This window comes from Actinoplanes subglobosus, from assembly GCF_042650585.1.
Lineage (GTDB): Bacteria > Actinomycetota > Actinomycetes > Mycobacteriales > Micromonosporaceae > Actinoplanes > Actinoplanes subglobosus.
The window spans coordinates 79,841-137,018 of the sequence record NZ_JBHSBL010000013.1 but is presented as its reverse complement, the minus strand read 5'-3'; the positions used below and the strand labels follow the sequence as shown (position 1 = coordinate 137,018).

At 69.4% G+C, this 57,178-nt stretch carries 52 protein-coding genes (1 of these 52 only partly in view); 31 read left to right on the top strand and 21 right to left on the bottom strand.

What is annotated here, in order from left to right; genetic code table 11:
* Nucleotides 1–1,322: the 5' portion of an NACHT domain-containing protein gene (locus ACFO0C_RS13225; protein ID WP_378066884.1), read on the bottom strand. It extends 832 nt beyond the left edge of the window; only the first 1,322 of its 2,154 coding nucleotides appear in the window; its start codon is at nt 1,320–1,322; its stop codon lies beyond the left edge, outside the window.
* A 439-nt stretch (nt 1,323–1,761) separates the two neighbouring features.
* On the opposite strand from ACFO0C_RS13225, the gene ACFO0C_RS13220 reads away from it, so the two are divergent.
* The gene (locus tag ACFO0C_RS13220) at nt 1,762–1,995 is read left to right on the top strand and encodes a hypothetical protein (RefSeq protein ID WP_378066883.1); all 234 of its coding nucleotides are present in this window, start codon (nt 1,762–1,764) and stop codon (nt 1,993–1,995) included.
* A gap of 514 nt (nt 1,996–2,509) precedes the next feature.
* Here ACFO0C_RS13220 and ACFO0C_RS13215 read toward each other — a convergent pair.
* Nucleotides 2,510–3,166: a TetR/AcrR family transcriptional regulator gene (locus tag ACFO0C_RS13215; protein WP_378066882.1), complete on the bottom strand. Its 657-nt coding sequence runs from the start codon at nt 3,164–3,166 to the stop codon at nt 2,510–2,512.
* A 53-nt stretch (nt 3,167–3,219) separates the two neighbouring features.
* Here ACFO0C_RS13215 and ACFO0C_RS13210 point away from each other — a divergent pair, with 53 nt between their 5' ends.
* The gene (locus tag ACFO0C_RS13210; RefSeq protein WP_378066881.1) at nt 3,220–3,576 is read left to right on the top strand and encodes a hypothetical protein; all 357 of its coding nucleotides are present in this window, start codon (nt 3,220–3,222) and stop codon (nt 3,574–3,576) included.
* A 1,282-nt stretch (nt 3,577–4,858) separates the two neighbouring features.
* Here ACFO0C_RS13210 and ACFO0C_RS13205 read toward each other — a convergent pair.
* Nucleotides 4,859–6,427, bottom strand: a complete 1,569-nt coding sequence (locus tag ACFO0C_RS13205; protein ID WP_378066880.1) for a pectate lyase family protein — start codon at nt 6,425–6,427, stop codon at nt 4,859–4,861.
* A 176-nt stretch (nt 6,428–6,603) separates the two neighbouring features.
* Between ACFO0C_RS13205 and ACFO0C_RS13200 the strand changes: the two genes are divergently transcribed.
* From ACFO0C_RS13200 to ACFO0C_RS13160, 9 genes are all read left to right on the top strand, one after another.
* Complete coding sequence (locus tag ACFO0C_RS13200; protein ID WP_378066879.1) at nt 6,604–7,413, top strand: hypothetical protein; 810 nt, start codon at nt 6,604–6,606, stop codon at nt 7,411–7,413.
* 211 nt (nt 7,414–7,624) lie between these two features.
* Nucleotides 7,625–9,142, top strand: coding sequence for a Re/Si-specific NAD(P)(+) transhydrogenase subunit alpha (locus ACFO0C_RS13195; protein WP_378066878.1), 1,518 nt, complete (start codon nt 7,625–7,627; stop codon nt 9,140–9,142).
* A gap of 3 nt (nt 9,143–9,145) precedes the next feature.
* Complete coding sequence (gene pntB, locus ACFO0C_RS13190) at nt 9,146–10,582, top strand: Re/Si-specific NAD(P)(+) transhydrogenase subunit beta (protein ID WP_378066877.1); 1,437 nt, start codon at nt 9,146–9,148, stop codon at nt 10,580–10,582.
* Between the two features lie 119 nt (nt 10,583–10,701).
* Complete coding sequence (locus ACFO0C_RS13185; RefSeq protein WP_378066876.1) at nt 10,702–11,145, top strand: formate dehydrogenase subunit gamma; 444 nt, start codon at nt 10,702–10,704, stop codon at nt 11,143–11,145.
* On the top strand, nt 11,142–12,701 hold the full coding sequence (locus tag ACFO0C_RS13180; RefSeq protein ID WP_378066875.1) for a formate dehydrogenase beta subunit: 1,560 nt from the start codon (nt 11,142–11,144) through the stop codon (nt 12,699–12,701). The genes ACFO0C_RS13185 and ACFO0C_RS13180 overlap by 4 nt, the downstream gene beginning before the upstream one ends.
* On the top strand, nt 12,698–15,469 hold the full coding sequence (gene fdhF, locus ACFO0C_RS13175; protein ID WP_378066874.1) for a formate dehydrogenase subunit alpha: 2,772 nt from the start codon (nt 12,698–12,700) through the stop codon (nt 15,467–15,469). Before ACFO0C_RS13180 ends, fdhF begins: the two co-directional genes overlap by 4 nt.
* Before the next feature lie 3 nt (nt 15,470–15,472).
* A complete protein-coding gene (locus tag ACFO0C_RS13170) occupies nt 15,473–15,679 on the top strand; it encodes a formate dehydrogenase subunit delta (RefSeq protein WP_378066873.1) in 207 nt (68 codons plus the stop codon).
* A gap of 9 nt (nt 15,680–15,688) precedes the next feature.
* Nucleotides 15,689–16,522: a hydroxypyruvate isomerase family protein gene (locus tag ACFO0C_RS13165; RefSeq protein WP_378066872.1), complete on the top strand. Its 834-nt coding sequence runs from the start codon at nt 15,689–15,691 to the stop codon at nt 16,520–16,522.
* Nucleotides 16,519–17,421 (top strand): 2-hydroxy-3-oxopropionate reductase, encoded by a 903-nt coding sequence (locus ACFO0C_RS13160; RefSeq protein WP_378066871.1) that lies wholly within the window; start codon nt 16,519–16,521, stop codon nt 17,419–17,421. Before ACFO0C_RS13165 ends, ACFO0C_RS13160 begins: the two co-directional genes overlap by 4 nt.
* On the opposite strand, the gene ACFO0C_RS13155 is transcribed toward ACFO0C_RS13160, so the two are convergent.
* Nucleotides 17,397–17,870, bottom strand: a complete 474-nt coding sequence (locus tag ACFO0C_RS13155) for a MarR family transcriptional regulator (protein ID WP_378066870.1) — start codon at nt 17,868–17,870, stop codon at nt 17,397–17,399. The two genes, ACFO0C_RS13160 and ACFO0C_RS13155, sit on opposite strands and share 25 nt — an antisense overlap.
* Nucleotides 17,871–18,288: 418 nt before the next feature.
* Here ACFO0C_RS13155 and ACFO0C_RS13150 point away from each other — a divergent pair, with 418 nt between their 5' ends.
* The gene (locus ACFO0C_RS13150; protein ID WP_378066869.1) at nt 18,289–21,366 is read left to right on the top strand and encodes a VWA domain-containing protein; all 3,078 of its coding nucleotides are present in this window, start codon (nt 18,289–18,291) and stop codon (nt 21,364–21,366) included.
* A gap of 161 nt (nt 21,367–21,527) precedes the next feature.
* Here ACFO0C_RS13150 and ACFO0C_RS13145 read toward each other — a convergent pair whose 3' ends face one another.
* Nucleotides 21,528–22,775, bottom strand: coding sequence for an FAD-dependent oxidoreductase (locus tag ACFO0C_RS13145; protein ID WP_378066868.1), 1,248 nt, complete (start codon nt 22,773–22,775; stop codon nt 21,528–21,530).
* A gap of 16 nt (nt 22,776–22,791) precedes the next feature.
* Nucleotides 22,792–23,991: a molybdopterin molybdotransferase MoeA gene (locus ACFO0C_RS13140; RefSeq protein WP_378066867.1), complete on the bottom strand. Its 1,200-nt coding sequence runs from the start codon at nt 23,989–23,991 to the stop codon at nt 22,792–22,794.
* Between the two features lie 103 nt (nt 23,992–24,094).
* On the opposite strand from ACFO0C_RS13140, the gene ACFO0C_RS13135 reads away from it, so the two are divergent.
* Both ACFO0C_RS13135 and fdhD read left to right on the top strand, forming a co-directional pair.
* Entirely contained in the window at nt 24,095–25,438 is a 1,344-nt protein-coding gene (locus tag ACFO0C_RS13135) for an OFA family MFS transporter (protein ID WP_378066866.1), read from the top strand.
* A 4-nt stretch (nt 25,439–25,442) separates the two neighbouring features.
* Nucleotides 25,443–26,276, top strand: a complete 834-nt coding sequence (gene fdhD, locus ACFO0C_RS13130) for a formate dehydrogenase accessory sulfurtransferase FdhD (RefSeq protein WP_378066865.1) — start codon at nt 25,443–25,445, stop codon at nt 26,274–26,276.
* A gap of 118 nt (nt 26,277–26,394) precedes the next feature.
* Here the strand turns inward: fdhD and sucD are convergent, their stop codons facing one another.
* The gene (gene sucD / locus ACFO0C_RS13125) at nt 26,395–27,267 is read right to left on the bottom strand and encodes a succinate--CoA ligase subunit alpha (RefSeq protein WP_378066864.1); all 873 of its coding nucleotides are present in this window, start codon (nt 27,265–27,267) and stop codon (nt 26,395–26,397) included.
* Between the two features lie 2 nt (nt 27,268–27,269).
* On the bottom strand, nt 27,270–28,448 hold the full coding sequence (gene sucC / locus ACFO0C_RS13120; protein ID WP_378066863.1) for an ADP-forming succinate--CoA ligase subunit beta: 1,179 nt from the start codon (nt 28,446–28,448) through the stop codon (nt 27,270–27,272).
* Nucleotides 28,449–28,609: 161 nt separating this feature from the next.
* Between sucC and frc the strand changes: the two genes are divergently transcribed.
* From frc to ACFO0C_RS13095, 5 genes are all read left to right on the top strand, one after another.
* Nucleotides 28,610–29,839: a formyl-CoA transferase gene (gene frc, locus ACFO0C_RS13115; RefSeq protein ID WP_378066862.1), complete on the top strand. Its 1,230-nt coding sequence runs from the start codon at nt 28,610–28,612 to the stop codon at nt 29,837–29,839.
* A 22-nt stretch (nt 29,840–29,861) separates the two neighbouring features.
* Nucleotides 29,862–32,015, top strand: coding sequence for an acetate--CoA ligase family protein (locus ACFO0C_RS13110; RefSeq protein ID WP_378066861.1), 2,154 nt, complete (start codon nt 29,862–29,864; stop codon nt 32,013–32,015).
* 87 nt (nt 32,016–32,102) lie between these two features.
* The gene (locus ACFO0C_RS13105) at nt 32,103–33,623 is read left to right on the top strand and encodes an Nramp family divalent metal transporter (protein ID WP_378066860.1); all 1,521 of its coding nucleotides are present in this window, start codon (nt 32,103–32,105) and stop codon (nt 33,621–33,623) included.
* On the top strand, nt 33,623–34,174 hold the full coding sequence (locus tag ACFO0C_RS13100) for a hypothetical protein (protein ID WP_378066859.1): 552 nt from the start codon (nt 33,623–33,625) through the stop codon (nt 34,172–34,174). Before ACFO0C_RS13105 ends, ACFO0C_RS13100 begins: the two co-directional genes overlap by 1 nt.
* Nucleotides 34,171–35,127: a TerC family protein gene (locus ACFO0C_RS13095; RefSeq protein WP_378066858.1), complete on the top strand. Its 957-nt coding sequence runs from the start codon at nt 34,171–34,173 to the stop codon at nt 35,125–35,127. The genes ACFO0C_RS13100 and ACFO0C_RS13095 overlap by 4 nt, the downstream gene beginning before the upstream one ends.
* Nucleotides 35,128–35,130: 3 nt before the next feature.
* Here ACFO0C_RS13095 and ACFO0C_RS13090 read toward each other — a convergent pair whose 3' ends face one another.
* The gene (locus ACFO0C_RS13090; protein ID WP_378066857.1) at nt 35,131–35,340 is read right to left on the bottom strand and encodes a hypothetical protein; all 210 of its coding nucleotides are present in this window, start codon (nt 35,338–35,340) and stop codon (nt 35,131–35,133) included.
* Between the two features lie 193 nt (nt 35,341–35,533).
* On the opposite strand from ACFO0C_RS13090, the gene oxc reads away from it, so the two are divergent.
* Nucleotides 35,534–37,270: an oxalyl-CoA decarboxylase gene (gene oxc, locus ACFO0C_RS13085; RefSeq protein WP_378066856.1), complete on the top strand. Its 1,737-nt coding sequence runs from the start codon at nt 35,534–35,536 to the stop codon at nt 37,268–37,270.
* A gap of 112 nt (nt 37,271–37,382) precedes the next feature.
* Here oxc and ACFO0C_RS13080 read toward each other — a convergent pair whose 3' ends face one another.
* The 4 genes from ACFO0C_RS13080 to ACFO0C_RS13065 form a co-directional block, all read right to left on the bottom strand.
* On the bottom strand, nt 37,383–38,123 hold the full coding sequence (locus ACFO0C_RS13080) for a GntR family transcriptional regulator (RefSeq protein ID WP_378066855.1): 741 nt from the start codon (nt 38,121–38,123) through the stop codon (nt 37,383–37,385).
* Between the two features lie 87 nt (nt 38,124–38,210).
* The gene (gcl, locus tag ACFO0C_RS13075; RefSeq protein ID WP_378066854.1) at nt 38,211–39,896 is read right to left on the bottom strand and encodes a glyoxylate carboligase; all 1,686 of its coding nucleotides are present in this window, start codon (nt 39,894–39,896) and stop codon (nt 38,211–38,213) included.
* Nucleotides 39,897–39,899: 3 nt separating this feature from the next.
* Complete coding sequence (locus tag ACFO0C_RS13070) at nt 39,900–40,901, bottom strand: 2-dehydropantoate 2-reductase (protein WP_378066853.1); 1,002 nt, start codon at nt 40,899–40,901, stop codon at nt 39,900–39,902.
* A gap of 130 nt (nt 40,902–41,031) precedes the next feature.
* Entirely contained in the window at nt 41,032–41,523 is a 492-nt protein-coding gene (locus tag ACFO0C_RS13065) for a CAP domain-containing protein (protein WP_378066852.1), read from the bottom strand.
* 204 nt (nt 41,524–41,727) lie between these two features.
* On the opposite strand from ACFO0C_RS13065, the gene ACFO0C_RS13060 reads away from it, so the two are divergent.
* The 3 genes from ACFO0C_RS13060 (at nt 41,728) to ACFO0C_RS13050 (ending at nt 44,133) form a co-directional block, all read left to right on the top strand.
* Nucleotides 41,728–42,384, top strand: a complete 657-nt coding sequence (locus ACFO0C_RS13060) for a hypothetical protein (RefSeq protein ID WP_378066851.1) — start codon at nt 41,728–41,730, stop codon at nt 42,382–42,384.
* A 214-nt stretch (nt 42,385–42,598) separates the two neighbouring features.
* Complete coding sequence (locus ACFO0C_RS13055; RefSeq protein WP_378066850.1) at nt 42,599–43,621, top strand: hypothetical protein; 1,023 nt, start codon at nt 42,599–42,601, stop codon at nt 43,619–43,621.
* A gap of 59 nt (nt 43,622–43,680) precedes the next feature.
* Nucleotides 43,681–44,133 (top strand): SRPBCC family protein, encoded by a 453-nt coding sequence (locus ACFO0C_RS13050; RefSeq protein WP_378066849.1) that lies wholly within the window; start codon nt 43,681–43,683, stop codon nt 44,131–44,133.
* 64 nt (nt 44,134–44,197) lie between these two features.
* Here the strand turns inward: ACFO0C_RS13050 and ACFO0C_RS13045 are convergent, their stop codons facing one another.
* Both ACFO0C_RS13045 and ACFO0C_RS13040 read right to left on the bottom strand, forming a co-directional pair.
* Nucleotides 44,198–44,674, bottom strand: a complete 477-nt coding sequence (locus ACFO0C_RS13045; protein WP_378066848.1) for a hypothetical protein — start codon at nt 44,672–44,674, stop codon at nt 44,198–44,200.
* A 5-nt stretch (nt 44,675–44,679) separates the two neighbouring features.
* On the bottom strand, nt 44,680–45,246 hold the full coding sequence (locus tag ACFO0C_RS13040; RefSeq protein WP_378066847.1) for a hypothetical protein: 567 nt from the start codon (nt 45,244–45,246) through the stop codon (nt 44,680–44,682).
* A gap of 64 nt (nt 45,247–45,310) precedes the next feature.
* On the opposite strand from ACFO0C_RS13040, the gene ACFO0C_RS13035 reads away from it, so the two are divergent.
* Together ACFO0C_RS13035 and ACFO0C_RS13030 are read left to right on the top strand one after the other, a co-directional pair.
* Nucleotides 45,311–47,671 (top strand): hypothetical protein, encoded by a 2,361-nt coding sequence (locus ACFO0C_RS13035; protein WP_378066846.1) that lies wholly within the window; start codon nt 45,311–45,313, stop codon nt 47,669–47,671.
* The gene (locus ACFO0C_RS13030) at nt 47,668–47,847 is read left to right on the top strand and encodes a hypothetical protein (protein ID WP_378066845.1); all 180 of its coding nucleotides are present in this window, start codon (nt 47,668–47,670) and stop codon (nt 47,845–47,847) included. Before ACFO0C_RS13035 ends, ACFO0C_RS13030 begins: the two co-directional genes overlap by 4 nt.
* Nucleotides 47,848–48,202: 355 nt before the next feature.
* Here the strand turns inward: ACFO0C_RS13030 and ACFO0C_RS13025 are convergent, their stop codons facing one another.
* Nucleotides 48,203–48,937, bottom strand: a complete 735-nt coding sequence (locus ACFO0C_RS13025) for an FKBP-type peptidyl-prolyl cis-trans isomerase (protein ID WP_378066844.1) — start codon at nt 48,935–48,937, stop codon at nt 48,203–48,205.
* Between the two features lie 59 nt (nt 48,938–48,996).
* Between ACFO0C_RS13025 and ACFO0C_RS13020 the strand changes: the two genes are divergently transcribed.
* Nucleotides 48,997–49,545, top strand: coding sequence for a DUF4240 domain-containing protein (locus ACFO0C_RS13020; RefSeq protein ID WP_378066955.1), 549 nt, complete (start codon nt 48,997–48,999; stop codon nt 49,543–49,545).
* Here the strand turns inward: ACFO0C_RS13020 and ACFO0C_RS13015 are convergent.
* Nucleotides 49,533–50,084: a sugar O-acetyltransferase gene (locus ACFO0C_RS13015; RefSeq protein ID WP_378066843.1), complete on the bottom strand. Its 552-nt coding sequence runs from the start codon at nt 50,082–50,084 to the stop codon at nt 49,533–49,535. The genes ACFO0C_RS13020 and ACFO0C_RS13015 overlap by 13 nt on opposite strands.
* Nucleotides 50,085–50,168: 84 nt before the next feature.
* On the opposite strand from ACFO0C_RS13015, the gene ACFO0C_RS13010 reads away from it, so the two are divergent.
* Entirely contained in the window at nt 50,169–50,525 is a 357-nt protein-coding gene (locus ACFO0C_RS13010) for a nitroreductase/quinone reductase family protein (RefSeq protein ID WP_378066842.1), read from the top strand.
* A 61-nt stretch (nt 50,526–50,586) separates the two neighbouring features.
* On the opposite strand, the gene ACFO0C_RS13005 is transcribed toward ACFO0C_RS13010, so the two are convergent.
* Complete coding sequence (locus tag ACFO0C_RS13005; protein ID WP_378066841.1) at nt 50,587–51,357, bottom strand: DUF4352 domain-containing protein; 771 nt, start codon at nt 51,355–51,357, stop codon at nt 50,587–50,589.
* Nucleotides 51,358–51,676: 319 nt separating this feature from the next.
* On the opposite strand from ACFO0C_RS13005, the gene ACFO0C_RS13000 reads away from it, so the two are divergent.
* The gene (locus tag ACFO0C_RS13000) at nt 51,677–52,090 is read left to right on the top strand and encodes a PRC-barrel domain-containing protein (RefSeq protein WP_378066840.1); all 414 of its coding nucleotides are present in this window, start codon (nt 51,677–51,679) and stop codon (nt 52,088–52,090) included.
* Here the strand turns inward: ACFO0C_RS13000 and ACFO0C_RS12995 are convergent.
* Nucleotides 52,055–52,408: a winged helix-turn-helix transcriptional regulator gene (locus ACFO0C_RS12995; RefSeq protein WP_378066839.1), complete on the bottom strand. Its 354-nt coding sequence runs from the start codon at nt 52,406–52,408 to the stop codon at nt 52,055–52,057. The two genes, ACFO0C_RS13000 and ACFO0C_RS12995, sit on opposite strands and share 36 nt — an antisense overlap.
* 72 nt (nt 52,409–52,480) lie before the next feature.
* Here ACFO0C_RS12995 and ACFO0C_RS12990 point away from each other — a divergent pair, with 72 nt between their 5' ends.
* A complete protein-coding gene (locus ACFO0C_RS12990) occupies nt 52,481–53,335 on the top strand; it encodes an alpha/beta hydrolase (protein WP_378066838.1) in 855 nt (284 codons plus the stop codon).
* 130 nt (nt 53,336–53,465) lie between these two features.
* A complete protein-coding gene (locus tag ACFO0C_RS12985; protein WP_378066837.1) occupies nt 53,466–54,971 on the top strand; it encodes a zinc ribbon domain-containing protein in 1,506 nt (501 codons plus the stop codon).
* Between the two features lie 20 nt (nt 54,972–54,991).
* Here the strand turns inward: ACFO0C_RS12985 and ACFO0C_RS12980 are convergent, their stop codons facing one another.
* Nucleotides 54,992–55,480: a hypothetical protein gene (locus ACFO0C_RS12980; RefSeq protein WP_378066836.1), complete on the bottom strand. Its 489-nt coding sequence runs from the start codon at nt 55,478–55,480 to the stop codon at nt 54,992–54,994.
* Between the two features lie 55 nt (nt 55,481–55,535).
* A complete protein-coding gene (locus ACFO0C_RS12975) occupies nt 55,536–56,012 on the bottom strand; it encodes a nucleoside deaminase (protein ID WP_378066835.1) in 477 nt (158 codons plus the stop codon).
* Nucleotides 56,013–56,179: 167 nt separating this feature from the next.
* On the opposite strand from ACFO0C_RS12975, the gene ACFO0C_RS12970 reads away from it, so the two are divergent.
* Nucleotides 56,180–57,151: a S1 family peptidase gene (locus ACFO0C_RS12970; RefSeq protein WP_378066834.1), complete on the top strand. Its 972-nt coding sequence runs from the start codon at nt 56,180–56,182 to the stop codon at nt 57,149–57,151.
* The last annotated feature ends 27 nt before the right edge of the window (nt 57,152–57,178 follow it).

The following is a 57,178-nucleotide window of genomic DNA, read 5'->3' as shown; positions in this document are numbered from 1 at the left end:
ATGAGGCCTAGGCCGCGACGCGACATCGCGTCGGATAGATTCCACCAGCGCAGGTCGGGAGTGCCGCCCTCGTTCGTCTCCAGGTGGTGAGCTAGAAACCGTAGCCATCGGGCTGCCCCGGCCGGACCCCATCGTGGCCCTGGAGCTACCTGCTCGGTGCCACCCGGTCGGTATGCGACCCGAACGTAGCCGTCGAATAGGTGCTGCTCGATTGCCCGGCGTGATGAAAACCATCGTCGATCACAAAGCTCCCGCGGATCCGGCCAGTTGTCCAGCCTTTCGCCGGGACGCGGATTGTAGATTGTCCGTGCCAGGGTAACGATCAATGGCGTTTCGAAGGCGCTTCGCAGCGGCCCAGGACGTCGGAGTTCCGCAAGCACAGGGCTCCAGCGCCTTGCGAGATACGCATCGTCGGCATCACGCAGGAGATAGCGCTCTACTTCTTCCGGTTCCAGTGCAATGAGCTCGATTCCCACCGAGTCCCGGAGTTTTATGGAACGAGCGCTGGGTGGCCGAGCAGCTCCCAGAAACTCCGCGGCACGGCTTGACAATACTAGACCGGGATACTTGCCAAGACTAGCGTTGATCTCTTGAAGAGCACGTGCCCGAACCGCGACAGGTAGTTCGTCCAGTCCATCGAGTAGCGGCATGATGAGGCGACGATCGAGCAATACCTGGGACCTTATCACGCCATGACCGAATGCAGGGGGCGCATCCAAGAGGAGCGACGGATGCTCGATTTCTAGCCTCTGCCTTATCCAAGAGGTGAAGTTTAGCCGGAGCGGATCCCAGGATGCAAGCGGCAGCAAAAGTGGCACAGGTTGTCCCGGATCCCGCGTATCCACCAGACCGAGAAGCATCCGGACTAGCAATATGGTCTTTCCGGAACCCGGGTCGCCGAGCACGACGAGGCGGCGGCTCTGACTCGCGCTGAGGAGCGCCTCAAGGTTGAACTGGCCGTTGCTGTTCGACCTATACTCGACTGTCCCGTCGAACAAGCCGGCGGCTGCCGGTCGCCAAGAGACTGGCAACGGATATGGATCGTCGGCGCCTCTCAGCCCGATCTCCGCCGCCCACTGCCCCTGGACAGCGACCGCGAGTTGAACCAAGAGATCCTCCACGCCGACAGCCTGCTCAAGATCAGAACGGTCCTCTCGGAACGCGCGCCAGGCTAGGAACAGCGGTGCAATCGTGGGCAGAATGGCCACCACTGTGCCGGCCACGCTAAGCTTCGCCGCCTTGGTCAGCACTATCGCAGCAGCCGTAACAATCATCACCAGCACGACATACATCACGCCGGTGAGGCGCCATCGTCTCAGCAAGATGCGCTCCCATGTTCGCCATCCGCTCTGGCGCTGTACCGAGGTTGCCAAGTCAAGGTTAGTAGCACAGCACAACTACGGTATTACATTGGCCCGCCAAGTCAATAGGAAAAGTTCCGCCACTATGCGTAGCGGGATGCGGTCAAGGTCGACGCGATTACTTGGAATGCAACTCCGTACGTAATTCGACCGGAACACTGACGATTCGGACGTGGCGAAATTTGTCAGATCACTATTCCGTTGATCGTGATTCAGCTAGTGCGCATTCAGTCTCTCGTTTACTCTCTTGCCGCCGAGCGTGCGCGGTGACCACGAGACGGCGACGGCGCGAGCGCTCAACATCCATCTGACGCACGCCGGTCGCCGCGAAAGGGTGAGGCGCCCATGCCGGCGACATGATTGTTCCCGTGTGGTGCGCGGGCACGTAGTGTCGGCTGTCGTGACCGACGTGAAAGCGTTTCGCCGTGGCTGCTACGAAGCCGCGCGACGAACCGGCGGCGAGCTTCCCGACTTGGCAGCCGCTTTGAAAACGATGCCAGGATTCCGCCTGCTGACTGGTAAGGAGTTGGACGGGCCGATCGATGTGGCGAAGTGGCCACGAATCAGCCAGCGTGACCTTCGCTACCGGCGGCCTCGAACGCTGGGCGAAGGCCTATTCAACTACTGGGACTAACGGCAAGATCACGCATGCTCCTCAACCGCGCAGATTGATCGACTGGACCCAACCGAGATCGTGTTAGGAGCTTTGGTGCTGCGACGATGCTCGCTCGATTGATCGACCGGGTGCGACTGGGTGATCTTCGAGACGTTACTCCGGCTACGGGCTTGGGAGGGGTCGTCACCGAGCCGTTCTTTGAGGCCATCAGCTCACGGGCATACGAAAGGTAATGACGGTCTGCGTTACGGCGTATATGCCAATGCAGCGCATTACGCTAATCCGCTCGCCGGGTTCGATTGGAAATGCTTCCCTCATCGTACTTCACCTTACTTGCCGTACTCGCCGAAGGGCTCGCGGAGCCACGCCGCCACTCGACATGACTACTTCGTCCGATGGGGTCAACCCCTTCCCGTGACCGGGGTGACCTTTTAGCTCGAGAAGAGGCGCTGGTCGCCAGTTCAGGCATATCGCCGCCGGTGCGACTGTGTTCTGGGCTGGAGCAATGGGCATTCGTTGCACTGCCTCTGGCCTAGCCGCGTTGTCCCTCAACCCGGATTCCATTGACCAGGAGCCGTAGCCCGAACGCGAACTGCTCCGCCGACCCGACAATCGGCAGTTGCGCGCTATCCACCTCGAGCTCGAGTGCCTTGCCCACCTGGTGCCAGCGCTCGTCCCGCTCGCCGGCCCGGACCGCCATCGCGAGCGCCGCGGCGAGATAGGCGATCAGCGCCTGCGTAGCCTTCGCCACGTCGGCCCGGCTGAGCCCGGCTGCCACCAGAGCCTCGGTGAGCACCCGATGAAGCCGGAGCCCGTTGGGCCCGAGCGGTGGGCGGGACGCGATGTGCCCAGCGATCCCCGGATGCCGCAATGCCGCCTCCCGAACGTCACTCAGCAGAGCGATCAGCCGCCCTTCCCACTCGAATCCCGGGCTTGCGCCCGCCCTCACGGCTGCGCCCGGTCCCGTACCCACGTCTGCGCTCCGGTCGGTGACGACGCCGGCCAGGGCCAGGTCGGCGACCGCGTCGAGCAGCGCCTCACGATTCGGAAAATGCCGGTAGATCGCCATCGGATCGCACGCGAGCTCAGCCGCGATCCGCCGCATCGACATCGCTGCCTGCCCATCCCGGTCTCCGAGCGCAAGCGCGGCAGCGGCGATGGCATCAGGGTTCAGCGAACGTTTCGGCACGGCGCGAAGTCTACGCTGTAGACAATGCCGCCAGCCATGTCTACAGTGTAGACATGCGAGTTCTCCTGGTAGGCCGCCTGGCCGCGGCCACACTCAGCATCAGCACGTTCGTCTTCCTCTTCGCCCACGACTCCTGGCGATCGGACAACATGTTCCTGATCCCTGACCTGATCCTCTGCGCGGCGCTCGCGCTGGCCGCGTCACTCCCGGCAAGAGCGGCTGCCGCCGCTTTGCCGATCACCTTCGCTTTCACGGCGGGGGTGCTCACCGTCTCCGTCTTCTCGTATGCGGTGGACGGCACTCTGGGAGCCCCGAGCCTGCTGGGCGCCGTCGTTTCCGCAGCGCTAGCCGCATTGTTGGCACGCCCAGTCCCGGGCAGTCCGACAGCAGCCGAAGCCCAACTGGCCTGATCCCTCACGGGAGGACGTCAGGCGCACACCGAGTGAGCCGGCGGCCCGCAAGCCCGGGATTGCGCGGGTCGATTTCAACCGCGACGAGATACCTCGAAGCGTTTCGTGTTCCCCTGGCACTGTCCCGGCCGCGCCCCGGGCACACACGGTTGTGTCAGTACTTCAGGCCGCATTTGGCTCGCGGGGAGTCCTTGCCGTCGGCTCGGCTGGGTGCGGTAGATCGAGAACGCGGTCTTGCAGCGCTGGCGCCGGCACTTTCGGCGGTGTAGGCGCTCAGCGTGCCGTGGCGATACTTGCGGCCTGGCCATCCGGGGTAGTCGGGCCGAGCGTCTCCGGGTGGGGGACCACGCGGAGCTTCGGGGCGGTGGCGCTTGCCGGGCCGCGGATTGTGAACAGTAAGTCGTCCGGCTGAGGTCGTTCGCCGCGACGTTCACCTGGAGCTTGGCGGACATCTGTCGGCTCAGCTCGACGCCACCCGGCTTTCAGGAGCATGCGAGTGGCGAAGTTGATGCCCCGACGCCGGAGCTCGGTCAGTTCGTCCCAGCGCGGGCCCGCCTCGATGTCGGTCCCGATCGGGAGGCGGAACTCGTTCTCGGGCAGTACCGCTTACCGGTCGTCGAATTGCTCCGAGGTGACGATCTCCCTGTCCTTCTTCGGCATGGCCGGCACTCTTCTCGTTGGAGAAGGTGCCCGCCGACCGCTTCTGCCCGCGAATGTTCAGGTAGTTGGCGGCGTAGCGCCGCTTGCCGTCGCCGCCGACCCGCTTCCGTGAGAATCCCATCGCCATCACGCGTATCCGATGAAGATCGAGATCATCTGAATCGAGAAGCACCCATGAAATCCGCGTTTGCGGCGAGGGGGTCCGGAGTTCGAGTCCCCTCAGCTCCACCAGACGATAGGCGGGATCGGTGCAGGCCGGCCGTGTCCACGCAGGACGCCGGCCAGGACGTTCCCCCCGCGACCCTGAACGCTGAAGCAGCGGCGGTCCCGCCGGACCAGTGACTGTCGAGCAGCACCGTCGACCGAGGGTGAGAGGGATGCCGCTGGCCAGGGCCGTTGACCGGTGCCGCTAGGGGAGGATCTTGAGCTACGCCGCCGACCAACGATCGTTCAGCTGTGCGACCGGCCAGGAACATCGGGGAGAGTGCCGCCGGTCGTGGAGCAGAAGGCGGCCGAAGCCGGACTATGGAGGGCCGGGACATGACGGGCAAGGGCTGGGGCATAAGGGCCCGGGCCGGCGGGTGGAAGGCGCCGGCCCGGGCAGTGGAGAGGTGGTGCTGGATCAGGAGGCGAAGGTCTGGAACTCGGCGATCTTCGGCGTACCGGAGGAGCTGGTGATCTTGAAGGTGATCTTCGTGGTGGAGGTGGCCGTGAAGGTCTTCACGCCGCCGCCGGTGCCGGAAGCCAGGACCGCGCCGGTCGCACCGTTGAGGATCTGGACGTTGCCGATCGACGAGCCGGACGCCTCCACGATGTTGATCTTCGAGACGGTGACGGCCGAGCCCCACTTGATGGAGATGTCGCCGGTCGCGCCGCTCGGCGACCAGATGGTGGTCAGGCTGCCGTCGCGGACGTTGCCGTAGCTGGTCCCGCTGGCCTTGCTGGAACCGTCCGCACCGGCGCCGGACGCGAGGCTCAGGTTGGTGCCGGTCGGCGTGCTGGGCGTCACCGACGTCGACGGCGACGGCGAAGCGCTGGCCGACGCCGACGCCGAAGCGGTCGGCGAGGTGGTCGGGCCGGTGGTGACCGAGCAGCTGCCGGTCGAGACGGCCAGGCCCTTGCCGGCGCCGGCGGTCGCGGCGACCACCGACGGCACGCACGAGGCGGCGTCGAGGGTGAACGAGTACGGGATGCTCACCGTCGTGGTCGAGGCCATCGCGGGTCCGGCCGGGTTGTTCTCCGATCCGGCGGCCGACCAGGTCACGTTGTCCAGGATGTTGCCGGAGGTCTGCCAGTACCCGGCGGCGTCGGTGTAGAAGGTGCCGAGCACGTCCTTCGAGTTCTGGAAGTAGTTGTTGTCCACGCGCGCCTTGGCCCCGGCCCGCGAGTTGATCCCGGACTCGTTGAGGCTGACGTAGTGGTTGTTGTAGATGTGCGCGATACCGCCGCGCAGCAACGGCGTACGGGAATCGATGTTCTCGTACTTGTTGTGATGGAAGGTGATGAAGCTGTTGCCGGTGTCGGTCTCGCTGGAACCGATCAGGCCGCCGCGTCCGGAGTTGCGCAGGATGGCGTAGGACAGCGTCACGTAGTCGACGTCGTCCTTCATGTCGAACAGCCCGTCGAAGCCCTCCGACTCGCCGCCCGATGCTTCGAGGGTGACGTGGTCGACCCAGATGTTGCGGACGGTGCTCTCCATGCCGATGGCGTCGCCGCCGTTGGAGGTCGGGGAGCCGGACTTCTTGACGTTCTTGACCGTCACGTTCTGGATGATGATGTTGCTGGAGTCCCGGATGTGGATGCCCAGCTGGTCGAACGTGGCTCCGGCCCCGACACCGATGATGGTGACGTTGCTGATCTCCTTGAGCTCGATCTTGTCGGCGGCGGTGTTGCAGCTGTCGCCGGACACCTTGGTGGTGTTGCCGTGGTTGATCGTGCCCTCGACCTGGATGATGATCGGCGTGTTGCTGGCCGCCCGGGTGCAGAGCGCGTTGTGGATCTGTGTGCCGGTGGTGGCCTTGACGGTGGTGCCGCCCGCGCCGCCGGTGGTCCCGCCGTTCTGGGTGGCGTAACCGGTGACGCCGCCGGTGGCGGCCGATGCCTCGTGCTGGGGGAGTCCCAGGGCGATCGCCCCGGCGAGTCCGGCGACGCCGGCCACAGCGGAGAGTCGCAGAGCGACTGATCGTCTCATCTTCGATTCACCTGTTTTTCTGCGCGCGCTCGGGACGCGCGCATGGGGGATGGCACGGTGGCCGGTAAAGGGGATGACCACCGCTAGGTGCAGGAAAGCGCTTTCCTCCTGCTGTCCACGCAGAATAGAGCGACTGCGGTGAATGAGGCAAGCGGTCAGCGCCTAAGGTGCCGGGCATGCTCCGCAGAATCCTGACCGCGCTCACGATCGCCGCTCTGGGCGCCGCCGCGGGCGCCTGGCTGGGCTGGCGCGATCCGGCCGCGCTGCCCACCGACGAGCAGGCCCGGGCGCTGGTCACGGCCGCGACGCCCGGCCCGGTGGCACCGTTCGTGGAGCGGTTCGACGCGATCTTCGGTTACCGCTACCCCGGCGACCAGCTGCTGGGCAGCGACGATTACAGCGCCGGGTTCGCGGTGGTCACGATCAACAACCCCGCTGCGGGGTACGCCGCACTTCTCACCCGTTCACGAGAAGGCTTCGACCGGCTGGGCTGGGAAACGGCGGACGGACCGTTCGGCGACGGCGGTTTCGTGGCCCGGCGTGACGGTCTGAAGGTCACCACCTACGGGGCCCACGCGTGCGGACCGGACGACGTGGAATCCTGCGGCTCTCCGCGATCGGAAGGTCCGTACCCCGCGCTGGCCTTGGAGATCGAACGCACCCGCCCACCTCTCGCCGTGCCGCTGACGGTGACCGGCTGGTTGCTCGGTCTGGCCGCCGGCTGGCTGCTGGCGCTCGTCGCCCCTGACCGCCGGCTCTGGTGGCGCGGTCTGTCTCTTCTGGCGCCCGCGACGGCGATGGTGACGGCGTCCGCCGTGGCGCCCGGCGACGACCCGGTCTGGGAGGGATACATGTTCCCGGTCCTGCGCCCGCTCGCCGCAGCGGGCGCGTTCCTGCTGGTGGTGGCCCTGTTCGCGGGCCGTGGGCGTAGCGATGCCCCAGCCGCAGGGGGACCGGCTGGGGCATCGCGGTCCTCGGCCGGATAGTTCCGGCTCCGCACGCTCACGATTACCTTCGGCCCGTTCCGCAAAGCCACGATCACCGATACGGTGCGCGATGGTGACCGTGTGGTTGCCGTGAGACGGTGGTGGGACGCCTCTGGATATCGGCGTACTGGTGAGTAACAATCACCCGGCGTATTGAACCGGCGGCCTCGGCACGCCGTTTCCATGGTCAACATCTACCGAGGAGTCGACGGTGATCATCGGTGTACTGAGGGACCCGGATCCGGGTGAGCGTCGTGTGGCGGCCACTCCCGCCACCGTGGAGCAGTTGGCCAAACTGGGATATCAGGTAGTGGTGGAGCCCGGCGCCGGTGCCGCGGCCTCCTTCTCCGACGAGGCGTTCGCCGAGGCCGGAGCCGCTATCGGCGACCCATTGACCGCGGACGTCGTGTTCACCATCAACCCGCCGCTGCAGCGGCTCGACAAGCTGGCCGAGGGGACCACCCTGATCGGCATGCTCAATCCGCGCCTCGCGCCGGAGCTGGTCGAGGACCTCGCGCGGCGGCCGATCACGGCACTGTCGATGGACGCGGTGCCACGCATCTCCCGGGCTCAGTCACTGGACGTGTTGTCCTCGATGGCCAACATCGCCGGATACCGTGCGGTCGTCGAGGCGGCGCACGCCTTCGGCCGGTTCTTCACCGGTCAGGTCACCGCCGCCGGCAAGGTCCCCCCGGCCAAGGTGCTGGTGGCCGGCGCGGGCGTGGCCGGTCTCGCGGCCATCGGCGCGGCCGGCAGTCTCGGCGCGATCGTCCGGGCCACCGACCCCCGTCCCGAGGTCGCCGACCAGGTCCGTTCGCTCGGCGGCGAGTACCTGTCGGTCGAGGCCGCCGACGTCGAGGTCTCCTCGACCGGCTACGCCAAGGAGATGTCCGACGACTACAACGACCGGGCCGCGCGTCTCTACGCCGACCAGGCCCGCGAGGTCGACATCGTGATCACCACCGCGCTGATCCCCGGCCGTCCGGCGCCGAAGCTGATCACCGCCGACATGGTCGCGACCATGAAGTCCGGCAGCGTCATCGTGGACATGGCCGCGGCCAACGGCGGCAACGTCGAGGGCACGGTCCCCGGCGAGGTGGTCGTCACGGCGAACGGTGTGACCATCATCGGCTACACCGACCTGCCGGGCCGGCTGCCCGCCCAGGCCAGCCAGCTCTACGGCACCAACCTGGTGAACCTGATGAAGCTGCTCACCCCGGGCAAGGACGGCCAGCTGGTCCTCGACTTCGACGACGTGGTGCAGCGGTCGATGACCGTGGTCCGCGACGGCGGGCTGACCTGGCCCCCGCCGCCGGTCTCGGTGTCGGCCGCGCCGGCAGCCGTGGCGGAGAAGCCGGTCGAGACCGCGCCGAAGCCGGTGCGCAAGCCGCTGAACCCGCTGCTGGTCACCGGGGTCGCCGCCGCCGCGCTGTTCCTGCTCACCGCCGCGGCCCCGGCCGCGCTGCGCGGTCACCTCACGGTCTTCGCGCTGGCCATCGTGATCGGCTACTACGTGATCGGGCACGTGCACCACGCCCTGCACACGCCGCTCATGTCGGTCACCAACGCGATCTCCGGGATCATCGTCGTCGGCGCCCTGCTGCAGCTCGGCCACGGTGGCCCGCTGGTCACCGGGCTCAGCTTCGTCGCGATCCTGCTGGCCAGCATCAACGTCTTCGGTGGCTTCGCGGTGACCCGCCGCATGCTCGCCATGTTCTCGAGGAGCTGAGGCATGACCATCGGCACGGCGGCGAGCGCCGCCTACATCGTCGCGGCTCTTCTCTTCATCCTGGCCCTGGCCGGGTTGTCCAAGCACGAGACCGCGAAGTCCGGCAACACGTTCGGCGTCGCCGGCATGGCCCTGGCCCTGGTCGCGACGATCGGCCTGGCCATCGACGGCGAGATCGGCGCGATGAACCTCGTGCTGCTCGTGGTAGCCGTCGTGATCGGCGCCGCGATCGGCCTGCAGCGGGCGGCGAAGGTCGAGATGACCGGCATGCCGGAGCTGATCGCCCTGCTGCACAGCTTCGTCGGCCTGGCCGCGGTGCTGGTCGGCTGGAACGGATACCTGCACGTCGAGGCCGACCTGGGCGGCGACGAGGCGCTCACACTGAAGGCCCAGGACATGCTGGGCATCCACAGCGCCGAGGTGTTCATCGGCGTCTTCATCGGAGCGGTCACCTTCACCGGTTCGATCGTGGCGTACCTCAAGCTCTCCGCGAAGATCAAGTCGAGCCCGCTGATGCTGCCCGGCAAGAACTTCCTCAACCTCGGCGCCCTGGCCGTCTTCGTGGTGCTCACCGCCTGGTTCGTGATCGACCCGCAGCTGTGGCTGCTGATCGTGGTCACGCTGCTGGCGCTGGCGCTGGGCTGGCACCTGGTCGCGTCGATCGGCGGCGGTGACATGCCGGTCGTGGTGTCGATGCTCAACAGCTACTCCGGCTGGGCCGCCGCGGCCGCCGGGTTCCTGCTGGAGAACGACCTGCTCATCGTCACCGGTGCGCTGGTCGGCTCGTCGGGTGCGTACCTGTCGTACATCATGTGCAAGGCGATGAACCGCTCGTTCATCTCGGTGATCGCCGGCGGGTTCGGCATCGAGGCGGGCCCGGCGCAGGACAAGGAGTACGGCGACCACCGCGAGATCAACGCCGAAGGTGTCGCCGAGCTCCTGACCAGCGCTGACACGGTCATCATCACGCCGGGGTACGGGATGGCCGTCGCCCAGGCGCAGCACGGTGTGGCCGAGCTGACCCGTCTGCTGCGCGACCGGGGCGTCGACGTCCGCTTCGGCATCCACCCCGTCGCCGGCCGGCTGCCCGGTCACATGAACGTGCTCCTGGCCGAGGCGCGGGTGCCGTACGACATCGTGTGCGAGATGGACGAGATCAACGACGACTTCGCCGGTACGTCGGTCGTCCTGGTCATCGGGGCCAACGACACGGTCAACCCGGCGGCTACCGAGGATCCGTCCAGCCCGATCGCCGGCATGCCGGTGCTCACGGTGTGGGAGGCCGACAACGTGATCGTCTTCAAGCGGTCGATGGCCTCGGGCTACGCCGGTGTGCAGAATCCGCTGTTCTTCCGGGAGAACAGCGCGATGCTCTTCGGCGACGCCAAGGACCGGGTCGAGGACATCCTCGCCGCCGTCCGCCAGCTGACCACGGTGTAGTCCTCACGACCCCAGCGCCCGGCGGCCAGGTACGGNNNCGTCGTATCCATTGTCCGACCGAACTGCATACAGTATGTTGGATTCCTGAGCCGTTGAGAGGGGTCCTCGTGGTCAGTTCGATGACGGATCGGGTGCGTGCCCTGGTGGCCGCGCACCGGGGTGATCGCGGCGCGCTGATGCCGATCCTGCATGCGATTCAGGCCGAGTTCGGTCATGTCGACGCGGCCGTCGTGCCGGTGCTGGCCGCCGAGCTCAACATCTCCCGCGCCGACGTGCACGGCGTGGTCACCTTCTACACCGACTTCCGCTCCGAGCCGGCCGGCTCCACCGTGCTCAAGCTCTGCCGCGCCGAGGCCTGCCAGGCGGTCGGCGCCGAGCAGCTGATCGCCCACGCCGAGCAACTGCTGGGGATCAAGACCGGCCAGACCACCCCGGACGGCGCGATCACCCTGGAGCAGGTGTTCTGCCTGGGCAACTGCGCGCTCGGCCCGGCCGGCCAGATCAACGGACAGGTTCGCGGACGGCTCAGCCCGGCCCGGCTCGAGGAGCTGGTGCGCCGATGACGACCACGATCTACGTGCCCCGCGACTCGGCCGCCCTGTCCCTCGGCGCCGATCAGGTCGCGACCAACCTCAAGCGGGCGGCCATGGCCGCCGGCCGGCCGGTCCGCATCGTCCGCAACGGCTCGCACGGCATGCTCTGGCTGGAGCCGCTGGTCGAGGTCGTCACCGACCGCGGCCGCGTCGGCTACGGACCGGTCGGCCCCGACGACGTCGACGGCCTCGTGACCGCCGGGCTGTTCGACGGCGCCGACCACGAGCTGTGCCAGGGTGTCGTCGCCGACCTGCCGTGGCTGCGCGACCAGACCCGGCTCTGCTTCGCCCGCGTCGGTGTCACCGATCCGCTCTCACCCGAGGACTACCTCGCCCACGGCGGACTGGCCGGCCTGCGGCGGGCGCTGGAGACGCCCCCGGCCGACGTGATCGCCGAGGTCACCGACTCCGGGCTGCGCGGCCGTGGCGGCGCCGGCTTCCCGGCCGGCATCAAGTGGCGGACCGTCGCCGGCACCCCGGCCGCGCAGCGGTTCATCTGCTGCAACGCCGACGAGGGCGACAGCGGCACGTTCGCCGACCGGATGCTGATGGAGGGCGACCCGTTCACCCTCATCGAGGGCATGACCATCGCGGCGTACGCGGTCGGCGCCACCGAGGGCTACCTCTACGTCCGCTCGGAATACCCCGACGCGGTGCGCACCCTGCGTGCGGCCATCGCCGTGGCCCGTGAGCAGGGCTGGCTCGGTGACGACATCCTCGGCTCCGGGCTGCGGTTCGACCTGTTCGTGCGGGTCGGCGCCGGGGCGTACATCTGCGGGGAAGAAACGGCGATGCTGGAGAGCCTGGAGGGCAAACGCGGGATGGTCCGCGCCAAACCCCCGATCCCGGCGATCACCGGCCTGTTCGGCATGCCGACCGTCGTCAACAACGTGCTCACCCTGGCGTCGGTCCCGGCGATCCTCGCCGGCGGAGCGGCCGCCTACCAGGCACTCGGCGTCGACAGGTCCCGCGGCACGCAGGTGTTCCAGCTGGCCGGCAACATCGCCCGCGGCGGCGTCTTCGAGACCGCCTTCGGCATGACACTGCACAATCTGATCAACACCTATGGCGGGGGTACGCGTACCGGCCGCCCGATCCGCGCGGTGCAGGTCGGCGGCCCCCTGGGGGCGTATCTGCCCGCCGACGGCCTGGACCTGCCGATGGAGTACGAGGCGTTCGCCGCCGCCGGCGCGATGCTCGGGCACGGCGGCATCGTGGTCTTCGACGACACCGTGGACATGGCGTCGATGGCCCGGTTCGCCATGGAGTTCTGCGCCGAGGAGTCCTGCGGCAAATGCACCCCGTGCCGGGTCGGCGCGGTCCGCGGCGTCGAGGTGATCGACAAGATCGTGGCGGGGCAGGACACCGACGACAACCTGGCCCTGCTCGGCGATCTCTGCGAACTGATGACCGAAGGGTCGCTGTGCGCGATGGGCGGCCTGACCCCGATGCCGGTACGCAGCGCACTGCTGCACTTCGCCGACGACTTCACGCCGCGAGGCCCGAACGGAAGGCGCCCGTCATGAGCCTGCTGAAGGAACCCGACCTCGGCACCCCCGCCCGGCCCGGCCCGGCGACCGTCTCGATCGAGGTGGACGGGCTGCCGGTGACCGTGCCCGAGGGCACCTCGGTCATGCGGGCCGCCGCCCTGACCGGCATCGACATCCCCAAACTGTGCGCCACCGACAGCCTGGAGGCGTTCGGCTCGTGCCGGCTCTGCCTGGTGGAGATCGACGGCCGGCGCGGCACCCCGGCCTCCTGCACCACCCCGGTCGCCGACGGCATGAGCGTGCGCACCCAGACGCCCAAGCTGGAGAAACTCCGGCAGGGCGTGATGGAGCTGTACATCTCCGACCATCCGCTGGACTGCCTCACCTGCTCGGCCAACGGCGACTGCGAGCTGCAGGACATGTCCGGCGCGGTCGGTCTGCGGCAGGTCCGCTACGGCTACGACGGCGAGAACCACCGCGACGAGAAGACCGACACCAGCAACCCGTACTTCGACTTCGAGGCCTCCAAGTGCATCTCCTGCTCCCGGTGCGTGCGGGCCTGCGGGGAGGTGCAGGGCACGTTCGCCCTGACCATCGAGGGCCGCGGCTTCGGCTCGAAGGTGTCGGCCGGGGGCACCGACTTCATGAGCTCCGAGTGCGTGTCCTGCGGCGCGTGCGTGCAGGCCTGCCCGACCGCCACGCTGCAGGAGAAGTCGGTGATCCAGCTCGGGATGCCGAGCCGCAGCGTCATCACCACCTGCGCGTACTGCGGGGTCGGTTGCTCGTTCAAGGCCGAGCTGCGCGGCGCCGAACTGGTCCGGATGGTGCCCTACAAGGACGGCGGCGCCAACGAGGGCCACTCCTGCGTCAAAGGCCGGTTCGCGTTCGGCTACGCCACCCACCCCGACCGGGTGCTCACCCCGATGGTCCGGGAGAGGATCACCGACGAGTGGCAGCCGGTGGACTGGGACACCGCCATCTCGTTCACCGCCGCGCGACTGCGGGACATCCAGGCCCGGAACGGTGTCGGATCGATCGGCGGCATCACCTCCTCGCGGACGACGAACGAGGAGGTGTACGTGGTGCAGAAGATGATCCGGGCCGCGTTCGGCAACAACAACGTGGACACCTGCGCCCGGGTCTGCCACTCGCCGACCGGGTACGGCCTGAAGCAGACCTTCGGCACCTCGGCCGGCACCCAGGACTTCCGTTCGGTCGCGAAATCCGACGTGATCATGGTGATCGGCGCGAACCCGACCGACGGGCACCCGGTGTTCGCGTCCCGGATGAAACGCCGCCTCCGCGAGGGCGCCCAGCTGATCGTGATCGACCCGCGCCGCATCGACCTGGTCCGTTCCCCGCACATCGAGGCCCGCCACCACCTCCAGCTGGCACCCGGCACCAACGTCGCGATCGTCAACGCGCTGTCCCACGTCGTGCTGACCGAAGGCCTGGTGGACCGGTCGTTCGTCGACGAACGCTGCGAGGACTTCGACGAGTGGGCCGAGTTCATCGCGCTGGACGAGAACAGCCCGGAAGCCGTCGAGGAACTCACCGGCGTCCCGGCCGAACAGGTCCGGGCGGCGGCACGGCTGTTCGCCACCGGCGGCAACGGCGCCATCTACTACGGCCTCGGCGTCACCGAGCACAGCCAGGGCTCGACCATGGTGATGGGCATGGCGAACCTCGCGATGGCCACCGGCAACATCGGCCGCGAGGGCGTCGGCGTCAACCCGCTGCGCGGACAGAACAACGTGCAGGGCTCCTGCGACATGGGTTCGTTCCCGCACGAACTGCCCGGCTACCGGCACGTCTCCGACGACGTCGTCCGCGGCGTGTTCGAGACCATGTGGGGCAGCACCCTGCAGGCCGAACCCGGGCTGCGCATCCCCAACATGTTCGACGCCGCCCTCGACGGCAGCTTCCGGGCCCTCTACGTGCAGGGCGAGGACATCGCCCAGTCCGACCCGAACATCAACCACGTCCACGCCGCGCTGGCCGCACTGGAACTGGTCGTGGTCCAGGACCTGTTCCTCAACGAGACCGCCAAGTTCGCGCACGTGTTCCTGCCCGGCACCTCCTTCCTGGAGAAGGACGGCACGTTCACCAACGCCGAACGCCGGATCAACCGGGTCCGCCCGGTGATGGCCCCGAAGACCGGCAAACACGAGTGGCAGATCGTCGCCGAGATCGCCCAGGCCATGGGCTACCCGATGCACTACGGCAGCACCAGCCAGATCATGGACGAGATCGCCGCGCTCACACCCACGTTCGCCGGCGTGTCCTTCGAGAAACTCGACAAACTGGGCAGCGTGCAGTGGCCCTGCAACGACGCCGCCCCCGAGGGCACACCGATCATGCACAAGGACGGGTTCGTCCGCGGCAAGGGCCGGTTCGTGCAGACCCCGTTCGTGCCGACCCGGGAACGCAGCACCCGCAAATACCCGCTGATCCTGACCACCGGGCGCATCCTCAGTCAGTACAACGTCGGCGCGCAGACCCGGCGCACCGCCAACGTGGCCTGGCACCCGGAGGACGTACTGGAGATCCATCCGCACGACGCCGAGGTCCGCGGCATCAGCGACGGCGACGAGGTCGTCCTGAGCAGCCGGGTCGGCGCCACGTCGCTGCGTGCGGTCCTGGCCGACCGGATGCCCGTCGGCGTCGTCTACACCACCTTCCACCACCCGGTGACCGGCGCGAACGTCGTCACCACGGAGAACTCCGACTGGGCCACCAACTGCCCGGAGTACAAGGTGACCGCCGTCCAGGTCGGGCTGAAGAGCCCGGCGATGGCGGGCTGACCGGTGTCCCCGCAGATCCGGATGATCAACGACATCGCCGTGCATTTCCGCCACCAGGGGCTGGACGAGGCCGCCGCCGCCGTGGCCGGGCACGTCCGGGCGTTCTGGGATCCACGGATGCGCGCCGAACTGATCCGGCGGGTCGACGCCGAGCCCGAGATGGTGGACCCTGTCGCCCTGGCCGCCGTCCTGCTGCTGACGCAACCGTAGGGAGTCCACGTGAGCGAACACCACCTCCGCTATGCCGTGAACTGCTCGATCCTCTTCACCGACCTGCCCCTGTTGCGGCGGCCGGCGGCGGCGAAGGCGGCCGGATTCGACGCCGTCGAGTTCTGGTGGCCGTTCGCCGCCGCGGTGCCACCCGACGCGGACGTGCGGGCCTTCGTCGACGCCGTCCACGACGCCGGCGTCCAGCTGATCGGCCTGAACTTCTTCGCCGGCGACATGCCCGGCGGCGACCGGGGAGTGCTGTCCTCACCGGCACATTCCGCCGAGTTCCGGGACAACGCCGAACTGGTCGCGATGATCGGCACCGCCACCGGCTGCCGCAACTTCAACGCGCTGTACGGCAACCGCATCCCGTTCATCGCCCGGGACCTCCAGGACGACACGGCCGTGGCGAACCTCGCCTTCGCGGCGGCCACCGTCGGCCGGATCGGCGGGACGGTGCTGGTCGAGCCGGTGAGCGGGCCGTTCCCGTACCTCCTGCGCACCGCCGGCGACGTCGTCGCGGTCCTGGACCGGGTCCGCACCGAACGCGGCGCGACGAACCTGGCCCTGCTCGCCGACCTCTACCACCTGACCGTCAACGGCGACGACCTGACGACCGTCCTCGCCGAACACGCCGGCCGGATCGGGCACGTGCAGATCGCCGACGCGCCGGGCCGCCACGAGCCGGGCACCGGCGGCATCGACGTCGACGGTCACCTGAGCCGGCTCGAACAGGGCGGCTACCAGGGCTGGGTCAGCCTGGAGTACGTCGCGACGAGCCCCTGCTTCGACTGGCTGCCCCGGGCGCGCCGCGCCGCCGCACCGAAGGAGAGCGCGGTATGACGACAGTCGGTTTCATCGGCCTCGGCATCATGGGCGCCCCGATGGCCGTCAACCTGGCCAAGGCCGGATTCGACGTGATCGGCTACGACGTCGTCCCACCCCGCAACGGCTTCCTGACCCAGGCCGGCGGCCGGATCGCCACGAACGTCGCCGAGGTGGTGCAGAAGGCCGACGTGGTCGTCACGATGGTCCGCGACTCCGCCGACGTCGAGACGGTCGCCCTCGGTGAGCAGGGCATCCTCGCCCACGCCCGGGCCGGTCAGCTCTACATCGACATGAGCAGTATCGCGCCGGCGACGTCCCGTGCCGTCGCCGCGGCCGCCGCGCCCCTCCGGGTACGGGTCCTGGACGCCCCGGTCAGCGGGGGAGAGGCCGGCGCGATCGAGGGCAGCCTGTCGATCATGGTCGGGGGCGGCGCCGACGACTTCGCGGCGGCACTGCCGATCCTGGAGGTGGTCGGCGCGACAGTCGTCCACGTCGGCCCGCACGGCGCCGGCCAGACCGTGAAGGCCGCCAACCAGCTCATCGTGGCCGGGACGATCGAGCTGGTCGCCGAGGCGATCGTCTTCCTCGAGGCCCACGCGGTCGACACCGAGGCGGCGATCCGGGTGCTGGCCGGAGGTCTGGCCGGCAACCGGATCCTGGACCGCAAGGCGGCCGGGATGCTGGCCCGGCGTTTCGAGCCCGGATTCCGGATCGACCTGCACCACAAGGACATGGGCATCGTCACCGCGGCGGCCCGCGACGCCGGCGTGGTCATCCCGCTGGGCGCGGCGGTGGCACAGCTGATCGCCGCCCTGAAGGCGCGCGGCGACGGCGGCCTCGACCACAGCGCCCTGCTGAAACTGGTCGACGAACTGTCCGGCCGGTCCGGTCAGGTGCCGTCCTCTCTCAGCTGACCCAGCTCGGCCAGATACATCGCCCGCATGTGGTCGTAGTGCCGGGCCAGCAACAGGATCTCCTCGACCCGGTAACCCTCGACGAGCCGGCGGGCCCGTTCCGCGAACCGCTCGTACGGCCGCTCCAGCTCGTCACCCCGCTCCGGGCGCAAGCTGACGATCACCCGTCGGCGGTCGGCCGGGTCACGTTCGGCGGTGATGTAGCCGGCCTGCTGGAGCCGGCGGACCATGCTGGTCACGGCCCCGGTGGTGAGGTTGGTCCGCTCGGCGATCTGCCCCGCCGTGGCAGGCCCGGAGTCGGCCAGGAAGTCCAGGCACTCCAGGTCGCTGACGGCCAGGCCCAGCCGGTCGGCGATCGCATAACGGAAGACGGTGGACAGCCGAGTGGTCTCCCGCCCGGCCCGCATGAGATCGGCGATCGCGGTGGCTCGGGCCGGCTCGTCTGACATGCTCGCCATCATAATTTCGGGTACGGCCGCCTTCCCGGCCAACCTCTGGGGCTCCCCGGCAGCCGATGGGCCCCGAGGCCGACCGTTTCGGAGGCGCTACGGAGCTGCGTCGAGTGGGGCTCAGCCCCGCGCGGCGTCGGTGATCACCGCGGCGACGTGCCGTCTCGGGTGGTCAGTTTCTTTGGATCATTGATTCATCACCTCCTCCCCTAAATGAGTGAGGTGCCATGCTGCCACCGCTGTCGGGTGTCTGCCGGCGCCATCAGAGCTTGACCGCCCAGGCCGGAATTACAGAAGAGAGAATCTGCGTTTCCCCTGCTCAGAAATAGGGGGCGGCATTGCCTGGAGGGGAGCTGCGGGCTTCTTAACGTGGGAAATAGAATCTGGTGCCTCGTCGTCATGCCAGGGAGGGCCGACGTTGAGTACCGAAGATTCTCAGGGTGCCGGAGATCCTCAGAAGGTTGCCGCCCAGATCCACGACGCGGTAGTAGACGCGATCAATATCTGGTGGCGTGCCCGCCGGGGGCAGACACCCCGTGGCGATCATGGGGGTACGGGCCTTCTGCCTCGCGGATCGGTCTCCGCGCTCTCGCGGGCGCTCTCGATGCCCGGCGACACGCTGGACCGAAAGCTGAAAGAGACCCAGCGTTACGAGTGGTCGGACATCGTGAGGATCGTTTCGTGCTGCGTGCCCGCCGAGGAGGAGCAGCGTCTAGCTCGGCTGGCCGGCTTGTGGCAGGCATGGAAGAACGATCTGCAGCGCCCTCCCGGCTACTGGGGCCGGATCGAACGGCTCGATGGCCAGTCGATACCAGCCGAGCTGTCACCGGAGGAGCAACTCCAGGAACACATCAGTGAGCTCCGGAAGCAATTTAATGACAGAAGCACGCGACTGGGGCATATGACGGATAGGTTAACCAAAACCAGACAGGCTCTGGACCTTCTGAACACCAAACTCCGGCAGCGAAAAGAACAGGTTCTGGATCTCGACCAGAAGCGGCTGTATCTGACTAGCCAGCTGAACGAGAAGATCGAGCTTCTCCTGGAGGCCCAGCAGCAGGCGGACGAGGAACGAGAGCGTGCTGATCAGGCCGATGCTCGCGCCGATGAAGCGAAGCTGGCTGCCGCTGACGAAGCCACGGCTCGCCATGAGGCTGAGGACGTCCTGCGCTACCACGAGAAGCAGGCGGCGGCTGAACGGGAGCGCGCTGACCAGGCAGAGAAACGTGTGGCCGAGTTGGCCGCGGAAGTGGAGCGTCTCAGCGAGCGGTTGGCCGCGTACGAGACGTACCAGACGGTCACGGTGCAACCCATTCCCGAGCCCCGGGTCCCGATCGAGACTTTCAACCCGGGAGGTTCCCTGGAAGACCTCGCGGTACCTGACGAAGTGACGGCACGACGCGAGGCAGAGGAAGTCCCGCCTCTCTATGAGAAGCTGACGGCCGTCGAGCGGTCTCGCACAGAACAGTCCGAAGCCGAGGAACCCACCAGGCAGCCAACGCGGCGTGAGGCGTCTGTCTTGGTGGTTCCCGGCGCACCGGTGCCGCCGGAACACCCCAGACCTCCCGCGCCGTCGGGAGAGAGGGCGGAAGATCATTCGGTCTTCGTCCAGCCGGCAAGAGGTGGTAGGAGATGGCTGCTGGTCATCCCGGTCGTGCTGATAGTTGCTGTTGTTGCGGTCGTCAAGTGGATCTTCGGACCGGGTGAAGATCCGGGTTTGCCGGGTTCGGACGTTGCGGCGTATGTACCGCTGAAACAGTGCGATGGGAGGCAGACTCAGAAGCTCCAGATCCGTGCTTCGCAGGAGAAGGAAGGCCTGCTCCGGGCGTTCGCGAAAGAGTACGGGCCTCGAGAGGCCGGCGCCGGCTGCTATCAGGTGGAGGTCGTGACGGGCAACTCGGGACGGATCAAGGATCTGATGATCCGTAAGGGTGCGAAAGTCGCTGCTGAGATTCTCGATTTCGATGTGTGGAGCCCGGCGTCGTCCGTCTGGTACGCGATGACGGGCTATTGGGCGGGTCGTAAGAATTCAATGGTTGAGGAACTTCCGGCCCAGCCCGGTGCCGCTGACATGTTGTTCACCTCGCCGGTGGTGATTGCGGTACCACAATCGGCCTACGCCACGTTGAACAGTTCAAACAACGGCACCATCACCTGGGACGCCCTGGCCGACTATGCCCGGGCATCGAACCCGATGCTCAGCTTCAACCTTGGCCTCACGAATCCCAACTACTCTAGTTCGGGCCTGGCTGCGGCGGTCGCGGCGTTCTCCGCTTTCGCCGGAGGTGCCGCCGGTTCGGGGTTGGTTGTCGACGCCGTGAACCGGCCTGATGTGCAAGAAAAGGTGCGCAGCATCGAGAAAGCCGTGGTCCACAACGGAGAACAGACCCTGAAGCTGTTGGCTGGCCTACGTGAGGCAATCGACCGCGGGGAAAAGAACTACCTGTCGGCGGTCGCCGTCGAGGAGGTCTCGATGATCGCCTTCAACAACGGCTGGCCCTGCGGAGCCGTGGACAGCAGCGACCCAGCCTGCGAGCAGAAGCCCCCGCCGGCTGACGCCGACAAACTGGTACCGCTCTACATCGCTACCGGCACCCTCTTCTCCGACCACCCCTACCTGAAGATGCCCGGACTGAGCGAGGAAAAGATCGCGGTGGCCGACAACTTCCTCGCCTTCGTCCGTTCGCCTTCGTCCCAGCAGGCTGCCCGCGAGGCCGGTTTCCGCTCGTACGACAACCAACTGCCCCTGGCGAGTGCCTTGCCCGGTGGCCATGAACTGCTACGTGACGTCCCCAAGCTGGCGAAACCGGACCCCGGGGCAGTGGACATGATCCTGCAGAAGTGGCCCGACATCAGGAAGCCGCTCAACGCTGTCATCGCCATCGACACCTCGGGATCCATGGGTGACCCATCCGGTGTCGGGAACAAAACGAAGATGAAGCTGATCAACGAGGCAGCCCCGACGATCGTCGACGGCACCGATGAAGTCCCCACCTTCGGGGAACGCGACCGTGTCGGGCTGTGGAGCTTTTCCGCCGGCCACCATGCCCGCGTCCGCCGCGCCACATGCGACGAACAGCAGAAGAACGAACTCAGAAACCAGATCGCCGGTTTGGAAGCTGAGGAGAACGTACCGACAGACCTGTACACGGCAGTCAAGGAAGCCGTTGCTGACCTCCGAGCCGACTACGATCCCGCAGCCATCAACGCCGTCATCCTGCTGACCGACGGGGATGACACTGTTAACAGCACAAATAATCGTACAAAGTTTGATGAAATGTTCGAATTAATCAAATCGGACTCCGGGGGCGAGCGCCCCGTGGCGGTATTCAGCATCGCTTATGGCGACGACGCTGACCCCACGATCAAGAATAAGGGCAAACCGGATTCGACCGTCCTCACTGATATCTCCGGGGCCGCAGGCGGTAGCACTCGTAAAGCCGAGGACTTCGAGGCCATCACCGAGGTCTTCCTCGAGGCGGTGTCAAATTTCTGAAAGGCTGCCGGCGGCACGCCTGCAACGACGACGGCGGCCCCGGGTTCCATGGAGGGTGGCGGCGGCCGGGCCGCAAGACACCGGCCGCCAACATCGACACTACGTCACGTCAGTCAGTTCCTGTCGCCAGTGAAATCGCTGCCCCGTCACGGCGGAAGGTGTCAGGACTCGGGGACGGTGACCCGATGCAGCCGAGGTAGCACCCGGGTCAGCACCCAGTGCGGTGCCGCCGCGTCGCCGGTGAGGCGGCGCATCAGCGCGGCGGCAGTGTCGACCGCACGGAAGGCGTAGGGCACCATCTCGTCCTGGTACTCGGCGATGGCCTCCTCCACCGGCATGCCGCTCGCCTTGGCGTCGGCGATCCTCCGGCCGAGCAGCGCGGCGTCGCGCAGCGCGGTGTTGCCACCCTGCGCGCCGAACGGCGGCATGACGTGCACCGCGTCGCCCATCAGCGTCGCGCGGGGCACCGCCCACTGCTGCGGGCGCCGGCCGGTGGCGAATGGGTTGAGCACCGTGGTGTCCAGTTCGGCGGTGGCGACCAGCCGCCGGATCAGCGGGTGGAAGTCGGCACTCATCCGCACGGCCAGATCGCGCAGCGCCAGCAGGTCCCCGCGGGCGGCGGCCGGCACCTCACGCTGGCGCATCAGCATCCCCCACATGACGTAGTCGTCGTCGGTGGGCGCGTAACTGCCCGGCGCCACACGTGCGAACGCCTGCCGCGGGCGTTCACCGAAACGCATCGAGGTGAAGAAGAAGGCGCGGCCCGGCCGGTCGGCGATGGACAGGACGCCACTGGTCCGCAGCGCGTCCGGGATGACGCTTCCGCCGCGCTGCAGCAGCGGCGACCGGCCGTAGACGCCGGCCATCGTGGTGCCGGCCGGATCCGCGTCCGGCATGAGCTGTGCGCGCAGTGCCGAGCCGACGCCGTCCGCGCCGACCACGACGTCGGCCGGTACGGACGTGCCGTCGGCGAACCGCAGCCGCAGTCCGGTGGGCCCGCCGCCGTCCACACCGGCGGCGGCCCGTCCGTAGTGGACGCGCCCGTCCAGCCCGGTCATCAGGATCGACCGCAGGGTGGCCCGGTCGACCTGGCGGGTCGCGTCCGGCTCGTCCTTGAAGGTGATGGTGAACGCGTCCCGCAGCCGGCTGTCGGTGAAGCGCAACCGCCCGCCGGGTTCGTCGCCGGTGGCCAGTGCCAGGCGGTACAGCGGGCGCGGCAGGCTTTCGCGCAGTGCCTCCAGTCCGTACCGGTCGAGGATGATCCGGTAGCCCTGCTGGCGGATGAAGGGACTCTGGTCCCGTTCGTAGACGTGCACGTCGATGCCGGCGCGCATCAGGTATTGGGCCAGGCAGAGGCCGGAGAGTCCGGCGCCGGCGATCGCTATCGAGAAGTCGGTCGATATGCGCATCGCATTATCTTAATGACTAAGATAATGCTGGCAAGGCCATCGGTGTGCCACTCGGCAGCGGCAGCAGTTCGACCTCGCCGCCGGTCCAGCCCGGCGGCACCACCGCGAGCGCGTCCGCCCCGGCGGCACCCCACAGCGAACCGGGGCGGTCGTGCCCCACCGGCAGGGCGGCCGCCCCGATCCGGGTCACCGGCACCAGGCGGGTGTCGCGATCGTGGGCCGTCACCGGCCCGTCCAGGACGGCGGTCACCGGCGGCGGCTCGGGCCGCCCGGCCAGGCGGCCGAGCAGCGGTGTGAGCAGGGTCAGGGCGGCGACCAGGGCGGCGAACGGGTTGCCGGGCAGCCCGACGACGAAACGCCCGTCCGGCAGCACCGCGAACAGCTGCGGATGACCGGGCCGGCAGGCGACGCCGTGGATCGGGACCCGGGCGGCCAGCCGGTCGAGGGCCCCGCGCAGATGGTCGGCCGCACCGGCCGACGTCGCCCCGCAGACCGCCAGCACCTCGGCGTCGCGGCGCAGCAGTGCTCCGGTCATCGCGTCGGGGTCGTCGGCGATCCGTGACAACCCGGCGGGCTCGGCCCCGGCGGCCCGGATCAGGCCCGGCAGCATCGGCCCGATGGCGTCGCGGACCTGTCCCGCCGCCGGGATCCCGCTTCCGCACAGCTCGGAGCCGGTGAGAACGGTCGCGACCCGTGGGCGGCGGTGCACGGGCAGCGAGTCGTGCCCGAGGCTGGCGGCCAGGCCGAGCACGACCGGGCCGGCCACCGTGCCGGCGGCGAGCACCTGTCGGCCGGCCGGGCAGTCCTCGCCGCGCCGCCGGATGTGCCGGCCGGGGGAGAAGGCCCCGGTCACCGTGCGGCCCGACCGGACGGCCTGCTCATAGGGCAGCACCGCCTCCGCTCCGGCCGGCACCACCGCGCCGGTGCCGATCTCCATCGCGTCCCCGGGTGACAGCGACGGCGGCAGGACCGGGTCACCGGCCAGGACCCGGCCGGTCACCCGCCACGGGCCGGGGCCCGCGACGGCATATCCGTCCATCGCGGCCGCGTCGTAGGCGGGCAGGGGCGACAGTGCGACCAGGGGCTCGGCCAGCGTGGCCCCGGCCGCCCGGCCGAGCGGCAGGTGGACCACCGGGAGCGGGACCGCCGCCTCCCGCGCCTGGCGGCGAGCCTGATGCCAGCCGGTGGTGGTCGCCTCGTGCTGACGAACGCCCATGCCCGCTCCTTGGTGAGTGTCTCGAACCTGGACAGTTCGCCGCTCCGTCATGGAGAATTAGGATTCAACATACTGTATACGATGATCGGTCGGAGGTGCCACAATGCGCGAGGTCAGGGACTTCTACGGCCGTCGCTACCGGGTCGGTGAGAGCGACCGGCTCCTGCTGGGACGATCGCGATCGTGGATGGCCGGGCTGCCCTGGGCGGCGATGCTGGCGATCAGCCTGTTCCAGTACGGCTTCGGCGCAGCCCTGCCCACCCTGGCCGGGGCAAGCGGGTGGAGTGTGTGGCAGGCGTTCACCGTGCTCGGGCTCTGGGTGGTCGCGCAGGCGGCCGGCTCACCGCTGGGCGGGTGGCTCTACCAGCGGGTGCGCCCGGCCGTGCCGATGCTCCTCGGTGCCGTCTGCTGCCTGGTCGCCCTGGTCACCCTGGCGCACAGCGACGACCTGGCCACGGTCCTGCTGGGCTACTCGGTGCTGGGCGGTCTCGGCGCCGGCCTCGTCTACATGACCTGCGTCGCCACGGTGACCGAGTGGTTCCCCGAGCGGCTCGCGTCCCGGGTGGCGATGGTGGGCGCCGCCTTCGGCTACGGCGCGGTCCCGTTCGTCGTCGTCGCCGGTCATGTCCTCGATCCGGCGAACCGGGCAGTGGTGCTGGATGTAGCCGCCGTCGTCGTCTGCGCCGTGGTGACGGTCTGCGGGCTGATGATGCGCAAACCGCCCGGCAACTGGTGGCCCGAACACATCGACCCGCAACGCTGGGCCCTCGACCGGCGGCTCAACCGTGGCATCGCGCACAACCGTCCCGCCGCCCGGCCGTACCCTCCGCTGGCCGCGCTGCGCAGCGGCATGCTGCCGATGATGTTCGTGGTCGTGGTGCTCACCGCGGCGATGGCGCTGTTCGACATCGCCTACCTCGCGGGTACCGCGTACACCCGTGGCCTGGCCGCCGCGACACTGGTCGCCGCGATGGGCGCCCTGGCCGCCGCGAACGGCCTCGGACGGGCGGTGACCAGCTCACTGTCCGACCGGGTCGGGCGGCGCGCGACCCTGGGCCTGTCCCTGCTGGCCGGCGGGGTGGCCCAGTTCGGCCTGCTCGCGGCGGCCCGCAACGACAACCATCCGGCCGCGCTGGTGTGCTTCGCGGTTCTGGCCGGTGCCGGCGCCGGTGCCGGCTACTCGCTGCTGGTGAGCCTGGTCCGCGACTGGTTCGGTGACGACGCGACGGTGGCCAACTACGGGATCGTCTACAGCGGCAAGGCGGTCGGCGGACTGGCCGGGGTCGTGCTCGCGGGCCTGGTCGTGACCAACCCGGGCTCGACGGTGCCGTTCGTGGTGGCCGGATGTCTCGGCCTGCTCGGCGCGGCGATGACCCGCTGGATGCGTCAGCCCCGGCCGGCCTGGGTGTCGCTGCCCGCCGACGGGCTCGAAGCGAAGGGGCGGTGACCGGATGGGACGGGTGACGACCCGGCGCCGGGTGCTGCGGATCGTCGACGGGGTGACGGCCGAGCCGGTCGACACCCTGGCCGCCGAGGAGCCGCTGGAGATCCGGGTGAACGGCAAGCCTCTGGTGGTGACCATGCGCACCCCGGGCGACGACTTCGACCTGGCGGCCGGTTTCCTGGTCAGCGAGGGCGTGGTCCGGGCGGCGGGGGAGATCACCGGGATCCGCTACTGCCTGGGCGCCACCGCCGACGGGGTGAACACCTACAACGTGGTCGACGTGGTGCTGGCCGGCTGGGTGCCGCCACCGGACCCGTCGCTGGAGCGCAACTTCTACACCACCTCGTCGTGCGGGCTCTGCGGCAAGGCCAGTCTGGACGCCGTCCGTACCATCGCGTCCTGGTCGGTCCGCGACGATCCGGTCCGCCTCGACCCGGCGGTGATCACCGCCCTGCCCGGCACGCTGCGCGTCGCGCAGCGGGTCTTCGACCGCACCGGAGGCCTGCACGCCGCCGGACTGTTCTCCGCCGACGGCCGGCTGCTCTGCCTGCGGGAGGACGTCGGCCGGCACAACGCCGTCGACAAGGCGGTCGGCTGGGCGCTGCGCGACGGCCGGCTGCCGCTGCGCGACACGATCCTCATGGTCAGCGGCCGGGCGTCGTTCGAGCTGGTGCAGAAGGCGGTGATGGCCGGCGTCCCGGCGCTCGCCGCGGTCTCCGCGCCGTCGTCGCTCGCCGCCGATCTGGCCGCCGACGCCGGGCTGACCCTGATCGGGTTCCTGCGGGGCGCATCGATGAACGTCTACGCCGGCGCGCACCGGGTCCTCGGGCTGCCCTCCTGACGCGCGGGATCCGGGCGGAGGCGGCGGCCTCCGCCCGGACCGACGCTGCCGCCGTGCGGCGCCGGGCGGCCGGCCCGCCGGAGGGTGATCGGGCCGGCCCGCGCCGTTCACGGGCCGGTCAGCGTGCCGGTAACGTCTCACGCATCAGTGCGGCGGTCTCCGACGGCGTCCGCCCGACCCTGACCCCGGCTGCTTCCAGTGCTTTCTGCTTGGCCGCCGCGGTGCCCGACGAACCGGAGACGATCGCGCCGGCATGCCCCATCGTCCTGCCCTCGGGCGCGGTGAATCCGGCGACGTAGCCGACCACGGGCTTGCTGATCCGCTCCCGGATGTAGTCGGCGGCGCGTTCCTCGGCGTCGCCGCCGATCTCGCCGATCATCACGATGGCGTCGGTCTCGGGGTCGTCCTGGAACGCCTGGAGGCAGTCGATGTGGGTGGTGCCGACGATCGGGTCACCGCCGATGCCGACACAGGTCGAGAAACCCAGATCCCGCAATTCATACATCATCTGGTACGTCAGGGTGCCGCTCTTGCTGACCAGGCCGATCCGCCCGCGCGTGGTGATGTCGGCCGGGATGATGCCGGCGTTGGACAGCCCGGGGCTGATCAGCCCGGGACAGTTCGGCCCGATGATCCGGGTGGTTTCGGCCTCCCGGGCGTGCGCCCAGAAAGCGGCGGTGTCGTGCACCGGGATGCCCTCGGTCAGCACCACCGCCAGGGCCAGCTCCGCGTCGATCGCCTCGATCACCGCGGCCTTGGCGAACCGGGGCGGCACGAAGACCACCGAGGTGTCGGCGCCGGTCGCGTCGACCGCCTCGGCGACGCTGCCGAAGACCGGGATGCCGTCGACGTCCTGACCGCCCTTGCCCGGGGTGACCCCGGCGACGATGTTCGTACCGGCGGCGACCATCCGGCGGGTGTGCCGGGTGCCCTCGGCGCCGGTGATGCCCTGGATCAGGACCCGGCTCTTGTCGGTGAGGAAGATTGCCATCGTCACGCCCCCTTGCCGGCGAGTTCGGCGGCGAGCCGGGCCGCGCCGTCCATGGTGCCCGAGCTGATCACGCCGGGTAGTGCCGCTTCGGCGAGGATCCGGCGTCCCTCCGCCGCGTTGTTGCCGTCCAGCCGTACCACCACGGGTTTCGAGATGGTCTCGCCCGCCTCGGTGAGCAGGCCGATCGCCTGGACGATGCCGTCGGCGACGGCATCGCAGGCGGTGATCCCGCCGAACACGTTGACCAGCACGCTGCGGACGTCCGGATCGCCCAGGATGATCTCCAGGCCGTCGGCCATCACCTGTGCCGAGGCGCCGCCGCCGATGTCGAGGAAGTTGGCCGGCCGTACCCCGCCGAATTCCTCGCCGGCGTAGGCGACCACGTCCAGGGTGCTCATCACCAGGCCGGCGCCGTTGCCGATCACCCCGACCGAGCCGTCGAGCTTGACGTAGTTCAGGTTTTTCGCGGCGGCGCGGCTCTCCAGCGGGTCGGTGGCGGTGACGTCGGCGAACCGCGGGTGACCGGGCTGGCGGTAGCGGGCGTTGTCGTCCACCGTCACCTTGCCGTCGAGCGCGAGCACCGTTCCGTCGGCGAGTCTGGCCAGCGGATTGATCTCGACCAGGGTGGCGTCCTCGGACCGGAACACGTTCCAGAGCCGGACCAGGACGGTGGCGACCGGGTCGCGGACGTCGTCGGGCAGGCCGGCGTCGGCGGCCAGCCGCAGCGCGTCCTCCCAGGCGAGCCCGTCGACCGGATCGACCGCGAGCCGGGCCAGCGCGTCCGGGTTCTCGGTGGCCACCTGTTCGATGTCGACGCCGCCCTCGCGGGAGGCGAGGGCGAGGAACGACCGGTTCGAGCGGTCGAGCAGCAGCGAGACGTAGTACTCCTCGGCGATGTCGCTCGCCTCGGTGACCAGCACCTTGTGGACGGTATGGCCTTTGATGTCCATGCCCAGGATCGCGGCCGCGACCCCGCGGGCGTCGTCCGGGCCGCCGGCCAGCCGCACCCCGCCGGCCTTGCCCCGGCCGCCGGTCTTGACCTGGGCTTTCACCACCACGCGGCCGCCGATCTCAGCGGCGGCCGCGGAGGCCTCGTCGGGGGTGGTGGCGACCCGGCCGCGACCGACCGGTACGCCGTGCTTGGCGAACAGTTCCTGTGCCTGGTGTTCCAGCAGATCCACCGGGCCTCCCTTCAGGAGGGTGGCGAAAACGTTCCGCGACCCTCTAGACACCTGGCTGTTACATGGGCCACGATATTGCCTACCCCATACGGTATGCAATCCCTGAAGCTGACAGCGGATCAGCACCCCCAGCAGCGGTGGCGCACACAGGAGGTTCGCTCATGGGTAAGGCACTGGAGGGCGTTCGGGTCCTCGACATGACACATGTGCAGTCCGGTCCCTCGTCCACGCAGATCCTCGCGTGGCTGGGCGCCGACGTGATCAAACTGGAGGCGCCGGGGCAGGGCGACATCACCCGCTCCCAGCTGCGGGACATCCCCGGAGTGGACAGCCTCTACTTCACGATGCTCAACGCCAACAAGCGCAGCATCACCCTCAACATGAAGCACCCCGGCGGCAAGGAGGTCTTCACCCGGCTGGTGTCCGGCGTGGACATCCTGGTGGAGAACTTCGGCCCGGGCGTGGTCGAGCGCTTCGGCTTTCCCTGGGAGACGCTGCAGGAGATCAACCCCGGGCTCATCTACGCCTCGATCAAGGGCTTCGGGCCCGGCCGCTACGCCGACTTCAAGGCGTACGAGGTGATCGCCCAGGCGATGGGCGGGGCGATGAGCACCACCGGGTTCGAGGACGGCCCGCCGACCGCCACCGGGGCGCAGATCGGCGACTCCGGCACCGGCATCCACCTGGTGGCCGGCATCCTGGCCGCCCTCTACCAGCGCACCCGCACCGGCCGTGGCCAGCGGGTCCAGGTCGCCATGCAGGACGCGGTGCTCAACCTGTGCCGGGTCAAGCTGCGTGACCAGCAGCGACTGGCGCACGGGCCGCTGGGGGAGTACCCCAACGAGAACTTCGGCGACGAGGTGCCCCGCTCCGGCAACGCCTCCGGTGGTGGCCAGCCCGGCTGGGCGGTGCGCTGTGCCCCGGGCGGGCCCAACGACTACATCTACGTGATCATCCAGCCGGTCGGCTGGCAGCCGATCTGCGACCTGATCGGCCGGCCCGAGCTGGCCGAGGACCCCGCCTGGAGCACGCCGCAGGCCCGGCTGCACAAACTCGACAAGGCGTTCGCGCTGATCGAGGAGTGGACCGAGCGGCACACCAAGCAGGAGGTCATGGAGCAGCTCAACGCCCGCAACGTCCCGTGCGGGCCGGTCCTGTCGACCCGGGAGCTGATCGAGGACGAGACGCTGGCCGCGCTGGGCTCGGTGGTCGAGGTCGACCATCCCGAGCGGGGCCCGTTCAAGACGGTCGGCAACCCGATCAAGCTGTCCGACTCGACCGTCGCCATCGAGCGTTCGCCACTGCTCGGCGAGCACACCGAGCAGGTGCTCGGCGAGCTCGGCTACACCGAGCAGGGCATCGGCGAGCTGCGTGCCGCCGGTGCCGTCTGACTTCGATCAAGGAGACGACGCCATGTCGCAATACGACCGCGAAGCCGTACGCCGGGTGCTCGACCGGGCCGCCGCCGAGGGACGCGACTCGCTGACCGCTCCGGAGGGGCGGCTGGTGGTCGAGGCGTACGGGATCGCCACTCCCGGTGAGGGCCTGGCCGGCAGCGCCGACGAGGCCGTGGCCCTGGCCGCGACGATCGGCCTGCCGGTGGTTCTGAAGATCGTCTCACCGGACATCCTGCACAAGACCGAGGCCGGGGGAGTGCTGGTCGGGCTCGGCTCGGCCGAGGAGATCGCCGCCGGCTACGACACGATCATCGCCAACGCCGAGGCGTACGACGCCGGCGCGACGATCGTCGGGGTTCAGGTGCAGCAGCAGCTCACCACCGGGCACGAGGTCATCGTCGGCACCGTGACCGACCCGACGTTCGGCAAGATCGTCGCCTTCGGTCTCGGCGGCGTGCTGGTCGAGGTGCTCAAGGACGTCACCTTCCGGCTCGCCCCGGCCGACACCGGCACGGCGCTGTCCATGATCGACGGTATCGCCTCGGCCGAGATCCTGCGCGGCGTGCGCGGCGCCGAGCCGGCGAACCGGGAGATCCTGGCCGACCTGATCGTCCGGCTGTCCGACCTGGTCACCGACTTCCCGGAGCTGGCCGAGGTCGACCTCAACCCGGTGCTGGCCACCGCGGCCGGCGCGACCGCGGTGGACGTCCGGATCCTGGTCGACCCGAAGGCCGCCGCACGCCCGGAGCAGTTCACCGACGAGGAGATCCTCGCCAGCATGAACCGGATCATGCGGCCCGCCTCGATCGCCGTGATCGGGGCGTCCGCCGAGACCGGCAAGATCGGTAACTCGGTGATGCGGAACCTGGTGAACGGCGGCTACCAGGGTGAGATCTACCCGATCAACCCGAAGGCCACCGAGATCCTGGACCGCAAGGCGTACCCCAGCATCGCCGACGTGCCCGGGCCGGTCGACGTCGCGATCTTCGCGATCCCGGCCCGGTTCGTGCCCGCCGCCCTGGAGGAGGTCGGCGCGAAGGGCGCGGCCGGCGCCATCATGATCCCGTCCGGGTTCGGCGAGATCGGCAACCACGAGCTGCAGGCCGAGGTCCTCGGGATCGCCCGCCGGCACGGTGTGCGCATCCTCGGGCCCAACATCTACGGCTACTACTACACCCCGGCGAGCATGTCCGCGACGTTCTGTACGCCGTACGACGTCAAGGGCGGCGTCGCGCTCTCCTCGCAGAGCGGCGGCATCGGGATGGCCATCCTCGGCTTCAGCCGATCCGCCCGGATGGGCGTGTCGGCGATCGTCGGCGTCGGCAACAAGGCCGACATCGACGAGGACGACCTGCTGACGTTCTTCGAGAGCGACCCGGACACCCAGCTCATCGCCATGCACCTGGAGGACCTCAAGGACGGCCGGTCGTTCGCCCGGGCCGCGAAACGGGTCTCGGCCACCAAACCGGTGCTGGTGCTCAAGGCCGGCCGCACCGACCAGGGCGCCCGGGCGGCCAGCTCGCACACCGGTGCGCTGGCCGGCAACGACAAGGTCTACGACGACATCCTGCGGCAGAGCGGCGTGATCCGCGCGCCGGGCCTCAACGACCTTCTGGAGTACGCCCGCGGCATCCCGCTGCTGCCGACGCCGAAGGGCGAGAACGTCGTCATCATCACCGGTGCCGGTGGATCCGGGGTGTTGCTCTCCGACGCGTGCGTGGACAACCGGCTCACGCTGATGGAGATCCCGGACGATCTCGACGAGGCGTTCCGGAGGTTCATCCCGCCGTTCGGCGCGGCCGGCAACCCGATCGACATCACCGGCGGCGAACCGCCGTCGACCTACCGCAACACCATCGCGCTCGGCCTGTCCGACCCGCGCATCCACGCGCTGATCCTCGGCTACTGGCACACCATCGTCACACCGCCGATGGTCTTCGCCGAACTGGTGGCCGACGTGGTCGAGGAGTTCCGGGCCAAGGGCGTCGACAAGCCCGTGGTCGCCTCGCTCGCCGGAGACGTCGAGGTCGAGGAGGCCAGCGAACACCTGTACCGGCACGGCATCGTCGCCTATCCGTACACCACGGAGAAGCCCGTCGCCGTGCTCGGCGCGAAGTACCGGTGGGCACGCTCCGCCGGCCTGCTCGGCGGCCAACCGGACGGCCGCTGAGTCGTGCTCCGTACCACCACACCGGGCAGTCGGAGGGGCCACTAGCGACACAGCGACCGTTCCGCGCCAATCCCCAGGAGGTCCAGCGTGGACGCTTCCAGTTCTCCCTCGCCGGAACCGGCGAGCAGCACCTCACCCCCGTCCGCCACGGCCACCGCCACCGCCCCTGACGAGCGGGTATGGCGGGCCGGACGGCTCGAACCGATGCCGATCCGGGAGCTCCCGAAGGCGCCGCCCTCGATTCACCTGCTCGGCCCGACCGTGTTCCTGGTCGCGCTCGGGGTGGGCATGGGCGAGTCGTACATGTGGCCCCGGCTGGTCCTGATCTTCGGTCCGGAGATCAGGTGGCTTTTCCTGATCGGCGTCACCCTCCAGGCCTTCGTCATGCTGGAGATGGCCCGGTACGCGATGGCGACCGGCGAGAGCATCTTCTTCGGCGCGGCACGGGTCTTCAAACCACTCATGTGGTTCTTCTTCGTCACGGCGATCCTGGTCTACATCTGGCCGGGACACCTGTCCACCGGCGCCGCCGCCTTCGAACAGGTGACCGGCATACCCTGGACCGTCACCGCCTGCGTCGGCCTGATCCTGGTGGGCGTGCTGTTCAGCCTGGCCAAGGTGATCTACCCGCTGCTGGAGAGCCTGCTCGGCCTGCTGATCGGGCTGCTCGTGGTCAGCACGTCGGTGGTCGCCTCACTGGTCGGCCGGTGGGCCGACGTCACCTCCACCCTCGGTGGCATGTTCCACTTCGGCTACCTGCCCGACGAGGCGATGTCGGCGACCTGGTTCCCGGTCATCGTCGGCGCGATCGCCTTCGCCGGCCCGTCCGGTATGCAGCAGATGTGGTACACGCTGCACCTGCGTGACTCCGGTGCCGGCATGGGCTCGCACATCCCGCAGATCCGCGGCCTGCGGCACGCCGACGAGCAGGAGGAGATGCCGTCGCGCGGCTTCATGTTCGACACCGCGAACCCGGAGGAGATGAAGAAGTGGAAGGGCTGGCGGCGCTGGGTCACCTTCGACGCCCTGCTGCTCTTCTGGGGCATCACGATGCTGGTCACGGTCTCGTTCACGGTCCTGGCCCAGACCGCGGTACGGGTCAACCCGAACGTCGGTGACCTGATCCGCGACGGCGACCGCGAGGTGGCGCTGACCGCCATGGCCGACGCCTTCGCCTCGGCCGGTGCGCCGGTGCTGCACGGCGTTTTCCTCGGGTTCATCGCCCTGATCGGCCTCAACGCCACGCTCGGCCTGTTCGACTCGTTCTCCCGCGGCCAGGCCGACATGACCTACCACTTCGTGCCCGGCGCCAAGCGGTTCAGCATGTCGAAGCTGTACGCCGGTTTCCTCTGGGGCGTCATCACCTTCGGCATCCTGATCCTGAACTTCGGCCCCGCCGACGGTCCGGGCGCCATCCTCGACGTGCTGGCCTTCCTGTCCACCTTCGCGATGGGCGCGTACTGCGTCGTGCTGCTGCTGGTCAACAACCGCATGCTGCCCAAACCGATCCGCCCGGGCATCCTGCAGAACGTCGTGATCGGCTTCGGCGCGGTGTTCTACCTGGGCATGCTGATCTACAGCCTGATCCGGTTCGGTGTGGTCATCTGATGACCGAGCCGAGCTTGCGCCACCTCGCACAGCTCGCCCTGCCCGGCGCCGCCATCGGTGCGTTCGCCGGGCCGGCCGCCTTCGGACTGGCCCTGATCGCGGGCCAGCCCGCCGGCTGGGCGGCGGCCACCGGTGTGGCGCTCGGACTGCCGCTGGCCCTGCTCGGCGGTGGCTTCGGCCTGCTGCTGGCGGCCGGTGTCATCGCACCCGGGGTGTTCGCCCCGACTGCGCTGTACTGGCTCGCCGGGTTCCCGCTCGCCCGGCTGGCGCACGAGGTCCTGGCCGGCCTGCTCCTGGCCGGCCGGCCCGCCCTGCCGCCGGACGTGCTCGCCTTCCTCGCCTATCAGGCGATCGTGAGCCTCGGCTTCGCGATCGGTTTCAGCTGGCTGCACGAGCGGGTGGCGCCGGGCTGGCTGCGCCGGATCCGGCACGGCAACCCGCGGGCCGAGCGGTTGTACCAGTTCTACCTGCGGCACGCCGAGGCGCAGTGGGAGGCGCGGGAGACCCGCCGCCGGGCCCGGGCCGCCGCCCGAACCAAGGGAGCAGCATGAATCTACCGCTCTGGGTATGGGCCGTGACGATTGCCGGCTTCATCGCCATGATCGCCTTCGACTTCTACCTGGTCGCTCGGAACCCGCGTGAACCGTCCTTCCGGGAATGTGTCGCCTGGGTGAGCTTCTACGTGGTGGCGGCCATCGGCTTCGGGCTGCTGCTGGTGGCGACCTACGGGGCCGGTTACGGCGGCCAGTTCTTCGCCGGCTGGCTGACCGAGTACTCGCTCAGCGTCGACAACCTGTTCGTCTTCATCATCATCATGGGCCGGTTCGCGGTGCCGGCGAAATACCGGCAGAAGGTGCTGCTCATCGGCATCGTGCTGGCGCTGCTGATGCGCGGCCTCTTCATCGCCGCAGGCGCCTCGGCGGTCGCCCGCTTCGACTGGCTGTTCTACCTGTTCGGCGCGTTCCTCATCTACACCGCGGTCAAGCTGGTCGGCCCGCAGCAGGAGGACGAGTTCTCGGAGAACCTCGCCCTCCGCACGGCCAAGCGGATCCTGCCGACCACCGAGTCCTACCGCGGCGCGTCGATGCTGGTGCGGGTGGACGGCCGGCGGATGGTCACGCCGATGCTGATCGTGATGGTCGCGATCGGCACCACCGACCTGCTCTTCGCGCTCGACTCGATCCCGGCGATCTTCGGGTTGACCCAGGAGCCCTACCTGGTGTTCACCGCCAACACCTTCGCGCTGATGGGCCTGCGGCAGCTGTACTTCCTGCTGGGTGGTCTGCTGGACCGGCTCGTCTACCTCAGCAAGGGCCTGGCGTTCATCCTGGCCTTCATCGGCGTCAAGCTGATGCTGGAGGCGGCGCACCACGACGGGGTGTCCTGGGCGCCGGCGGTGCCGATCACCGTCTCGCTCGGCGTCATCGTCGGGACGCTGATCATCACCACCGTCGCCAGCCTGCGGAAATCCCGGCGAACCGAGCGGGAAGAGCAGCCGGCCTGATCGTCAGGCCTTGACCAGTCCTTCCTCCGGGGCGGAGCCGCTGAGGAAGCGCGCGATCTCCTCGTCGCTCGGCCGGGCGGCCCGTCGCTGGTTCTCCAGGGCGGCCGCCAGGCCGAGCCCGAGAGTGCGGCCGTCGGCGGGGGAGCCGGTCGGCAGCGCCAGCCGGTCGGTGAGGCGGTTCAGTGCACGTGTGAATCTCCGCCAGGTGTTCATGACTGCATCACTCCTGCTTGTCGGTCCTGTCTGCGAGGACGAGTCCAGCATACAGGCTTCGGTATACAATAAACGATCTAGTGACCAAAGCCACCGCACCTCTGGACACCCCGCCTCACCATGGTCCACGATTGATGTCTACCCCATACGGTATGCAATCGCAGTAGTGCGACCATGATGGAGGGCTCCGACCATGACCATCGCTTCACTCCGGGAATCAGAAGCCGGCGACGCCGTCGGCGCGCAGCGACTCACCGACGGGATACACCTGGTCGTCGACGCGCTCAAACTCAACGAGGTCGAGGCCGTCTACGGGGTCGTCGGGATCCCCATCACCGACCTGGCCCGCCTGGCGCAGGCGTCCGGCATCCGCTACGTCGGCTTCCGGCACGAGAGCGCCGCCGGGCACGCCGCCGCGGCGGCCGGCTTCCTGACCAGGAAACCCGGGATCTGCCTCACCGTGTCCGCCCCCGGGTTCCTCAACGGTCTCGTCGCGCTGGCCAACGCCACGGTCAACTGCTTCCCCATGGTGCAGATCTCCGGATCCAGCGAGCGGCACCTCGTCGACCTGCAGCGAGGTGACTACGAGGAGATGGACCAGCTGGCGGCGGCCCGGCAGTTCGCCAAGGCGGCATACCGCGTACACCGGGCCGAGGACATCGGCCGCGGCATCGCCCGCGCCATCCGCACCGCCGTGTCCGGCCGCCCCGGCGGCGTCTACCTCGACATCCCGGCCGCGGTCCTCGGCGAGGTCATCGACGCCGACCTGGGCGCGGCATCATTGTGGCGGGTGGTCGATCCGGCGCCGCGGCAGGTGCCCGAGCCGGCCGCCCTGGACCGGGCGATCGAGCTGCTCGCGAACGCCCAGCGGCCACTGGTCGTGCTCGGCAAGGGCGCCGCCTACGCCCAGGCCGACGAGGAGATCCGCGAGTTCGTCGAGCGCACCGGCATCCCGTACCTGCCGATGTCGATGGCCAAGGGCCTGCTGCCCGACGACCACCCGCAGTCGGTGGCCAGCACCCGCTCCCTGGCCCTGCGCCGGGCCGACGTGGTGATGCTCGTCGGCGCCCGGCTCAACTGGCTGCTCGGCCACGGCGACGCCCCGCAGTGGAACCCCGACGTCAAGTTCATCCAGGTCGACATCGCCAGCACCGAGCTCGACAGCAACCAGCCGATCGCCGCGCCACTGGTCGGCGACGTCGGCTCGGTGATGCAGGCCCTGATCGACCGGACCGGCCCCGGCCGGATCACGCCACCGGCGCCGTGGCGCGACGAGCTCGCCGCCCGGTCCGCGGACAACGTCGGCAAGATGGCCAAGCGCCTGGCCGCCGCCGAGACCGCGCACCCGATGAGGTTCCTCGGCGCGCTGCAGGCCGTCCGTGACGTGCTGCGGGACAACCCGCGGGCGTACGTGGTGAACGAGGGCGCGAACGCGCTGGACCTGGCCCGCAACACGATCGGGATGCAGGTGCCCCGGCACCGGCTGGACAGCGGCACCTGGGGCGTGATGGGCATCGGGCTCGGGTTCGCGATCGCCGCCGCGGTGGAGAGCGGCGACCCGGTGGTAGCCATCGAGGGCGACAGCGCGTTCGGGTTCAGCGGCATGGAACTGGAGACGATCTGCCGCTACGACCTGCCGATCGTCACCGTCGTGCTGAACAACAGCGGCGTCTACCGCGGCGACGCGGCCGCCTCGGAGTCCGGCGACCCGGCCCCGACCGCCCTGCAAGCCCGGCACGACCTGATGATCGCCGCGTTCGGTGGCAAGGGCTACCGGGCGACCACCCCGGACGAGGTCACCGCCGCCCTCCGCGAAGCACTGGCACTGGGAAAGCCCGCGCTCATCGACTGCGTCATCGACCCGGCCGACGGCACCGAGAGCGGCAACATCGCCCACCTCAACCCCAAGGGCATCACGGTCCAGCGCTGACCTCGACAGCCAGGTAGGCGGCCCGCGCCGGCGGGCCGCCCCGCCATGTGTGCACAATGCCGGACGGAGGGCCCGGGATCACGGGCCGATCCGCCTGCGGGGGCGGCGCCGGTCAGGTCAGGGGGTCCGGCTCGCCGGACTCCCTGCGCCGCTGGTGGTACGACTCGCGGGTGCGCTCGGTGTGCTTGCGCATCAGCTCGCCGGCCCGCCGGCTGTTGCCCTCGGCGATCGTCTCGATCATCGCCGCGTGTTCCTCCCAGGCCTCGTGGCCGCGCGAGCGGGCGATCGGCGAGTAATACCACCGGGTCCGCCGGTCGACCATCGCGATCAGCTGGGCCAGGACCTTGTTGCCGGACATCTCGACCAGGTGGGCGTGCAGGGCCGCGTTGGCCTCGACCAGCGCGACCTGGCTGTCCTCGCTGAGTGCCTGCTCGCCGGCCCGCTGCAGCTCGCGGAGCCGCTCGACCTGCTCGGGTGTCGCGTTCTTCGCGGCCAGCCGCGCGGACTCGGCCTCCAGCAGGGTGCGGGTGCTGAGGAGCTGGTCGGCCTCCTCCTCGGTGGGCACGTGCACGAAGGCACCGAGGGCGGGCCGCAGGTCGACCCAGCCCTCGTTGTGCAGCCGCTGGAGGGCCTCGCGGACCGGCTGCCGGCTGACGCCGAGGTGGGCGGCCAGCTCGTTCTCGACGAGGTGCTCGCCGGGCTGCAGCTCCCGGTTGATGATCATCTCGGCGAGCGCGTCATAGACCGCCTGGCGCAGCGGGGCGGGCCGCTCCAGGGGCTGGCGCGCGGCCCGGGCGCCGCCCAGTGAACGTCGCGTGCCGGCGGGCGAGGTCGTGCCTCTCCGATCGGTCATGGAACTACCTCCGGCTGCGAGGGGACGTGCGAGCTGGGCTATAGCATACAGTCGCCGAGATGCAATGGCGGAGCAGCGTCGGAGGCCCTACTCGAACTCCTTCACCGCGGCGATCGACAGTCCGTGCGCGGTGTTCGCCTCGCGCTCGATCATCACCTCGACCAGTACCGGGCGGCTGGTGCGCCGGGCCTCCTTGCTGGCCCAGGCCAGGGCGTCGGCGATCTCTCCCGGTTCGTGCACGCGGCGGCCCGCGCAGCCGTACGCCTCCATGATCTTGATGTTGTCGGTGCCGTGCTGGTCGTAGTGGATGTCCACCTCGTAGTTCATGTCGTAGCCGATCTCCGCCTGGCGGATCAGGCCCAGGTACTCGTTGTTCAGCATGATCAGGACGAAGGGGATGTCGTACTGGGCGGCGACCGCGAGTTCCTCGACCAGGAACTGGAACGAGTAGTCGCCGACCACGCCGACCACCTCGGCGTCCGGCCGGGCGCTCTTGACACCGATCGCCGCCGGTATCTCCCAGCCGAGTGGCCCGGCCTGGCCGCAGACCTGGTAGTGCCGGGGCTTGAACACGGTCTGGAACTGCCCGGACCAGATCTGGTAGAGCCCGATCGCGGTGACGAAGTAGGTGTCCGGGCCGAAGAACTCGTTGATCTCCCGGAACACCCGCGGCGCCTTGATCGGGACGGTGTCGAAGTCGTCGCGCCGGCCGAGCGTCGCGCGCAGCCCGCGGACCGTCGAGATCCAGTGACCGCGATCGCGCCGGACGCCCCGGCGGCGGGCCGCGTCGAGCAGGGCCGCGAGGAAGGGCCCGGCGTCCGAGACCACGCCGAGGTCCGGGCCGAACACCTTGCCGAGCTGGGTCGGCTCGATGTCGACGTGGATGAAGCGGCGCCTTCCGCGGTAGGTCTCCAGGTCGCCGGTGTGCCGGTCGCCGAACCGGGCGCCGACCGCGAGGACCAGGTCGGACTCGAGGAAGGACGCGTTGCCCCACCGCTGGGTGGTCTGGATGCCGGTCATCCCGGCGAACAGTCCGTGGTCCTCCGGTAGCGCGCCCTTGCCCATCAGGGTCACCTGCACCGGGATGTCCAGCGTCTCGGCGACCTCGCGCAGCAGGCCGGTGGCCTCGCCGATGATGACGCCGCCACCGGCCAGGATCATCGGGCGTTCGGCGGCCAGCAGCATGTCCAGCGCCCGTTCGACGCGGGGCGGGTGCGGCTCGACCCGGGGGACCGGCAGCGGCGCGTCGATCGAGGCGTCCCACTCGATCTCCTGCCGGGCCACGTCGATCGGCAGGTCGATCAGCACCGGGCCGGGCCGTCCGGAGCGGGCGATCCGGAACGCCTCCCGGAAGATCCACGGTGCCTGGGCGGCCTCCCTGATCTGGACCGCCCACTTCGTCACCGGTTTGGCGATCTCGACGATGTCGACCGCCTGGAACGCCTCCTGGTGCAGTTTGGCGGTCGGCGCCTGCCCGGTGATGCAGATGATCGGGATCGAGTCGGCGTGCGCGGTGTACAGCCCGGTGATCATGTTGGTGCCGGCCGGGCCGGACGTGCCGATCGCCACGCCGACCCGGCCGTTGGTGCGGGCCCAGCCGTCGGCCATGTGGGTGGCGCCCTCCTCGTGCCGGACGATCAGATGCCTGATCCCGCTGTGCCGCAGGGCGGCGTAGAGCGGGAGGATGGCGGCGCCCGGGCAGCCGAAAGCGATGTCCACGCCCTCCGAGGCGAGCACCGCGACGACCGCGTCCATGCAGGGAATCCTGGCCATCGATCAGACCTCCGACATTCGGGTACGGGCGGGGCGTCCGGCCATCGTCGTGGCCAGCAGAGAGGTCGCCGCGTACACCGTGCGCAGCGTCGGGGCCGGTGCCCCGGTGATGTCGGCCATCTCGACCACCGCGGCGACCACGGCGTCGAGTTCGAGTTGCTTGCCGGCTTCGAGATCCTGGAGCATCGAGGTCTTGTGGTGGCCGACCCGTTGCGCGCCGTCGAGGCGCCGCGCGATGGAGATCGCCGGGGTGCTGCCGACCCGGGCGGCGATGTCGAGGATCTCCTCCATCATCAGCTCGACCACCCGGCGGGTCCCGGCGCTCTCACAGATCTCGACCATGGTGGCCCTGGTCAGGGCGCTGATCGGGTTGAGTGAGGCGTTACCCATCAGCTTGATCCAGATGTCGTCGCGCAGCCGGGGCTCGACCGGGCACTTCAGCCCGCCGGCGATCATCGCCTCGCTGAACCACCGGCAGCGCTGCGAGACCGTGCCGTCCGGCTCGCCGATGGAGAACCGGGTGCCCTCCAGGTGCTGGATCACGCCGGGTTCCTTGATGACGGTGGCCGGGTAGACCACGCAGCCGATCGCGCGGTCCGGGGCCATCACCGCCGAGGTCTCGCCGCCGGGGTCGACCGCCTCGATCCGGTGCCCCTCGTAGGGGCCGGGAAGCTTGTGGAAATACCACCACGGGATGCCGTTCTGCCCGGCGACCAGGGCGGTGTCCGGGCCGAGCAGGGGAGCGAGCAGGGATCCGGCCGAGGCGTACGAGTGTGCCTTGAGACCGAGGAACACGTAGTCCACCGGGCCGATCGTCGCCGGATCATCGGTGGCGTGTGGATGGGCGGAGAAGTCACCGCGCGGGCTGAGCACGCGTACCCCGCCGGCCCGGAGTGCGGCCAGGTGCGCCCCGCGGGCGATCAGATGGACGTCCACTCCGGACCGGCACAGCGCGGCACCGACGTAGGCACCGATGGCACCGGCCCCGAGGACTGCGACTCGCATGGACCACCCCCAGTTTGCACATGGATGTGTATGCGTTATGGGGAGTACAGTATGCAATCTGTGGAGGGCTGACAAGGCTGGACACGACGATGCCCCGGCCGATGGTCGGCCGGGGCATCGTTTCCGAGGGTCAGTACCCGAAGTCCTGGGTGTAGTAAGGAGTGCCGCTCGCGGCGTAGACCACGCCCACGCCGACCGACTTCGACTTGCAGTTGAGGATGTTGGCGCGGTGACCCGGGCTCTTCATCCAGCCGTCGACCACGGACGCGGCGGTCGTGAAACCCCACGCGATGTTCTCGGCGGACGGCTGGCCGTACCCCGTCGCCTTGGCCCGGGCGACGAACGACGAACCGCCACTGCCGGTGTGCGAGAAGGTCCCGGTCTTCGCCATGTAGGTGCTGTGCCCGCGGGCGGCTGTCGTGAGCTGCGTGTTGACCTTGAGGGCGGCGCAGCCGTGCTTGGTGCGCTCCACGTTGGTGAGCCGGTTGACCTCGGTCTGGAGAGCCTGCTCCGACGCCTTCGCCGGTGCGGCCTCGGCCGGGGTCGCGATCATCGTCAGGACGCCGGCGGTGGCGGGGGCGAGGAGGGCGGACACGGCGAGGCTGCGGAGGAGCTGGCGCAAGAGCAAACCCTTTCGGCGGTACGGCGCCCGCGTCTCGGGCTCACCGATGACTTCGGCCCGTGTCCCGTGCCGGTGATCGCCAACACGGTGCGTGATGGTCTCCGTCCGGTTGCGGGGAATCCGGGACCGAATATCGACTGGGAACGTTCCCGGTGTACCGTGCCGTCGGACATCGAACATCATTTAAGACAATTTGGAGTTACCGTGAGTGCTGACGGTGCGCCCCGTGCGAAATGGCCGCTCGCCGTGGCCGGGGGAGTGCTCGCGCTCGTCGTCGCCACCGTGGCGGTGGTCTACCAGGCCGTGGTCGGTGACACCGACGCGCCCGGGGTCCCGCCCGTCCAGGTCGCCGAAGGCTTCCCACCGGTGCTCCCACCCTCGTTCGACGGACCGTCCGCCACCCCCAGCGAGTCCCCGCGGCCGGTCAAGCTCTCCCCGTCGACACCCCGGAAGTCGGCCCGGCCCGGCACCGCGGCACCCGGCCGGCCGATCACCGACTACTCGGCGTGCTCCAACGGGCGGACCGTGCTTCTGAAAGCCACGTTCGCCGAGGACTTCGGCTACCGGCACGTCTTCATCGACATCGACGCCGACCCGAAGACCGGATACGCCGTCCTCGAGGTGGAGAGCGGCTTCGGTGCCGACTTCATGATCGAGAACGACACTCTCTACCGCTCGACCGGCACCGAGTGGACGTGGGCCGAGGTCGAAGGCGTCAAACCGCTGGCCGGCGTCACCGCGGGCAGCTACCGCTGGCAGCTGCAGCCGGGCTACGGCGTCGGCGACGTGGTGTTCAACGGTTCCGACGGCGAGACGACCGAGGAGCGCTTCACCCCGGTGGTCCCGGTCCGCGCCTGCTGACGCCTCCCGCGCTGGCGTTCCTGCGCCGGCGATCCGCGGCGGCTTCTTGCGCGATTTGCCACCGGAATCGGTGGTGAATCGCGCAAGGACGGCCGGGCGCCATGCGCTGTGGCGGTATGAGCCATCGGCCGCTGTGCCTAGAATGGCGGGCCGTCGCATCGATCTCCATCAGCGGCGGATCTCGATCGGCACAGATCTCACGGGGAGACGAAACATGAATCGCAGGGGAGTGTTCTCGGCAGCGGCAGCCGTCGCGGTCGGTGCGCTGGTGGCGCCGTCGGCGGCTCGCGCGGCGGCCCTTCCGCCCACGCCGACCCTCGTGGCGGATCCCGCCGAGGCCGACCGGGAGATGCTGCGCTGGATCCTGGCCCACGACCCGCGGGCGGCGGTCCAGTCGGCGGCACAGCAGGCGCTCGCCACCGACGGCGCCACGGCGTTTTTCGCCTCCGGCTTCCCGGCCGCGGCAAGCCTGGCCGCCCAGGACCGGGCGGCCCAGGTCAGCCACGCCAACCAGACGGCCGCCACCTACCCGGCGCAGACCCACCCGTGGGTCAACGCGGCCGCCCGGCGCGCGGCCGCCGGCACCGATGCCGAGCTGGCCGAGTTCGTCGCCACCGGCTTCGCGGCGGCGAAAGCCAAGGACGATGCCGCGATCGCGTACGACGACGGCGCCGCCCAGGTCACCCCGGCTGACCGCGCCTTCGTCAAGAACCTGGCCGCCACCGACCCGATCGACGCCGTGCGTGAGCGTGCCGCCGAAGTGACGACCGACGCCGACGTGGCCGAGTTCCTGCGCCACGGCCTGAGCAGCGCCGGCCGGCTCGACCTGGACGGCTTCCGCACGCTGTACGTCACCGACGAACTGGCCAAGTGGCGGGAGGCCCGGGCCAACACCGGACGTGCCGTCGAAGCCGACCAGGCGGCCCGCGCTGGCACCCTGGACCCGTTCTACGCAGCCCGCGCCTGGCAGACGCTGACCAGCCGGTCCGGCCGTCAGCCGTCGGTGTGGGACACGCGGGAGCCGTTCACGGTGACCCGCTCGGACCTGTGGACCCGCACCGGGTACTTCGCCGAGGACGCCTTCCCGCACCCGCTGTGGGAGTCGCTCGCCGGCGACGCCGCCGACCTACGGTCCCGGTGGCACACCGAGATCGCCAACGCCACCGGCCGGTACGAGTGGTGGAGCGCGCTGATGTACTACGGGCAGGTCAGCACCGAGTACTGGCTCCGTGGCTGATCCACCGGCTCCGGGACCGTGCCGGACATGCTCCGTTGGGTGCATGCTTCGATGGGTGCATGAGCAGCAACGAGCGTGTCGTCAGCGCCAGCCGTGATATCGCGGCCGCCGCGGAGCGGATCTTCGAGTTCGTCGCCGACCCGTCCTCGCAGCCGGAGTGGGACGCCAACGCCAACCTGAGCGCGGCGGCCCCCGGCCAGCGGGTCCACGCGGTCGGCGACGTGTTCGTCATGACGATCACCACCGGTGACCAGCGGGAGAACCACGTCGTCGAGTTCACCGAGGGCCGCCTGATCGCCTGGAAGCCGTCCGAGGTCGGCAAGGACACCCCCGGTCACCTGTGGCGCTGGGAGCTCGAACCCCTCGGCCCCACCCGGACCCGGGTCACCCACACCTACGACTGGACCGGCCTCACCGACGAACGTCGCATCCCGCGCGCCCGGGCCAACACCAGCGACACACTGCTGGCGTCCATCGACCGCCTCGCCGCCGCCGTGGGCGATCAGACGTAGGCTCGCCGTGGGTCCTCAGACAAAGGCTCGCGGTGGGCGCTCGATATGGGCTCGCCGTGGGCTGTCAGACATAGGTCAGCGGGCAGCCGTGCCGCAGCGAATGCTCCGCGGCCTGCCGGAACAGCGCGGTATAGAACGTCAGCGGATCCTCGATCGCCTGAGTCAACGCCAGCGGGCCGCCCGGCAGATCGCCGGGCAGGCCGATCTCGGCGGCGATCGGGGCCATCGCCGCCCGCAGCCGGTAGGCGCTGACGACATTGGTCACGTCGTCGAACGAATTCGCCACCGGCAGCTCGATCAGCCCGTCGAAATCGACCGGCACGATCAGCGACGCGTCGAGGAACTCCGTCACCCCGTGCCGCTCACACACGCCGGCGAAAGCGTCCATGCTCGGGGCCAGCTTCTCCTCGAAGTCACCGGCGGCGGCCCCCGGACCGGGCCACGGCGGCAGACCCCGCTCGGCCAGCGCCGCGTCGAGAAGCCGGGCACACTCGTCCTGCGCCCAGCTCGCTGCGCCGACGGAGACCAGATAGATGCCCACGCGCGTTACGGCAGGGTCAGCGGGAGCGGCACGACGCGGCATCGCCCGGCGAGCGGGAACCGCGGCAGGACCTCACCGGCCAGATCCTGGATGCGCCGAGCCGACGGACCGTAGAAGTAGAGGGCCGTCTCCCGGGAACCCTGCCACCACGACTGCAGATGACCCTCCTGCCCGAGGTGGCTCCGCAACTCCTCGACGAGCACGTTGACGTCACCCTCCGCATACACCTCGGGCGGCAGGTCGGTGCCGTTGAGATAGACGGCGACCCCCTCGGTCACCCCGAAGCCCAGTGTGTCGCCCTCGTCGACCTGGAGACGCGACCCTTTCGGCGCTCCGGCCTCCTCCAGCGCGGCGACGGCGATACTGACAGCCGTGTCGGCGTCACAGTCGACCTCGACGCTGAAGTCGCAGAGTGTCGGCTCGTGGTCGCTGGAGAGCAGGGAGCCACCACCGGTCGGCTCGCAGTCGATGTCAGCCTCTTCGAACGCCTCGACGAGCGGATCCTCGTAGCGGTCGCCGCGATCCATCGGGCGCAGCCGTGCGTTCAAGGTGACATCCAGGGTCCTCGGCACAGCCGCACCCTACCTGGGCTCCGCGTCGCGCGTTCTTGTCATACCCCGGCTCTATGGTGGCGCCGTGCTCGAGGGACTCGGAGATATCGACTGGTCGGCGTTCGACGGTGCCTACGGGCCGTGCGCCGAGGCGCCGGGCATCCTCCGGGCGGTCGCAGACCCCGACCCGGAGGCGGCGGGGGAGGGGTGGTTCGAGTTCTGCTCGTCGATCTGGCATCAGGGCACGGTCTATCCGGTGACCGTGCGGGCCGTGCCGTTCCTGATCGAGCTGGCCGTCACCGACGGGGTGCATCGCCGAGACCGGTTACTGCACGCCCTCGGGTCGCTGACCGACCCTGATCGGTGTGACGGGCCGGACCTGCCCGCCGTCCGGGAGGCGATCGTCGCGGGCAGCGCGGCCCTTCGGCCACCGATCGGCGACCCGGACCCGGCGGTGCGTGCGGCGGCTGCCTATGCTCTCGGCCGCTGCGGCGACCTCGGGCCACTGCAGGATCGATGGGGTACGGAGCAGGACCCCGCGGTCCGGGCGGCGCTACTGCTGGCTCTCCACCACAACGGTGCCGCCGGGGAGGGGCTGCTGCGCGCGGCGAGCGCGGAGTCCGGCCCGGTGCCCGCGGCGGTCGCGCTGGCGTACTCGAAAGGTGCCCTCGCCCTGCCCCGGGCGATCGTGACCGCGGCCGCGGCCTCGTTCGCCGCCTGCAAGGAGTGGCAAACGCCCTGGTCCCGGCAGGCAGTCCTGGATGAGGTGTTCGAGCGGCTCGACGCGGAGTCCGTCGACGCCCTCGCCGCCGCCCTCCAGGACACCGATCGGCGTGGCCGCGAAATGCTGGGGCACGCACTGCTCATCCGTTTCCAGGCGAGCCGGTCCGCGCCCGCGGTGTTGATGCCACGGATCCGGGCTCTGCTGACCGATCCGGATGCCGCGGTTGTCGAGGCCGCGGTGACCGCCACCGCGCACGCCGGCACTGCCGCGTCCGAGGTCGCCGACCTGCTGGCACACATCGCTGCTGGCCCCGGCGTTTCGGCCAGCGTTGCCGTCGATCCCGCCGTGGTTGCCCGCGTCGTCGTCGACTCCGGCAAGCCAGGCAGCGTTGCCGCCGATCCCGGCGTTTCCGCCCGCGTCGCTGCCGACCCCGGTGAGCTGGTCCGCGTTGCGCCCGAATCCGGCGAGATGTTTCGTGACGCCTCTGGGGCCGGCGGGCCGGACCGTAATGCCGCCAGGGCTGGCGAGATGGTCCGTGATGCCGCCGGGGCTGGCGAGCCGGACCGTGATCGTGATCCAGCTGGGCTTCGGCGCGGTGCCGGGGATCTGCCGGTCTATCCGGAGCCGGCGGCCACCGCTCTGGTCACGCTGGTGCGTCTCCGGGATCGGCGCTCGCGGGATCCCGTGCTGGCCGCCTGGGCGGCGGGGTTCCGGACCGCGGCGGACGATCCGCTCGGTGCGGGCTATGGGCCCGAGTTCGACCCGGTCGTTCTGGCTGCGCTCCGGCGGCGGATCACCGCGATGATCGCTGCCGGTGCCAGGCGTCCACTCGTCGACGCAGTGGCAATGCTGGAGGGCTGGGGTCCGCGAGCGGCGCCCGCCGTCCCCGAGCTGATCGCCGCGCTTCCGGTGGTCGACGCGCCCGCCAGCCGGGTGCTCGCCGCCATCGGTCCGGCCGCCCACCAGGCCCTCCCGGCACTGCGGCAGGTCGGTGGCACCCGGGCGGGGCACGCTGTCTGGCAGCTCACCGGTGATTCGGAGACGCTGCTGGCGGCCACGGCCGATCTGCTCGGCAGCCGGCGGCTGAGCGCCTACGAGCTGGGGTTCGCCGCTGATCTCGGTGTCGGCGCGGGGCCACTGGTTCCACTGCTCCGGACGGCGATCGCGCATGAGCCGGCGAACATTCCGGAGGCCGAGGTGCGGCTCGCCGCCGCTCGCCTGCTCTGGGGTGCCACCGGTGATGCCGGTGAAGTGCTACCGATCGTGGAGGCAGCGCTGCGCGGTGACCATCTGCGGGATTTCGAGACATCCCCGGATTGGACCGACCCGGCGGTGCGTAATGCCGCGGCATTGGCCGCTGACCTCGCGCCGGCCGGCGAGCGGTTGCAGCCGCTGCTGCGTTCGGTGCTGCATGATCGGCTGGCCTGCGTCCCCGCGGCGCGGGCACTGTGGCGGCACGGGGCCGATCCGGCCGGGCTCGTCGCGCCCCTGCTCGACGGCGTCGCCGGCGGGGCCGGGTCGCAGGCGCTGGACCTGCTGGTCGAGATGAAGGCGACGAGTGCCGTCTCCCGGCTCACCGAACTGGCCGACAGCGACGAGCGCAGCGATGCGACCGGCCTCTGGGACGACATCGTGTGGGCGGATGAGAGGTTCCAGCGCGAGTCGCGGGCGGCGGTGATCCGCATTCGCACGGGTGTGAGCTCTGATACGTTCCGGGAATGAGCTTGGAACAAGCGGTGGCTCAGCTTGCCGAACAGCTGAAGAAAAGCGATTCACCCACCGGCAAACAGCATCAGGAATTGGTCAAGGCGGTCAATGCCGGATTCGAGAGGATCGCCAAGGCCGTCCAGGATTCCGGTAACAAGATCGCACAGGCCATCAAGGAAAGTAGCCGCTGATAGGCCGTCACCTCATGATGTCGGCCCGGGTGGATCACTGACGTCTGCTCTCGATGGGGATGATCGTTTACCGGGACATCTGCTCGGACGAGATTCGCCTGCAGCCCTGGGCGGTGGCGGTGAGGTTGATCCTCTGGGCGTGCGGGTCATCACACGGTCGCACGGCGAAATCGGGCGGCTCCGCGCCGGTGGGGAAGACAGCGACGACGTCGTTTTCCGTGCCGGGAATGGTGGCACCGAACATCCGGTGCGACCATTCCCGGCACCGGATGTTCGGTGCAAACCAATCCCGCGCCGCGATGGAGGTCGGTCCGGAACTGGCCGACCTGTTCTGCCGCCGAGGCGACGAGTCGGGTCAGGCCGCGGACAGGACGTCGACGACGAAGCGGAGGGTGCCGGCCGGCTGGCCGCCCTGCGGGTTCTCGCCGTAGGCCATGTCGGCGGGGATGTCGAGCTGGACCCGGCTGCCGACCTTGACGCCGACCAGGCCCTCGTCCCAGCCCTTGATCACGCTGCCGGTGCCGACCTGGAAGCTGAACGCCTCCTTACGCTTCCACGACGTGTCGAACTCCTTGCCGTCGGCGTAGGTGACCCCGACATAGTTCACGTCGATGGTCTGACCAGCTTGGACCGCGGCACCCGTACCCTCGATGAGGGTGGTGGTCTTGAGCTCGGTGATCTTGTCCTTGCCGGCGCCGACGGCCGGTTTGGTGCTCAGGGCCGGGTCGGCGCCGGCCGGCACCGGCGGGAACGCCGCGGGCGGCTCGGCCGTAGGGTCGGCGGCGGTGCCGGGGTCGAGGGTGGCGGCCGCGCTCGGCGTCGACAGGTTCGTGCTCGTGTCGGGCGCCTCGGAGCTGCCGATCCACCACACCAGGCCGACGACGAGAGCCACCACGGCCAACCCGGAACCGGCGACGGTCAGGGTCTGCTTGCGCTTCTCGATGACGCGGGCGCGTGCCTTGGCGGCCTTGGCCTCGGCCCGTTTCTCGGCTTTCGTCTTCAGCGGCGGCCCGCCGGCACTCCGGCGAGGCGATCCAGCGGCGGCACGTCTGGTAGCCGCAGTGTCGCGGCTCGTCACGGTTTCGGGCACGGCCTGACGATACGACATTCCGCTGTGAGAGGAGTGGCAGGATCATGTAGGTGACGATCATGGACGTGGACGATTTCTGGGCGATTGTCGACGGTGCGCGTACGGGTGTGGACGACACCCGCACCGCCGAGGGCGCCGAGCAGGTCGCGGCGAACGTCGAGAACCGCCTGATCGAGCTGGGCAGGGCAGCGGCCGTCGGATTCTCGCTGCGCTACGACGCCCTCGGGGTGCCTTCGTACGACTGGAACCTGTGGGCCGCCGCCTATCTGATGAAGGGTGGCTGCTCCGACGACGCTTTCGACTACTTCCGTGGCTGGCTCGTCGTGCAGGGCCGCACCGTCTGGGAGCGGGCGCTCCAGGATCCGGACACGCTCGCCGAACTCGACATCGACCCGGATGACGACTTCCTCGAATGCGAGGACATGCTCGGTGCGGGGCGTGGGGCCTTCGGGGAGGACGACGAGTTCTACGCCGCCCTCGACGCGGCACGGGCCGGTTTCCCCGCGGGCACGTTCAGCGGGCCGTTGCAGGGCGACGACTTCGACCACGAGGACGAGGTCGAGATCCGGTCCCGTTTCCCGCGCCTGGCAGCCGTCTACCTCGACTGAAGGCGCCGGCGTTCGACGAAGCTGGTCGCCGTCACCACGCTCAGGGGCGGGACGTCCTTGGCGACGACCGCGCCCGCGCCGACGACCGAGCCGTGGCCGATCGTCACGCCGGGGGTGACGGTGACCGCCGCGCCGATCCACACGTCGTCCTCGATGACGATCGGCGCGTGGGTGATGTAGTCGAACCGCTCGGCGACCTCGACGGGATGTCCGGCCGTGCTGAGGGTGACGCGAGGGCCGATCAGCACCCGGTCGCCGATGGTGATGCCGCCGTAGTCGAGGAAGTAGCAGCCCTGGTTGATGAAGACCCGCTCACCGAAGGACGCGCCGAGCCCGTAGTCGCAGTGGAACGGCGGCAGGACGGTCAGCGAGTCGGGGATCGGCCGACCGAAGATCTCGGTCAGTGCCGCCCGGCGGGCGTCGAGGTCGTCGAACGGCAGCAGGTTGAGGCGTGCGGTCAGTGTCATGACCAACTGGACGCGTTCGGCGAATGCTCGTGACTCGGGCGTCCGTGTCGGCAGTCGTTGCTCGTTGCGCACGACCCGATGCTGACACGGCCGGCAGGAGCGGAGGAATCCGGGAGCCTTGACCTGAAGCGGGCTTGAGGTCGCAGCATGGGCCGCATGACGGCAACCGATGAGGAGCGGCGGGCGCTGGAGCGGCAGCGGACCGTGGAGATCACGACGATCGGGCGGCGCAGCGGGCAGCCGCGGCGGATCGAGACGTGGCGGTATCTGGCCGCCGGGCGGTTCTGGCTGACCGGGAGTCCCGGCTCGCGGGACTGGTATGCGAACGTCGTCGCTCATCCCGGGTTCACGCTGCACCTGCACGATCGGGATGTGCGGGTGCGCGGGCGGCCGGTGACCGACGCGGGTGAGCGAACCGAGATCCTCGGCGAGATCGTCCCGGAGCTCGACTGGGCGGGCAGTCTGGAGAGCTGGCTGGCCGGGAGCCCGCTGGTGGAGATCGAGTTCGGGTGAGGCCTGGGGCCTGAGGTTCGGGGTCCGGGCGGGCGATGGGCGCCCGCCCGGACGTGAGGGGTCACTTCAGTGCGACCTCGACGCCGCCCGAGAAGATCGAGTCGTGCAGCTCGAGCTTGGTGAGCTTGGTCGACTTCGGGACGTCGAAGACCAGGCGGCCGGTCACGGCGTTGCCCGGGTTGATCTCGTTGAGGAACGTCTGCGCCTCGCTGTTGGCGTAGATCTCGGCGCCCGAGTCGTTGGAGTACTCCACGCCCTTGGCGTCGTACGCCTTCTGGTTGGAGCCGGCGAACATCTGCGACTCGTCGCCGATGTTCTTCACCTTCAGCGTGACCAGGCAGAACTGGCCCTGTGCCTTCTGGTTCAGCACGGACGAGCCGACGGACTTCTTGCCGCAGTCGACCTTCGTCACGGTGAACTCGAACTTGCCGTCCTTGACCGGGTCGCCGATGCCGGGCAGGGCCGGCTCGGCCTCCTTGGTGGGCTCCGGTTTCGCGGCCTCCGGCTTGGCGGCCTTGTCGGCGGCCGGGGCGGTGGTGGTGGTGTCGGCGCTCGACGTGGAGGTGTCGGCCTTGTCGTCGTCACCGCCGCCGGTGAGCGCACCGATGCACGCGAGGATCACGACACCGCCGGCGATCCAGGGCCACTTCTTCTTCTTTTTGGGGGCGGCCGGCGGGGCGAAACCCGGAGCGGCGGCCGGCGGGGCGAATCCGGGTGGCGGCGCGAAGCCCGGCGGAGTGGCCGGCGGGGTGTATCCGGGTGGCGGACCGTACGCGGGCTGGCCGGATGGTGGCGGGTAGGCGCCGGGAGCGGAGTGGGGCTGGTCGGTCAAGGCGAGGTGTCTCCACGGACGGGGAAGCGGAACTGGTTGCGGCCGGTCCCCAGTCCAGACGCCTGACCGCGCCATCAGCCAATATGATCTTGACGTCGGGCGCCTTCCGTACTTCGGCCGCAAAACACGGCCGGTGAGTGACCCTTCACCGCCGGGCAGTAGTCATGTCGAGCGACTCGGGCAGATCAAGATCAACTAAAAGTCTGATCATTGCCCGGTACGCGGTGCCCGTACCCCGACATGAAAGCCCTGAAATGGGGTAACGAGGTGGGAAAGGGAGGTAGCTGTGATGGGGGAGCCTGTCGGCACGCTCACGCCGTTGAGCGATACCAGTCAGCTGATCGCCGACCCGGCCCTGGACGTCCGGGGTCGTGCGGTGATCGACAGCGGTGCCGAGAAGATCGGCACGGTGGCGGACCTGCTGGTCGACACCACCACGAGCCATGTGCGGTTCCTGCGCGTGGAGCACGGCGGTGTTCTCGGTTTCGGGGCGCAGTCGTCGTTCATCCCGGTCGAGGCGATCGCGCGGGTCACCGAGGACGAGGTGTACGTGTCGTCGTCGAAGGACCACGTCGCCGGCGGCCCGGGATACGACCCGGACCTCGTCGACCACCGTGAATACTACGAGAAGATCTACGGCCACTACGGTCACGTACCGGTGGCGCAACCCGGGTCGATGTACCCGGGCCTGACCGGACTACCCGGAAGCCCCGGTCTGCCGCCGGTCCGCTGACTCGACAGCCCAGGCGCAGATCGCGGCGAGCGGCTCCTGCAGCGTCTTGCCCAGGGCCGTGAGCGAGTACTCGACGTGTTGCGGCGGATCCTCCCTGAGGACCCGCCGTCGCACGAGGCCGTCCTGTTCCATGTCGCGCAGCGTCGCGGTGAGTACCTTCTGGGTGATCCCGGCGACCCGGCGGCGCAGCTCGGCGTGCCGCTGCGGCCCGGCCAGCAGCGCGTAGATGATCAGAACCCGCCACTTGGAGGCCAGCCGTTCCAGGGCCTGGCGGGTCGCGCAGCTCTCCTCCAGCACGTCCGGAATGACCAGCGCCATCGTCGACCTCCCGAAAGGGCACCTCGAAGTGCCTTCTGTCCGTCCTGGCGTGCTCCGCCTAACGTCGCTGACATGCTGACACACATCACTTTCGACGCCGACGGCCTCACAATCGCCGGCGATCTGCGGGTGGCCGGGGACGGCGCCCCGGCGGTCGTGCTCACCGGGCCGTTCACCGGGGTGAAAGAGCAGGTCACCGGGGTGTACGCGGCCCGCCTGCACGAACGTGGCATCACCACTCTGGCGTTCGACCACCGAGGGTTCGGCCAGAGCGGCGGACGCCGGGCACACGAGGACAGCCAGGGCAAACTCGCCGACCTGCGGGCCGCCGTGAGCGCGCTGGCCGCCCACCCGGCGGTCGACGCGAACCGGATCGGTGTCGTCGGCATCTGCCTCGGAGGCGGGTACGCGGTCCGGGCCGCCGCGTCCGACCCCCGTCTGCGCGCGGTGGCGGGGATCGCCGGCGCCTACAACAGCCCGGCCCGGTTCGCCGCCGGCAACGCGTCCGGCTACCGGCAGGCGCTGGCGTCGTTCATCGACCGGTGGGACGAGGAGCTGCCCGCGGTCGCGCCCGGTGGAGCGCCGGCGGCGATGGGCGGTGACGAGCCGTACGCCTACTACGGCACCGCCCGGTCGGCGGCCGAGCACTGGGAGAACCGGGTCACCTACGGCTCCCTGCACTCGCTGATGACGTTCGACGCCCTCGGCGCGGCACCGCTGCTGGCCGAGACACCGCTGCTGGTGGTGCACGGGCGCAAGGACGACTACTGCTCCCCGGAACTGGCCGAGGCCCTGCACGAACAGGCGACCGGCCCGAAACGGTTCGTCTGGCTCGACGCCGGTCAGCACATCGACCTGTACGACGTCGAGCCCTACGTGACGCGGGCCGCCGACGAGACCGCGGCGTTCCTCAAGTCGGTTCTTTGACCTGAGATTTGCGGGCGCAAGCTCGGCCGTTTACGGCCGTAGTTAGCCCGTGCCGTTGATCTTGGTCGGCATCCGCTGGTACGTTTGTTCGATCATGGGGCGGGAACGGAAACGACCGAAGGATGCGACGGTGTTCGTCGTCTCGTTCCGGGTGTCGTTCTCACCGTCGCAGCGTCGTAAGGTCCGGGCCCGTTTCAACACCGGAACGGCGTTGTACAACGCGGCCCTACGCGAGGCGTTCGACCGCGCTGCGAGGATGCGTGCCGATGCCCGGTGGCTGCGGGCGCGCGAGCTCGGCAAGGACGAAACGCGCCGGGCGAAGCTGTTCAACGCGGCCCGTGACGAGGCGGGGTTCACCAAGACCGGGCTGATGTCGTTCGGTTCCCGGCTCCGGGTCGGCTGGCTGCGCGACGGTGTCGCGGCGCAGGAAGCACAACATCTCGCCGCGACAGCGTTCGGTGCCGTAGCTGAGTGGGTGTACGGGGTCCGTGGCCGGCCGCGGTTCAAGCCGATGCGGCGTGGTATCCGGTCGATGTCGTCGAAAGACACCCTCGGAGCGTTGCGCCTGGCCGCGTGCGGGCGCCGTCTGCAGTGGGGTGCCGGGTTCACCGCAGCCCTGGTCGTAGACCCGGACAACCCGGTCCACACGCACGGCCTCGCCGCGATCGACGCGGGCAAGGTCTTGTCGGTGAGGTTGGTCCGGCGGACGGTCAACGGCCGGGAGTACTACGACGCGCAGCTCGTCTGCGACGGCAAGCCCCTACAACGGTATGAGACCCGTGACGGTGTTGTCGGGCTCGACCTCGGACCATCAATGGTTGCGGTGGTGTCCGATGACGGGGTGTTCCTGGAACGGTTCTGCGACCAGCTCGACGCCAACCAGGCGCAGGTCCGCCGTCTGCAACGCAAACTCGACCGGCAACACCGAGCCGGGTCACCACGCTGTTTCGACAGACAAAGCCGGCACGGTAAAGGCCGGTGTGAATGGTCCAGGTCCGGGCAGGCGACGATCACCGCCGCCCGGCTGGCCGAGGAACACCGGCGTCAAGCCGCGCATCGCAAGAACCTGCACGGAAACCTCGTCAACCGGGTCCTGGCCCAGAGCGCCACTCTGCGGGTGGAGAATCTGTCGAAGGTGGCGTGGCAGAAGAACTTCGGACGGTCGGTCGCGTTTCGTGCGCCGGGAATGTTCGAGACGTTGCTGATCCGTAAAGCCGAGAATGCTGACGGAACAGCAACAAAGATCAACGCATATCGTGCCCGTCTGTCGCAGACGTGCGTGTGCGGTGCGATCCGTAAGAAACCGTTGTCGCTGCGTGTCCACCACTGCCCGTGCGGGATGGTGGAACAGCGTGACATCTGGTCCGCGTTCTTGGCCCGTCATTCGACCGGTCAGGCTCCCGATCTCGCCGCAGCCCGAACGGAGTTGCGGGACCGTCACGATATCGGCGGGGCACCGAGATCCTGGAGTGCCAACCTGCGAGTACCAGCAGCTGTCCCACGACAGCTGCTGGTCCCGGCGGCGGCCGGTAGAGCGGGTGGTGCCGAACGGGCAACAACCGGCGTGATACCGGCCCCACGGCAACGTGGCGGGTCGGGGGGCGTGCGGGGAGGCTCGCGAAGCCTGGCCCTTTAGGGCCGGGTCGATTTCACGGCTCAGTTCTCGACGACCGGTGACGCGGTCAGGTCCATCCGTTTGTCGCCCTGACCGTCACGGTCCACGTTGTAGAGGAGGTAGCCGGTCGCGCTCCAGCCGCCCCGGCGCCGCGACTCGTGGTACGCCGCCTCGCACGTGAACAGGGCGCTCTCCTCGCTGTTGACGCGCCGGGTCAGGTCGCAGGAGCCGTGCGCCATCGACTGGGCGTCCTGCCGCAGGTCGAAGTGGACGACCAGGCTGTCGAACTTGCGGCGCCCGTCGGCGGTGTCGTCACCACCGTCGCGCCACGACACGCCGGCGTACGCACCCCGCGTCGGCGACCCGTGGTAGATGCACAGCCGTACCCTGAAGTCGGTGTTGAACCCGGGCGTCTCGAACTCGATCTCCTGCGTGGCGGAACACGCGGTGGCGGCCTGTGCGGCCGACCCGGGCAGGGTGAGACCGGCCGTCACCAGTGCCGTCACCAGCGCAAATGTCGTCGTCTTCAAGTCTGCCACCCCCGTTAGAGCCATCATGGCCCCCGACCGGGGTTCGCGTGGGCAGCTACCGGAAACGGCCTCGATGGAGGTCGCGCAGCTCGGCCTCGAAGATCGGCGCCGGGCCGTCGACGCGGGCGCCGGGCACCACCGCGGCGATCGGGAGTGGCGCGACGGGGCCGGGCGGCACGTCCCACTCGGTGAGCCAGCCGACGAGCTGGCCGCTCGACGCCGCATACACGATCCGGCCCAGCCCGACCCAGCCGTGACTTGCCGCACACATCGGGCAGTGCTCACCGGACGTGTAGACGGTCGCCGCCGCCCGCTCCTCGGGCGTCAGGTGGGCGGCCGCCCAGCGGGAGATCGCGAACTCCGGATGCTGTGTCGCGTCGCCGTTGCGGACCCGGTTACGGTCCTCGAACAGCACCTCCCCACCGGCCGCGACCAGCACCGATCCGAACGGCTCGTCACCGTCGGCGACGGCCTCGCGGGCCAGGTCGACACAGCGGCGCAGGTGGGTCAGATCGTCGTCGGTGATTCCCATGACGCCCAACCTATCCCGGTGGTGAACGCCGTGCCGGTACGCCACGTACCACTCTGCGTGATGCAACCCTCCGGCCGTGCGGCTCGTCAGGGCGGACAGACGCCTGAGGAGGTTGATGCATGCGGGGGCTTGCGCGGCTCGTTTACGCTCCACACCCGTTGAGGACGATGACGAAACATCTCGCCGTGTCGGCCGCCATGATCATTGGGGCGGCCGGTGTGCCCACGCCTGCGTACGGCATCGCCAACGGTGAGGCGGTGCCCGACGGCCGCTACCCGTTCGCGGTCAAGATCACTACGCTCGGCATTCCCACCGTCGACGGTGGCACCCGGGACAGCTCCTGCTCCGGCGGGCTCGTCTCGCCCCACTGGGTGATCACCGCGGCGCACTGTTTCCGCGACGTCGACGGCAACCGGGTGTCACACACGGTGGCGGAGAAGACGTTCGTGACCGTCGGTCGGGCCGATCTCACCGGCAAGGACGGGTTCACCGCCGACGTCGTCGAGGTCGTCCAGCACGGCGACGCCGACGTGTCGATGATCCGCATCGACAAGGCGATCACCGCGATCGCGCCGCTCAAGCTCGGCAGCCGGAAACCGGCCGAGGGGCAGAAGGCCAGGCTGGTGGGGTACGGCTTCACCAGCCCCCGCGCCACGCAGACGCCCGACCGGCTGCGCACCGGGCGATTCGAGGTCACGTCCGTGGACGGCACGGAGATGGGGTTGTCCGGGGTCGCGCCGCGTGCCAACACCAGCCCGTGCGAGCGGGACTCCGGCGGGCCGTACTTCACCGAGGGGTCCGGCGGGGCCGTGATCATCGGCGTGGTCAGCCGCGGCCCGGACTGCCCGCACACCGGGCCGGACATCGCCACCCGGGTCGACGCCATCGCGCCGTGGATCCGGTCGGTGATCAAGGATGACGTGGTGGTCGCGCCGTCGCCCTCGAAGTCACGCAAGTCGTCCGGCCGTACCGATGGATCCTCGGTCCAAGCCGCACCTCCGTCGCCTGCCGCGAGCGCCGGAGGGTTCTCGCCCGTCGTCCTGGTGACCATCCCGGCCCTGGCCGTCGGATTCGTGGCGATCCTGATCGCTTCCGGCCGCCGCAAGCGGCGCACCCGCAACTACCGGCGCCGCCACTGACCATCGCGACCCGGCGGGGGGCCCCCC

Bases quoted from the DNA above. Each gene is read 5' to 3' on its own strand.
- ACFO0C_RS13135 (WP_378066866.1), top strand. From the start codon at position 24,095: ATGCGCGAGGTCAGGGACTTCTACGGCCGTCGCTACCGGGTCGGTGAG.
- ACFO0C_RS13210 (WP_378066881.1), top strand. From the start codon at position 3,220: ATGCGAGTTCTCCTGGTAGGCCGCCTGGCCGCGGCCACACTCAGCATC.
- ACFO0C_RS12975 (WP_378066835.1), bottom strand. From the start codon at position 56,012: ATGGGAATCACCGACGACGATCTGACCCACCTGCGCCGCTGTGTCGAC.
- sucD (WP_378066864.1), bottom strand. From the start codon at position 27,267: ATGGCAATCTTCCTCACCGACAAGAGCCGGGTCCTGATCCAGGGCATC.
- ACFO0C_RS13160 (WP_378066871.1), top strand. From the start codon at position 16,519: ATGACGACAGTCGGTTTCATCGGCCTCGGCATCATGGGCGCCCCGATG.
- fdhD (WP_378066865.1), top strand. From the start codon at position 25,443: ATGGGACGGGTGACGACCCGGCGCCGGGTGCTGCGGATCGTCGACGGG.
- ACFO0C_RS12990 (WP_378066838.1), top strand. From the start codon at position 52,481: ATGCTGACACACATCACTTTCGACGCCGACGGCCTCACAATCGCCGGC.
- pntB (WP_378066877.1), top strand. From the start codon at position 9,146: ATGACCATCGGCACGGCGGCGAGCGCCGCCTACATCGTCGCGGCTCTT.
- ACFO0C_RS13200 (WP_378066879.1), top strand. From the start codon at position 6,604: ATGCTCCGCAGAATCCTGACCGCGCTCACGATCGCCGCTCTGGGCGCC.
- ACFO0C_RS13010 (WP_378066842.1), top strand. From the start codon at position 50,169: ATGACGGCAACCGATGAGGAGCGGCGGGCGCTGGAGCGGCAGCGGACC.
- frc (WP_378066862.1), top strand. From the start codon at position 28,610: ATGGGTAAGGCACTGGAGGGCGTTCGGGTCCTCGACATGACACATGTG.
- ACFO0C_RS13185 (WP_378066876.1), top strand. From the start codon at position 10,702: ATGACGGATCGGGTGCGTGCCCTGGTGGCCGCGCACCGGGGTGATCGC.
- ACFO0C_RS13100 (WP_378066859.1), top strand. From the start codon at position 33,623: ATGACCGAGCCGAGCTTGCGCCACCTCGCACAGCTCGCCCTGCCCGGC.
- ACFO0C_RS12995 (WP_378066839.1), bottom strand. From the start codon at position 52,408: ATGGCGCTGGTCATTCCGGACGTGCTGGAGGAGAGCTGCGCGACCCGC.
- ACFO0C_RS13070 (WP_378066853.1), bottom strand. From the start codon at position 40,901: ATGCGAGTCGCAGTCCTCGGGGCCGGTGCCATCGGTGCCTACGTCGGT.
- ACFO0C_RS13145 (WP_378066868.1), bottom strand. From the start codon at position 22,775: ATGCGCATATCGACCGACTTCTCGATAGCGATCGCCGGCGCCGGACTC.
- ACFO0C_RS13030 (WP_378066845.1), top strand. From the start codon at position 47,668: ATGAGCTTGGAACAAGCGGTGGCTCAGCTTGCCGAACAGCTGAAGAAA.
- ACFO0C_RS13020 (WP_378066955.1), top strand. From the start codon at position 48,997: ATGGACGTGGACGATTTCTGGGCGATTGTCGACGGTGCGCGTACGGGT.
- ACFO0C_RS13080 (WP_378066855.1), bottom strand. From the start codon at position 38,123: ATGACCGATCGGAGAGGCACGACCTCGCCCGCCGGCACGCGACGTTCA.
- ACFO0C_RS13055 (WP_378066850.1), top strand. From the start codon at position 42,599: ATGAATCGCAGGGGAGTGTTCTCGGCAGCGGCAGCCGTCGCGGTCGGT.
- ACFO0C_RS13155 (WP_378066870.1), bottom strand. From the start codon at position 17,870: ATGTCAGACGAGCCGGCCCGAGCCACCGCGATCGCCGATCTCATGCGG.
- ACFO0C_RS13050 (WP_378066849.1), top strand. From the start codon at position 43,681: ATGAGCAGCAACGAGCGTGTCGTCAGCGCCAGCCGTGATATCGCGGCC.
- ACFO0C_RS13110 (WP_378066861.1), top strand. From the start codon at position 29,862: ATGTCGCAATACGACCGCGAAGCCGTACGCCGGGTGCTCGACCGGGCC.
- ACFO0C_RS13140 (WP_378066867.1), bottom strand. From the start codon at position 23,991: ATGGGCGTTCGTCAGCACGAGGCGACCACCACCGGCTGGCATCAGGCT.
- ACFO0C_RS12970 (WP_378066834.1), top strand. From the start codon at position 56,180: ATGACGAAACATCTCGCCGTGTCGGCCGCCATGATCATTGGGGCGGCC.
- ACFO0C_RS13180 (WP_378066875.1), top strand. From the start codon at position 11,142: ATGACGACCACGATCTACGTGCCCCGCGACTCGGCCGCCCTGTCCCTC.
- ACFO0C_RS13095 (WP_378066858.1), top strand. From the start codon at position 34,171: ATGAATCTACCGCTCTGGGTATGGGCCGTGACGATTGCCGGCTTCATC.
- ACFO0C_RS13090 (WP_378066857.1), bottom strand. From the start codon at position 35,340: ATGAACACCTGGCGGAGATTCACACGTGCACTGAACCGCCTCACCGAC.
- gcl (WP_378066854.1), bottom strand. From the start codon at position 39,896: ATGGCCAGGATTCCCTGCATGGACGCGGTCGTCGCGGTGCTCGCCTCG.
- oxc (WP_378066856.1), top strand. From the start codon at position 35,534: ATGACCATCGCTTCACTCCGGGAATCAGAAGCCGGCGACGCCGTCGGC.
- fdhF (WP_378066874.1), top strand. From the start codon at position 12,698: ATGAGCCTGCTGAAGGAACCCGACCTCGGCACCCCCGCCCGGCCCGGC.
- ACFO0C_RS13205 (WP_378066880.1), bottom strand. From the start codon at position 6,427: ATGAGACGATCAGTCGCTCTGCGACTCTCCGCTGTGGCCGGCGTCGCC.